The organism is Burkholderia territorii (genome assembly GCF_902833055.1).
GTDB lineage: Bacteria > Pseudomonadota > Gammaproteobacteria > Burkholderiales > Burkholderiaceae > Burkholderia > Burkholderia territorii.
This window is the reverse complement of record NZ_CADFEJ010000013.1, coordinates 113,420-170,162: the sequence shown is the minus strand read 5'-3', so window position 1 is coordinate 170,162 and position 56,743 is coordinate 113,420. Positions and strand designations below refer to the sequence as shown.

Here is a 56,743-nt window from a genome sequence, read left to right as displayed (position 1 = left end):
CACGGCCGGCTCGCCCGGCGCAACCGCATATTCTACGATGCCGTTCAGATGCACCGCATAGGTCTGCGTGCCGAAGAAGCGCGATGCGGCGCGTTCGATATACGCGAGCGGCGGATCGTCGAAGCGGTTGCGGATCGCGTAGATCTCGTCGCGCCAGCCCGGAATCGCGCCTTCGGCCGCCAGCGCGCCGATCGCGCTCGCGAGCGCCATGCTGCGCGCGTCGACCGTGTCGTAACGCGCCGACAGCACGACGCGCGCGTCGGTCAGCTCGAACACGTCGGGCCAGCGCGCGAGCTTCGCGACGTCCTGGCGGCGCACCCAGCCGACCTGCTCGCCGGCGATCTCGAAACGCAGGTGCGCGGCCGGATCGAAGCGGCGCGCGGCCGCGATGCACGGAAAGGTCATCGGCTCAATCCTTCAGTGCGACCCGGATGCCGATCGCGATGAAGGTCGCGCCGGCGATCCGGTCGAGCCACACGCCGGCCTTCGGGCGACGCTTCAGCCATGTGCCGATCGCGCCCGCGCCGACGCCGAACAGCGAGAACACCACGGCCGTCTGCAGCATGAACAGTGCGCCGAGCTCGAACATCTGCAGCGTCACGCCCTGCACACCGTGCGGATCGACGAACTGCGGCAGGAACACGACGAAGAACAGCGTGACCTTCGGGTTCATCAGGTTGCCGATCACGCTCTGCCGGAAGATCGCGCCAAGCGGCTGCGGCGGCCGCTCGTGCGCGTTCGCGAGACCCTGGCTGCGCAACGCCTTGATGCCGATCCACACGAGGTACGCGGCGCCCGCGAGCTTCAGCGTCTGGAACGCGACCGGCGACGAGCGCAGCACGGCCGCGACGCCGAGCGCCGCGAGCGTCGTATGGAACAGGATCCCGGCCGTGAAGCCGAGCGCGGCGACGAAGCCGGCCGCACGGCCCTGCGAGATGCCGCGCGCGAGCACCTGCAGGTTGTCGGGCCCCGGCGCGAACGTGATCGCGATCGACGTGGCGAGAAACAGCATGAAGTTGGGCATCTTGACCTCGCGGCGTGGGCCGGCGTCCAATGGTTCGGTGGGTTCAGTGGCCGGCGAATTCGGTGACGGTATAGACGGGCAGCCCCGCGTCGCGCAGCAGCGTCGAGCCGCCGAGATCCGGCAGATCGATGATCGCCGCGCCTTCGACGACGACCGCGCCGAGCCGCTGCAGCAGGTTGCGCCCCGCCATCATCGTGCCGCCGGTCGCGATCAGGTCGTCCATGATAATCACGCGGTCGCCGGGGCGGCACGCGTCTTCGTGGATCTCGACGGTCGCGCTGCCGTATTCGAGGTCGTACGACTCCGAGCGCGTCTTGTACGGCAGCTTGCCGACCTTGCGGATCGGCACGAAGCCGACGCTCAATTCGTACGCGACGATCGGCGCGATGATGAAGCCGCGCGCATCGAGCCCCGCGACGTAGTCGAGCTTCGCATCGACATAGCGTTCGACGAACAGGTCGACGAGGATGCGCAGCGCCTTCGGGCTCTGCAGCAGCGTCGTGATGTCGCGGAACATCACGCCCGGCTGCGGCCAGTCGGGCACGGTGCGGATCTGGCTGTGGATGAAGGCGACCGGATCGAGCGGTGCGCCCGACGACGAATGCGGCATGAAACTCTCCGAAAAAAACGGTGCGCGAAGATCGGGCACCGTTTCGAGTAAATACGGGTCAGGTTATCGAATCGCGACTCACGCGACTGCGGCCGGCGGCTCGCGCCGATGCCGCGACAGCCGCTCCTCCGCGAGCGCGAGCGCTTCGGGAAGCCCGCGCAGCACGACGATGTCGCTTGCGCGCAGCTTGGTCTGCGGATCGGGTTCGACGCCGCGGATACCGTGCCGGCGGATCGCCGTGACTTCCAGCCCGAGCGCATACAGCCCGAGCTCCTCCAGCGAGCGCCCGACCGCGTCCGCGCGCGCATCGACCGGCACCGATTGTAGCCGCACCTGCTCGTGATCGTCGTCGTCCGCATCGTCCGCGCCGTGGAAATAGCCGCGCAGCAGGCTGTAGCGCTCGTCGCGCATCTCCTCGACGCGCCGCACGACCTTGCGCATCGGCACGCCGACCAGCACCAGCGTGTGCGACGCGAGCATCAGGCTGCCCTCGACGATCTCCGGAATCACCTCGGTCGCGCCGGCCGCGAGCAGCTTCTCGAGGTCGGCGTCGTCGACCGTGCGCACGATCGCCGGCAGCGTCGGCTCCAGTTCGTGCACGTGATGCAGCACGCGCAGCGCCGACGGCGTGTTTGCGTACGTGATCGCGACGGCCGCCGCGCGATGAATGCCGGCCGCGAGCAACGACTCGCGGCGCGCGGCGTCACCGAACACGACCGATTCGCCGGCCGTCGCCGCCGCGCTCACGCGATCGGGATCGAGGTCCAGCGCGACGTACGAAATGCCTTCCTGCTCGAGCATGCGCGCCAGGTTCTGCCCCGCGCGACCGTAGCCGCAGATGATCACGTGGCCGCGCTGCTTGAGGCTTTGCGTCGCGATCCGCGTCATCTGCAGCGACTGCTGCATCCATTCCGTCGACGACAGCCGCATCACGATCCGGTCGGCGTTCTGGATCAGGAACGGCGCGGCGAGCATCGACAGCAACATCGACGCGAGGATCGCCTGCAGCAGCGTCGAATCGACGAGATGCCGGTCGAGGATCAGGTTCAGCAGCACGAAACCGAATTCGCCGGCCTGCGCGAGGCCGATGCCGGTGCGCATCGCGACGCCCGGCGTCGCGCCGAACAGCCGCGCGAGCCCCGCGATCATCGTCGCCTTGAACAGGATCTGCCCGACGAAGAAGCCGAGCACGATCAGCGGATGCTCCCAGATCACGCGCGGGTCGAGCAGCATCCCCGTCGTCACGAAGAACAGGCCGAGCAGCACGTCGCGGAACGGCTTGATGTCCTCTTCCACCTGATGGCGGAACGGCGTCTCGGAGATCAGCATCCCCGCGATGAATGCGCCGAGCGCGAGCGACAGCCCGAAGCGGTCGGTGATGAACGCGGCGCCGAGCGTGACGAGCAGCAGGTTCAGCACGAACAGCTCCTGCGAGCGGCGCCGCGCGACGACGTTGAGCCAGCGCGTCATGAAACGCTGCCCGACGATCAGCAGCAGCGCCAGCGCGATCACGATCTTGACCGCCGCGAAACCGAGCGTGAGCGCGAGATCCTTCGACGACTCGGCGCCGAACGCGGCAATCACGATCAGCAGCGGCACCACGGCCAGATCCTGGAACAGCAGCACGCCAAAGATGTTGCGGCCGTGCTCGGTCTCGATCTCGAGCCGCTCGGCGAGCATCTTCGACACGATCGCCGTCGACGACATCGCGAGCGCGCCGCCGAGCGCGATGCAGCCCTGCCACGTGATGTGCACCCAGCGCTCGAACAGCAGGCCCAGCGCGAGCGCAAGCACGAGCGTCGCGACCACCTGCAGCAGCCCGAGCCCGAACACGAGCCGCTGCATCGCCCTCAGCTTCGCGAGCGAGAATTCGAGGCCGATCGAGAACATCAGGAACACGACGCCGAATTCCGCGAGATGCTCGGCCCGCTCCAGATCCGCGGCGACGCCGAACGCGTGCGGGCCGACCAGGATGCCGACGGTAAGGTAGCCGAGCATCGGCGGCAGGTTCAACGAGCGAAATACGACGACGCCCACCACCGAGGCCAGCAGCAGCAGCAGGGTCATTTCGAGCGGGGAAATCACGGGCGAAGCGTCCTCGTTCGTCGGTGCCACGGCAATGCGGGCGCGGGTGGTGGCGGTGGGCAAGCGACATCGGACAAGTCCGAAGGCGCGGCGCGGCGAACAAACGCCTTTGCTATACTCCGCGCATGATAGCGAAAATCAATGATGACCGGGCGCTCGCGCTCGCCCGCGACGTGCTCGACATCGAGGCGGACGCCGTGCGCGCGCTGCGCGACCAGCTCGACGGCGACTTCGTCCAGGCCGTCGCGCTGCTGCTCGGCTGCCGCGGCCGCGTCGTGGTGTCCGGCATCGGCAAATCGGGGCATATCGCCCGCAAGATCGCGGCCACGCTCGCGAGCACCGGCACGCCGGCCTTCTTCGTCCACCCGGCCGAGGCCAGCCACGGCGACCTCGGCATGGTCACGTCGGACGACGTCTTCATCGGCATCTCGTATTCCGGCGAGTCGGAAGAGCTCGTCGCGATCCTGCCGCTCGTGAAGCGGATCGGCGCGAAGCTGATCGCGATCACGGGCCGCGCGGAATCGAGCCTCGGCACGCTCGCCGACGTGAACCTGAACGCCGCGGTCTCGAAGGAAGCCTGCCCGCTGAACCTCGCTCCCACCGCGAGCACGACCGCCGCGCTCGCGCTCGGCGATGCCCTTGCCGTCGCGGTGCTCGACGCGCGCGGCTTCGGCTCCGAGGATTTCGCGCGCTCGCACCCGGGCGGCGCGCTCGGCCGGCGCCTGCTCACCCACGTGCGCGACGTGATGCGCTCGGGCGACGACATTCCGCGCGTCGGGCTCGACGCAACGCTGTCGGACGCGCTGTTCCAGATCACCGCGAAGCGGCTGGGCATGACCGCCGTGGTCGGCGCCGACGGCCGCGTGGCCGGCATCTTCACCGACGGCGACCTGCGCCGCGTGCTCGCGCGCGACGGCGATTTCCGCACGCTGCCGATCGTCGACGTGATGACGCGCGAACCGCGCACGATCGGCCCCGACCACCTCGCGGTCGAAGCCGTGGAACTGATGGAGCGCCACCGGATCAACCAGATGCTGGTGGTCGATGCCGACGGCGTGCTGATCGGCGCGCTGAACATGCACGACCTGTTTTCGAAGAAGGTGATCTGATGAGCGCAGCGTTGACTGCGGCCGAACGCGCGAGCCGCGTGAAGCTGATGATTTTCGACGTCGACGGCGTGCTGACCGACGGCGGCCTGCTGTTTACCGCCGCCGGCGACGCGATGAAGTCGTTCAATTCGCTCGACGGCCACGGCGTGAAGCTGCTCGGCGAGGCCGGCATCGCGACCGCGATCATCACCGGCCGCCGCTCGGACATCGTCGCGGCGCGCGCGAAGGAAATGAAGATCGCGCATCTGTTCCAGGGCGTCGAGGACAAGCTCGCCGTGTTCGGCGACCTGATCGCGTCGCTCGGCGTCACCGCCGACGCCTGCGGCTACATGGGCGACGACTGGCCCGACCTGCCGGTGATGCTCCGCTGCGGCTTCGCGACGGCACCGGCCAACGCGCACCCCGAGGTGATCGCCCGCGCGCACTGGGTGGCCGAGGCCCGCGGCGGCCATGGCGCGGTGCGCGAAGTCTGCGACGCGATCCTGCGCGCGCAGCGCCGCTACGACGCGCTGCTCGCGGCTGCCTGCGGAGCCTGACGGATGAACACGCATTTCCGCTGGACCCAGTTGCTGCCGCTCGTCGCGGTCGCCGCGCTCGCGGGCATCACGTGGTGGCTGCTGCAGGCGACGCTGCCGCCGCCCGGCGAGGGCACCGTGCAGCCGAAGCGCCACACTCCCGACTATTTCGCGGACAACTTCTCGGTCACCGAGCTCGACCAGACGGGCACGACGCAGTACCGGCTGACCGCCGCGAAGCTGATCCATTACGAAGACACCGAGAACAGCGACCTGACCGATCCGGCCATGCGCGCGTTCCAGCCCGGCAAGCCGGTCGTGACGACCACCGCGAAGCGCGGCACCGTCAACGGCGACGTGTCGATCGTCGATTTGTACGACGACGCGCGCATCCTGCGCGTGGCCGGCGGCGGCGATCCGCAGATGCAGGCCGATTCCCAGCATTTCCGGATCTTCGTCAATGACGATGTGATCCAGACCGAAAAGCCGGTTAAACTTCAGCGCGGCCTGTCGCTCGTCAACGCGACCGACGGCATGAAGTACAACAACGTCACCCGGGTCATCGAGCTTTACGGCAACGTGCGCGGCACGATCGCCGCGGCGGACACGTCCGGCGGCTCGAAAGGTCAATCCAGGTGACGCATCCCTCACGTGACTGCATGAACGAACCGTTCCCTCGACAGAATTCCGGCGGCGCTGCGCGCGCCGTCCGCGCCGCGCTCGCCGCGACGCTCGTGGCGCTCCCGCTCGTCGGGCTGGCGCCGCTCGCCCATGCCGAGAAGGCCGACCAGAACAAGCCGATCAACGTCGAGGCGGACAACCTGACCTATGACGACCTGAAGCAGGTGACGGTCGCGACCGGCAACGTCGTGATCACGAAAGGCACGATCATCATCAAGGGCGACCGCGTCGAAGTGCGCCAGGATCCCGAAGGCTATCAGTACGCGACGTCGTTCGGCAGCGGCAAGAAGCACGCGACGTTCCGCCAGAAGCGCGAAGGTCTCGACGAATACATCGACGGCGACGCGGAGCGCATCGACTACGACGGCAAGCAGGACCTGACGACGCTGACGACCGCCGCGACCGTGCGCCGCCTGCAGGGCACGTCGACGGTCGCCGACACCGTGCACGGCAGCGTGATCACGTACGACGGCCAGCGCGACTTCTACACCGCGAAGGGCGGCAAGGACGTCGCCGCGCCGGGCAACCCGAACGGCCGCGTGCGCGCGATGCTGTCGCCGAAGAACGGCGGCCCCGGGCCGCTGAACGGCGCGCCGGCGAAACTGTCGCCGTCGACCACGATCCAGGGAGCGCCGGGCCAATGAACGCGCTCCCGAACCGCCAGCCGGCCGGCACGACCAGCTCGCTCGTCGTCCGCAACCTGAAGAAGCGCTACGGCTCGCGCACGGTCGTCAAGGACGTGTCGCTCGACGTGAAGAGCGGCGAAGTCGTCGGCCTGCTCGGCCCGAACGGCGCCGGCAAGACGACGTCGTTCTACATGATCGTCGGCCTCGTGCCGACCGATGCGGGCGAGATTTCACTGAACGGCAGCTCGATCAGCCTGTTGCCGATCCACAAGCGTGCGTCGCTCGGCCTGTCGTACCTGCCGCAGGAAGCGTCGGTGTTCCGCAAGCTGACCGTCGAGGAAAACATCCGCGCGGTGCTCGAACTGCAGTACGGCGAAGACGGCAAGCGGCTGTCGAAGGACGCGATCGCGTCGCGCACCGAGGCGCTGCTCGACGAGCTGCAGATCGGCCACCTGCGCGAGAACCCGGCGCTGTCGCTGTCGGGCGGCGAACGCCGTCGCGTCGAAATCGCGCGGGCGCTGGCGACCAACCCGAACTTCATCCTGCTCGACGAGCCGTTCGCCGGCGTCGACCCGATCGCGGTGCTCGAGATCCAGAAGATCGTCAAGTTCCTGAAGCAGCGCAACATCGGCGTGTTGATTACCGATCACAACGTCCGCGAAACGCTCGGCATCTGCGACCACGCATACATCATCAGCGACGGTTCGGTGCTCGCCGCCGGCGCGCCGAGCGAAATCATCGAAAACGAAAGCGTGCGTCGCGTGTACCTCGGCGAACACTTCCGCATGTAACGCCTCCGTTGGCTGGCCGCCCCCGGCGCCGGCGTCGCCGCGCGGGGGCGCGCCCGCATGCCCCGCAAGGCGGCCCTGCCTGCGGCCATGCGCCGCGCCGCGCGTAATCGCGGATGGCTCAAGGCGCTTGGGTCGTGGCAAACTGCCGGTATGACTCCCTCTCTGCCATGAAAGCCAGCCTTCAACTCCGCCTGTCGCAACACCTGGCACTGACACCGCAACTGCAGCAGTCGATCCGGCTCCTGCAGCTGTCGACGCTCGAACTGCAGCAGGAAGTCGCGATGGCCGTCGCGCAGAATCCGCTGCTCGAGAACGATGACGAATGGATCGCGAGCCCGCTGCGTGTCGCGGCGGACGGCTCGCTGATCGCGCAGACGCCTGCCGGCCAGAACGCCGAGCCGGGCGCCGTGAACGGCAGCAGCCAGTCGGGCGATCGCGCCGAGCGCGACGAGCCGGCCGCTGCCGACGAATACGACGGCTACGCCTCGGGCGACGCCGGCGACGGCCCGCAATGGAATCTCGACGAGTTCGGGCGCTCGAGCGGCGCATCCGACGACGACGACCTCCCGCCGCTGCAGGTTCAGGAAGCCGCGACGTCGCTGCGCGACCACCTGTCCGCGCAATTGCGCGTCACGCAGGCCGGCCCGCGCGATCGCGCGCTCGTGATGTTCCTGATCGAATCGCTCGACGACGACGGCTACCTGACCGCCTCCCTCGACGAAGTCCTCGCCGACCTGCCGCCGGAACTGGAAATCGACTGCGACGAACTGAACGCGGCGCTCGCGCTGCTGCACAGTTTCGATCCGCCCGGGGTCGGGGCCCGCTCGGCGTCCGAATGCCTGAAGCTGCAGCTGCTGCGACTCGATCCGTCCCCCACCCGCACGCTCGCGCTGGAGATCGTGTCGCAGCATCTCGAGTTGCTCGCCGCGCGCGATTTCACGCGGCTGCGCAAGCATCTGAAGGCGAGCGACGACGCGCTGCGCGACGCGCACGCGCTGATCCGTTCGCTGGAGCCGTTCCCCGGCGCCGCATACGGCAAGGCCGAGGCCGACTACGTCGTGCCCGACATCATCGTGAAAAAGGCCGGCCAGGGCTGGCTCGCGGAACTCAATCCGGAAGTGATGCCGCGCCTGCGGATCAACAACCTGTACGCGAACATCCTGCGCAACAGCCGCGGCGATCCGTCGGCCGGATCGCTGAAACAGCAGCTCCAGGAAGCACGCTGGCTGATCAAGAACATCCAGCAGCGATTCGACACGATCCTGCGTGTCGCGCAGGCTATTGTCGAGCGTCAGAAGAATTTCTTTGCGCACGGTGAAATTGCCATGCGCCCCTTGGTTTTGCGGGAAATAGCTGATACGCTGGGCCTACACGAGTCGACTGTCAGCCGTGTGACAACCGGCAAGTACATGCTGACCCCGTTCGGGACGCTTGAATTTAAGTACTTCTTCGGATCACACGTTTCGACCGACACCGGAGGCGCCGCATCGTCGACCGCCATCCGAGCCCTGATCAAGCAACTGATAGGAGCTGAAGACCCAAAATCGCCACTTTCGGACAGCCGCATTGCCGAGCTGCTGGCAGAACAGGGATTCGTGGTCGCGCGCCGCACGGTTGCCAAGTATCGCGAAGCCCTCAAAATCCCGGCAGTGAATCTGCGCAAGTCTCTTTAAGCCTGCTGCCTGCCCGGCGGCAGGCGTGTTCCGGCCACCGCGCATACGGGGAACAGGCCGGGCGACTTGTCCGCGAATTTGCCGCGACCTGCGGCAGGAGCAAGTCGACCGGAGCGCCGCCTCGATGCGGCCGGGTGGTCACTCGCTTGGAGAAGCACTATGAACCTGAAGATCAGTGGACATCATCTCGAAGTCACGCCTGCAATTCGCGAATACGTGATCACCAAGCTGGACCGGGTGCTACGGCATAGCGATCAGGTGATCGATGGCACTGTGATCCTCTCGGTCGACAATCACAAGGAAAAGGACAAGCAGCAGCGCGCGGAAATCAACCTGCATCTGAAGGGCAAGGACATCTTCGTCGAAAGCGCAAACGGCAACCTGTACGCTGCGATCGATCTGCTGATCGACAAGCTGGATCGCCAGGTCGTCAAGCACATGGAGCGTCTGCAGACGCATGCGCACGACCCGATCAAGCTGCAGCCGTCGATCGACCAGATCGAACTGCCGCCGCAATAACGTTCACCGCAATACACACGCCGCCCGGTTCGCCGGGCGTTTTTTTTGTGTCCGAGCGGCAGTGGTGCGACCGGTCCGTCCATGCCGCGCCATGCACGCGGCTGTGCTCTATAATGTCCCGGTTATCGCCGGGGGGCGTTGGGTGCGGTAGCTGCCTCGCAGGTTTCCGATGCCGAACGCCTTGATATCGCCGAACATGGAAAATCAGTCTGCCGCCGCAAGGAGACCCCAGGCCGCCCAATCGCCTGCCAACATGAATCGCCTAGCCAAAATCCTGCCCATAGAGAACGTCGTCATCGACCTCTCCGTCACCAGCAAGAAACGCGTCTTCGAACAAGCCGGGCTGATCTTCGAGAATCAGAACGGCATCGCCCGCAGCACCGTCACGGACAACCTGTTCGCGCGCGAGCGCCTCGGCTCGACCGGGCTCGGCGAAGGCGTCGCGATTCCGCACGGGCGCATCAAGGGGCTCAAGCACCCGCTCGCCGCGTTCGTGCGGCTGGCCGACGCGATCCCGTTCGAAGCGCCCGACGGCCAGCCCGTCGGTCTCCTGATTTTCCTGCTCGTTCCCGAGCAAGCTACCCAGCAGCACCTCGAAATCCTGTCGGAAATCGCGCAACTGCTGTCCGATCGCGACGCGCGCGAGCGTCTGCACAACGAAACGGATATCGCCGAGTTGCATCGCCTGCTCACTCAGTGGCAACCTTGAGTTGATCCGGGCGGAATTTTTCCGGTACGACGCGGCACGCGCCGCCGTCCAGGGCCGCCCGGCATGGCGACGTCCGTCGCCGCGCGCCTGCACACCGGCCCATTGGAGTGACGAGAGTCATGGATACGTCCAGCATCAACGCCCAGAGCATCTTCGACGACAACGCGGCCACGCTGAAGCTGAGCTGGCTGACGGGGCATGAAGGCTGGGAGCGCGGTTTTTCGGCCGACACCGTCGGCAACGCAACGTCGAGCGCCGACCTCGTCGGCCACCTGAACCTGATTCACCCGAACCGGATCCAGGTGCTCGGCGAAGCCGAAATCGACTACTACCAGCGGCAGACCGACGAAGACCGTTCACGCCACATGGCCGAGCTGATTGCCCTCGAGCCTCCGTTCCTCGTCGTCGCCGGCGGTGCCGCGGCGCCGCCGGAACTCGTGCTGCGCTGCACGCGCTCGTCCACGCCGCTGTTCACGACGCCGATGTCGGCCGCCGCGGTGATCGACAGCCTGCGGCTCTACATGTCGCGCATCCTGGCGCCGCGCGCGACGCTGCACGGCGTGTTCCTCGACATCCTCGGGATGGGCGTGCTGCTCACCGGCGACTCCGGCCTCGGCAAGAGCGAACTCGGCCTCGAACTCATCAGCCGCGGCCACGGCCTCGTCGCCGACGATGCCGTCGACTTCGTCCGACTTGGCCCCGATTTCGTCGAAGGGCGCTGCCCGCCGCTGCTGCAGAACCTGCTCGAAGTGCGCGGCCTCGGTCTCCTCGACATCAAGACGATCTTCGGTGAAACCGCGGTGCGCCGGAAAATGAAGCTGAAGCTGATCGTCCAGCTCGTGCGCCGCCCGGACGGCGAATTCCAGCGGCTGCCGCTGGAAAGCCAGACGGTCGACGTGCTCGGCCTGCCGATCAGCAAGGTCACGATCCAGGTGGCGGCCGGCCGCAACCTCGCGGTGCTCGTCGAGGCGGCCGTGCGCAACACGATCCTGCAGTTGCGCGGCATCGACACGTTGCGCGATTTCATGGATCGGCAACGGCTCGCGATGCAGGATCCCGACAGCCAGTTCCCCGGCAAGCTCGTGTAACGCCCCGGCGCCGGCCTCGAAGCGCCGACGCGTCGAGCCGGTGCTATGATGAAACGTCAGGATTCTCTGCTTCCCATGCGCATCGTCCTCATCACCGGCATCTCCGGCTCAGGCAAGTCCGTCGCGCTGAACGCGCTCGAAGACGCAGGCTACTACTGCGTCGACAACCTGCCGCCGCACGTGCTTCCCGAACTCGCCCGCTACCTGGCCGACGGCGGCCAGCACCGGCTTGCGGTCGCGATCGACGCGCGTTCGAGCGCGTCGCTGGACGAAATGCCCGGCCTGATCCGCGCGCTGTCGCTCGAGCACGATGTCCGCGTGCTGTTCCTCAACGCGAGCACGCAAGCGCTGATCCAGCGCTTCTCCGAAACGCGCCGGCGCCATCCGCTGTCGGGCTCGCCGTCGCACGACGCGAACGTCGGGCTGCTGTCGTCGCTCGAGGAAGCGATCGAGCGCGAGCGCGAGCTCGTGGCACCGCTCGCCGAATTCGGCCATCAGATCGATACGAGCACGCTGCGCGCGAACGTGCTGCGCACGTGGGTCAAGCGCTTCATCGACCAGAAGAACAACGACCTGATGGTGATGTTCGAGTCGTTCGGCTTCAAGCGCGGCGTGCCGCTCGATGCCGACCTGATGTTCGACGTGCGCGCGCTGCCGAATCCGTACTACGACCATGAGCTGCGCCCGCTCACCGGGCTGGACCAGCCGGTCATCGCCTTTCTGGACGCACTGCCGATCGTCCACCAGATGATCGACGACATCCATGCGTTCCTGACGAAATGGCTGCCGCACTTTCGCGAGGACAACCGCAGCTACCTGACCGTCGCCATCGGCTGCACGGGTGGTCAGCATCGCTCGGTGTTCATCGCGGAAACGCTCGCCGCGCGCCTCGCGCACGATGCGAACGTGATCGTGCGGCATCGTGACGCGCCCGTGGATGTCGACGCGTCGTCGCGGCTCGTCACCGAGGTCGAACGACCTTAGCGACACCGCCCTCTTGCCGGTGCGCCATGTCCACGCTATCGACCACCCTGATCGACCTGCCGCTGTTTCCGCTGCACACGGTGCTGTTCCCCGGTGGCTGGCTGCCGCTCAAGGTGTTCGAGGCGCGCTATCTCGACATGGCGCGCGCATGCCTGCGCGACGATGCGCCGTTCGGCGTGTGCCTGTTGAAGAGCGGCCCCGAAGTCGCGCAGGACGGCGCCGTGTCGGTGCCCGAGACGATCGGCTGCATGGCGCGCATTACCGAGTGCGACACCGGCGAATTCGGCATGCTGTACCTGCAGGCGATCGGTACGCAGCGATTCGAGCTGCTGTCCTATCGCGTCGAAGGCAACGGGCTGCTGGTCGGGATCGCGGAACCGCTGCCCGACGACATCCCGCTCGAAGGCGAACAGGCGCTCGCGCAATTCGGCTCGTGCGCCGAGGTGCTGGAGCGCATCATCGACGCGCTGAAGAAATCCGAACCGGACAAGATGCCGTTTTGCGAACCGTTCCGCCTCGACGACCCGAGCTGGGTATCGAACCGCCTCGCTGAACTGCTGCCGCTCGACCTTCGCGCGCGGCAGAAATTGATGGAATTTCCTGACGTCGGCGCGCGGATCGATGCCGTGCACCACGTGCTCGACCGGCACGGATGGCTGTAAGCCGCGGCCGCGGCCGCACATCGCGGCGGCGCGCAGAGTGAATCATCCTCGCGGGCAAGATGAGCGCGGCGATCCGGCGCTTCAGTAAGCGCGGTCCGCGCCGCACTCTTCCCCTTCCTTCTTTCTCTACAGCAGCGGCCCGCTCAACGCATCGAGCAACTTGCGCACGGGCGCCGGCACGCCGTACGCATCGAGCCCGGCCAACGGCACCCACGCGGTCTCGGCGTCCTGCGCGTGCGCGAGCGGCGGCCCGCCGTTCGCCACATCGCTCAGCCGCGGCTCGATCTCGAGCCGAAAATGCGTGAACGTGTGCGTGAACGGCGCGAGCGGCACCGGCCCGCCACCGCCGAAGCCGCGTGCGAGTTCCGCGAGTGCCGCGTCGCCGTCCGCCTGCGGCAGGCACCAGAGGCCGCCCCAGATGCCGGCCGGCGGACGCCGCTCGAGCAACACGGCGTCGCCGTCGCGCAGCACGAGCATCCAGGTCTTGCGCGTCGGCACTGCCTTCTTCGGCCGCGCGGCCGGCAGTTCGCGCTGACGCCCCGTCGATTGCGCGACGCAGTCGCCCGCGAACGGGCAGCGCGCGCAATCCGGCTTGCCGCGCACGCAAAGCGTCGCGCCGAGATCCATCAGCCCCTGCGTATAGGCGCTCACGTCGGCCGCGTTCGCGGCATCCGGCAGCAGCGATTCCGCCAGCGCCCACATGTCGTTCTCGACGCGCTTCTCGCCCGGAAAGCCCTCGACGCCGAACACCCGCGCGAGCACGCGCTTCACGTTGCCGTCGAGGATCGTTGCGCGCGCGCCGTACGCGAACGACGCAATCGCCGCGGCCGTCGAACGGCCGATACCGGGCAGTTCCGCGAGCCCTTCCGGCGTCGACGGAAACACGCCGCCATGCTCGGCGACGACGACCTGCGCGCAGCGATGCAGGTTGCGCGCGCGCGAGTAGTAGCCGAGCCCGGCCCACAGCGCCATCACGTCATCGGACGGCGCAGCCGCGAGCGCGACGACGTCGGGAAAGCGCTCGAGAAAGCGCGTGTAATACGGGACGACGGTCGACACCTGCGTCTGCTGCAGCATGATTTCCGACAGCCAGATCCGATAGGGATCGCGGGTGTTCTGCCACGGCAGGTCGTGGCGGCCGTGCACGCGCTGCCACGCGATCAGGCGCGTGGCGAACGTGCGATGCAGCGGTGTGACGGGGAACGGAGCGGGAGCAATGCGGGGCGGCTTCAAGTGATCGAATCTTTGGAAAGAGGTTGCAACGCGCGACTCAACGCTGGCAGGTCGGGCAGAAATAGGTCGAGCGCTGGCCCTGCACGATCTGGCGGATCGGCGTGCCGCAGGTGCGGCAAGGCAGCCCCGCCCGGTCGTAGACGAAGCAGTCGAGCTGGAAGTAGCCGCTTTCGCCGTTACTGCCGACGAAATCGCGCAGCGTGCTGCCGCCGCGCTCGATCGCATCGGCGAGCGTCGCGCGCACCGCGTCGGCCAGCCGCTCGTAGCGCGGCAGCGATACCTTGCCGGCGGCGGTGGTCGGCCGAATGCCCGCGCGAAACAGGCTCTCCGATGCATAGATGTTGCCGACGCCGACGACCATGTCGCCCGCGAGCAGCGCCTGCTTGACCGACACCGTGCGGCCGCGCGTGCGCGCATGCAGCAGCGCGCCGGTGAACGCCGGCGAGAACGGCTCCACGCCGAGGCTTGCGAGCAGCGGATGCGCATGCACGTCGCCCGCTTCGCGCGGGTGCCACAACACCGCGCCGAAACGACGCGGATCGCGGAACCGCAGCACGAATTCGTCGAAGATCCAGTCGATGTGGTCGTGTTTCGCGGCGACCGGCACGCCGGCCGCGGGCAGCACGCGCAGCGTGCCCGTCATCCCCAGGTGAACGATGAACCAGCCTGCGTCGACCTCGAACAGCAGATACTTGCCGCGACGCTCGACGGCGAGCACCTCGCGCGCGCGCAATTGCTCGGCAAGCCCCGCCGGCACGGGCCAGCGCAGCATCGCGGTACGGACGTCGACACGCTCGACGCGGCGGCCCGCGACAAAGGGCGCGATGCCCCGGCGCGTGACTTCGACTTCTGGCAACTCTGGCATGTTCTGCGGGTCTTAAGCTCGATTTACGATCGTGCGTGTATTGTAGCGAGCGCGTTACAATCGGTTGAAACATCGAACGGATTTCCATGACCTTGCCCTCGAAGCTGCTTCTGAAGCGCCCCGCCGCCGCGCGCGGCGCGCGCGCCTTCCCGGTCCGCCGTGCGCTCGGCGCCGCGCTGTTCGCCGCGTGGACCCTCACCGCCTTCCCGGCTCACGCGCAGGATCCGGCATCGGACGACGCGGAGCCGCAGGGCGCGTTCGAGCACGTCATGCCGGACGAGAAGAAGGATCTCCCCGGTGTCCCGCTGACGAGCCAGATCGTCTACCAGGTGCTGGCCGCCGAGGTGGCACTCCAGCGCAACCAGCCGGCGCCGGCCTACCAGACCTACCTCGCGCTCGCCCGCGACACGCGCGATCCGCGCATGGCGCAGCGTGCGACCGAGATCGCGCTCGGCGCGCAAAGTCCGGCCGATGCGCTGTCCGCGGCCAATCTGTGGCGCCAGTACGCGCCCGATTCGAACCGCGCTTCGCAAGTCGACGCCGCGCTGCTCGTGCTCGCCGGCAAGCCGGCCGACGCGCAGCCGATGCTCGCGCGCGAACTGGCCCGCGCGACCGGCGAGACGCGCGGCCCCGCGATCCTCGCGCTGCAGGCGCTGCTGGTGCGCGGCTCCGACCGCGTCGGCGGCCTCGCGGTGCTGAAGGACATGCTGAAGAACGACATGAACCGCCCCGAGGCGCAGCTCGCGATCGCGCGCCAGCAACTCGCGGTCGACGACAAGGAAGGCGCGGCGCAGTCGCTGAAGCAGGCGCTGCAGATCCGCCCCGACTATCTGCCGGCGGCGCTGATGCTGTCGCAGATGGGCCCCGCCGAGCGCGCGACGGGCATCGCGTCGTTCGAAAAATATGTTCAGCAGAATCCGAAGTCGCGCGATGCACGGCTCGCGCTGTCGCAGCTCTATCTCGCCGACGACCGCCTCGACGACGCGCAAAAGCAGTTCGAGACGATGCGCACGCTCGACGCGAAGGATCCGACACCGTTGATGGCGCTCGCGCTGATCAAGATCCAGCAGAAGAAGCTCGACGACGCGAGCGCATACCTGAAACAGTACGTGCAGCTCGGCGACAAGCAGCCGAACCTCGACGTCGGCCAGGGCTACATCTACCTCGCGCAGATCGCGATCGAGCAGGGCAACGACGCGCAGGCGTCGCAATGGCTCGACAAGGTCGACCAGACGAGCCAGCACTACCTGCCCGCCCAGATCACGCGCGCGCAACTGCTGCAGAAACAGGGCAAGACCGACGAAGCGCGCAAGGTGCTCGACGACCTGCCGATCAGCGACCCGCGCGATGCGGCCGTGGTCGCACGCACCGATGCATCGATCCTGTTCACCGCGAAGCGCTATCCGGAAGCCGAGGCGCGGCTCGCACAGGCAGTCCAGGACTTCCCGGACGACCCGGACCTGCGCTACGACTACGCAATGGCGGCCGAGAAAACCGGCCACTACGCGGCGATGGAAAAGCAGCTGCGCGAGCTGATCCGCACGCAGCCCGACAACCCGCAGGCGTACAACGCGCTCGGCTATTCGCTGGCCGACCGCAACCAGCGCCTGCCCGAGGCCAGCAAGCTGATCGACAAGGCACTGTCGCTCGCGCCGAACGACGCCTACATCATGGACAGCCTCGGCTGGGTGAAGTACCGGATGGGCGACACGGCGGGCGCGGCGAAGGTGCTGCGGCGCGCGTACGAGCTGCAGCCGAACGCCGAGATCGGCGCGCACCTCGGCGAAGTGCTGTGGAAGAGCGGCGCGCAGGACGACGCGCGTGTCGCGTGGCGTGCCGCGCAGAAGCTCGAACCCGACAACGACACGCTCGTGCAGACGCTCAAGCGCCTGCAGGTCAACGGCCTGTGATGCGGATGTTCCCGATGCCTTCTCCGTCTTCCCGCGCGCTGCGCACGCTGGCCGCGGCCGGCGCCGCGCTCGCGCTCGCCGGCTGCGCGAGCACGCCGCCGTCGGCGAATGCGCCGTCGGGCGCCGTGCTGCAGACGGCCGCGACACATGCGTATCACGGCCGCTTCGCGGTGCAGTACAGCGACCGCCTCGGCCGACCGCAAAACGTGTACGGCAACTTCGACTGGCAGGAGCACGGCGACGACGTATCGCTCGAACTGCGCAGCCCGCTCGGCCAGACGCTCGCCGTCGTGAAATCGACGCCGCAGGCCGCATCGCTCGAACTGCCGAACCGCCAGCCGCAATACGCGACGGACGTTGGCGAGCTGATGCAGAACACGCTCGGCTTCTCGCTGCCGCTGGCCGGTCTGCGCTATTGGCTGCTGCCGACGCCCGCGCCCGCCACGCCCGCGCAAACGGTGCGCGACCCGGCGGACACGACGCACGTGAAGCAGATCCGCCAGGATGGCTGGACGATCGACTATCTTGCCTACGCGGACGCACCGGCCACGGGCGTCAAACGCGTGAACCTCGTGCGCGCGACGCCGCCGCTCGACATCAAGCTCGTGCTCGACCAGTAAGCACGCAACCTAGCCCCGACATACGCATGACCGATTCGACCCGCTCGCTGCGCAACTGCCTTGCGCCCGCGAAACTCAACCTGTTCCTGCACATCACCGGCCGTCGACCGAACGGCTATCACGATCTGCAGAGCGTGTTCCAGCTGCTGAACTGGGGCGATACGCTGCACTTCACGCTGCGCGACGACGGTCGCGTCGCACGCGTCACCGACGTGCCGGGCGTGCCCGAGGAAAGCGACCTCGTCGTGCGCGCGGCCAACCTGCTGAAAACGCACACGGGCTCCACGGCCGGCGTCGACATCGAGATCGACAAGCGCCTGCCGATGGGCGCGGGCCTCGGCGGCGGCAGCTCCGACGCGGCGACGACGCTGCTCGCGCTGAACCGTCTGTGGCAGCTCGATCTGCCGCGCGCGGAACTGCAGTCGCTCGCAGTGAAACTCGGCGCGGACGTCCCGTTTTTCGTGTTTGGAAAAAATGCGTTCGCAGAGGGTATCGGAGAAGAATTAGCTGAGGTAGAATTGCCGACTCGCTGGTTCTTGGTCGTAACGCCGCGAGTTCATGTCCCAACCGCTGAAATTTTTTCAGACGAGTTGTTGACAAGAGATACGAAGCGAGTCACAATTACGGACTTTCTTGCACAGCAAAACAGCGATGCGGGATGGCCAGACAGCTTCGGCCGGAACGACATGCAGCAAGTTGTGACAAGTAAGTACGCGGAAGTTGCGCAGGTGGTCAAATGGTTGTATAATGTGACCCCCGCGAGGATGACCGGCTCCGGAGCAAGCGTGTTTGCAGCGTTTCATAGCAGGCACGAGGCAGAAGCGGCGCAAGCCAAGCTGCCCACCGGTTGGAACGGTGCAGTTGCCGAGAGTCTGAGCGAGCATCCGCTCTTCGCTTTCGCGTCATGAAGTTTCGCTTTATCGGATGGCCTACAAGTCCGGTGAAGTTATCAGTTGAGTGTAGGGGAGTCGCCAAGTTGGTCAAGGCACCGGATTTTGATTCCGGCATGCGAGGGTTCGAGTCCTTCCTCCCCTGCCAAAAATTTTCCCGCATTTCCCGCCTAAGCCTGAAGCAGGTGCACGATGAGCAGCCACAGCCATGATGGCCTGATGGTCTTTACTGGCAACGCGAATCCCGCGCTCGCCCAGGAAGTCGTCAATATCCTTGGAATTCCCCTCGGCAAAGCAATGGTCAGCCGTTTCTCCGACGGCGAGATCCAGGTCGAGATCCAGGAAAACGTGCGCGGCAAGGACGTCTTCGTCCTGCAATCCACGTGCGCGCCGACGAACGACAACCTGATGGAACTGATGATCATGGTCGACGCGCTCAAGCGCGCGTCCGCCGGCCGGATCACCGCAGCCATCCCCTACTTCGGCTATGCCCGCCAGGACCGCCGCCCGCGTTCGGCGCGCGTCGCGATCTCGGCGAAGGTCATCGCGAACATGCTGGAAATCGCCGGCGTCGAGCGGATCATCACGATGGATCTGCACGCCGACCAGATTCAAGGCTTCTTCGACATCCCGGTCGACAACATCTACGCAACGCCGATCCTGCTGGGCGACCTGCGCAAGCAGAACTACTCGGATCTGCTCGTCGTGTCGCCGGACGTCGGCGGCGTGGTCCGTGCCCGGGCACTCGCGAAGCAGCTCAACTGCGATCTCGCGATCATCGACAAGCGTCGTCCGAAGGCGAACGTCGCCGAAGTGATGAACATCATCGGTGAAGTCGAAGGCCGCACCTGCGTGATCATGGACGACATGGTCGACACGGCCGGCACGCTCTGCAAGGCAGCGCAAGTGCTGAAGGATCGCGGTGCGAAGCAGGTATTCGCGTACGCGACGCACCCGGTGCTGTCGGGTGGCGCCGCCGAGCGTATCGCCGCATCGGCACTCGACGAGCTGGTCGTCACCGATACGATCCCGCTGTCGGCCGAATCGCTGGCCTGCTCGAAGATCCGCTCGCTGACGAGCGCGAGCCTGCTGGCCGAAACGTTCTCGCGGATTCGCCGCGGCGACTCGGTGATGTCGCTGTTCGCGGAATCCTGATCGCGGAACGACACGATATAGCATGCGCGGAAAGCGAAGCGGCAACGCTTCGCTTTTTGCACAATCGGACGGGATAGACGAAGCCCCGTCCGTTTCATCGGGGGCCGCCATTTCGCCGGCCCCGTTTTACTGCCTGGTCGCGGGCAGCTAATGGAGAATCACATGAAAGTCGTCGCTTTCGAGCGCCAACAGCAAGGTACGGGTGCGAGCCGCCGCCTGCGCAACGCCGGTAAGACCACGGGTATCGTCTACGGTGGCGAAGCAGCCCCGCAAAAGATCGAACTGGATCACAACGCGCTGTGGCACGCACTGAAGAAGGAAGCCTTCCACTCGTCGATCCTCGACCTGGAAATCGCTGGCCAGTCGCAACAGGTTCTGCTGCGCGACGTGCAATACCACCCGTTCAAGCAACTCGTGCTGCACGTGGACTTCCAGCGCGTCGACGCGAAGAAGAAGCTGCACACGAAGGTGCCGCTGCACTTCCTGAACGCTGAAGTCAGCCCGGCAGTGAAGCTGTCGAGCGCAATCGTCTCGCACGTCGCGACGGAAATCGAAGTCGAGTGCCTGCCGTCGGCTCTGCCGGAATTCCTCGAAGTCGATCTGTCGAAGATCGAAGCAGGTCAGTCGCTGCACGCGAAGGACATCGCACTGCCGAAGGGCGTGACGCTGGTCGCGCACGTCGACGCGGAAAACCCGGTCATCGCATCGGCGACGGTCCCGGCTGGCGCCGTGTCGGACGCAGCAGGCGAAGGCGAAACGCCGGCTGCCTAAGCGGCCGCCTACGCGCCCGATCGATCCGTTTCGAGAAACGGTCGACGCAACCCGCCGTGGCTTGCCCGGCGGGTTTTTCTTTTTCTGCGCCCAGGCGGGCGCTGCCGCCTACGAAACGTCATGATCAAACTGATCGTCGGCCTCGGCAATCCCGGGGCGGAATACACCGCGACGCGCCACAACGCCGGCTTCTGGCTGATCGACCAGCTCGCCCGCGAAGCCGGCGCGACGCTGCGCGACGAGCGCCGCTTCCATGGCTTTTACGCGAAAGCGCGCCTGCACGGCGAGGAAGTGCACCTGCTCGAGCCGCAAACCTACATGAACCGCTCCGGCCAGTCGGTCGTCGCGCTCGCGAGTTTCTTCAAGATCCTGCCCGACCAGATCCTCGTCGCCCACGACGAACTCGATCTGCCGCCCGGCACGGTGAAGCTGAAGCTCGGCGGCGGCAGCGGCGGCCACAACGGCCTGAAGGACATCACCGCGCATCTGTCGTCGCAGCAGTATTGGCGCCTGCGCATCGGCATCGGCCATCCGCGCGATCTGATCCCGGAAGGCGCGCGCGCCGGCGCGAAGCCCGACGTCGCGAACTTCGTGCTGAAGCCGCCGCGCCGCGAGGAGCAGGACGTGATCGACGCATCGATCGAGCGCGCGCTCGCCGTGATGCCGATGGTCGTCAAGGGCGAACTCGATCGCGCGACGATGCAGCTGCATCGCAACTGAATCCGCATCGCACCGGCATGGTGCAACCTGCCGTCCGGCGGCGCCGGGCGGCGACTGCTTCGTGCGCGATCACGCACCGCAACCGCCACATGCGGTAATCTGGTCGTTTTGCCCGTCAGGAGCCAAGCGGTGAGCCGTTACTGGAGCGACGTCGTTCAGCAACTCGTGCCTTACGTGCCGGGCGAGCAGCCCGCGCTCGCACATCCCGTCAAGCTGAACACCAACGAGAATCCCTATCCGCCCTCGCCGCGCGTCGTCGCGGCGATCACACGCGAACTCGGCGACACCGGCGACACGCTGCGCCGCTATCCCGACCCGCTCGCGCGCGCACTGCGCGAGACGGTCGCCGCGCATCATCGGATCAAGCCCGGGCAGGTCTTCGTCGGCAACGGCTCCGACGAGGTGCTCGCGCACGCATTCCAGGCACTGCTCAAGCATGACCGGCCGCTGCGCTTTCCCGACATCTCGTACAGCTTCTACCCGACCTATGCGCGCCTGTACGGCGTAGAGACCGCAATCGTGCCGCTCGCGGACGACTTCTCGATCCGGGTCGAGGACTATCTCGACGATGCGGGCGGCGTGCTGTTTCCGAACCCGAACGCGCCGACCGGACGCGCGTTGCCGCTCGCGGACATCGAGCGGATCGCGGCCGCGAACCCGTCGTCGGTCGTGTTGATCGACGAGGCGTACGTCGATTTCGGCGCGCAATCGGCGATCACGCTGATCGACCGCCATCCGAACCTGCTCGTCGTGCACACGACGTCGAAGGCGCGCTCGCTGGCGGGCATGCGCGTCGGCTTCGCGTTCGGCGATGCGGCGTTGATCGACGCATTGAATCGTGTGAAGGACAGCTTCAACTCGTATCCGCTCGACCGGCTCGCGCAGGTCGCCGCGCAAGCGGCATACGAAGACACCGACTACTTCGATGCGACCTGCCGGCGCGTGATCGACAGCCGCGCGCGGCTCACGCACGCGCTCGAGTCACTCGGTTTCGACGTCGTGCCGTCGGCCGCGAATTTCGTGTTCGCGCGTCATCCCGCGCACGATGCGGGCACGATCGCGGCGAAGCTGAAGGATCGGGAAATTTTCGTACGGCACTTCCGGGCGCCGCGCATCGACCAGCACTTGCGCATCACCGTCGGCACCGACGCCGAATGCGACGCGCTCGTCGCGGCATTGCGCGACCTGATCGGCTGACTCGAAGGGGGAAGGAACCGGCGCCACGCGGCGCCGGCCGGGCAATCCGTGACGACGCGAGCGGCGCGCGTCGTCACGCGGTCACTGCGCGTCGTCGCCCTTGGCGGCGATCAACGCGTGATACTTCGCCATCAACTGCGCATGCGATTCTTCATGCTGCGGATCGCGCGGAATGCATTCGACCGGACACACCTGCTGGCACTGCGGCTCGTCGAAATGGCCGACGCACTCGGTGCACTTGTTCGGGTCGATCACGTAGATATCCGGGCCCATCGAAATCGCGCCGTTCGGGCACTCGGGCTCGCACACGTCGCAATTGATGCACTCGTCGGTAATCATCAAAGACATACTGGTCTCACTTCTTCGGGCCGTCGGCCGGCTTCGCATCGAAACCGGCCGGCACCGCGTCACGCGGCAGGGCCTCCCATCGCGGCGACTTTCTCGGTCAGCCACTTCTCGACGGACGGGAACACGAACTTGCTGACATCGCCGCCCAACTGCGCGATTTCGCGCACGATCGTCCCCGAGATGAACTGATACTGGTCGGACGGCGTCATGAACATCGTCTCGACGTCGGGCAGCAGATAGCGGTTCATCCCCGCCATCTGGAACTCATATTCGAAATCGGACACGGCACGCAGGCCGCGCACGATCACGCGTGCGTCGTTGGTGCGGACGAAGTCCTTCAACAGGCCCTTGAAGCCCATCACCTTCACGTTCGGATAATGACCGAGCACCTCGTTCGCAATCTTCAGACGTTCTTCCAGCGAGAAAAACGGCTTCTTCGCGCGGCTGTCGGCCACACCGACCACCAGCGTATCAAAAATGCTCGACGCACGCCGCACGAGGTCTTCGTGCCCGCGCGTCAGCGGATCGAACGTACCGGGATACACGGCGACTACCATGTCGCTCCTCCTGTCATCACGCAAACGGGGTGGCAGCCGTGCGATGCGCACGCCGCTGCCGAGATGGGCATGCGTCGCCTTTGCGGTGCGCCGCCTCGTATGGAACGCGCATTATTCATCATTTTCGCGCCGCAGCAAATGATAGTGAACCGCGCCTGCCTTGCCGTGCTTCACCACCTGCCAACCGGCCAGCGCTTCGTGCGCGGCCGGGTCGAGTTCCGCGCCCGTCTCCACGTACAGCGCGCCGTCCGGCGCGACGAGCGGCGCCGCCAGCGCGATCGCGCGATCGAGCACGGCCGGCTCACCGAACGGCGGATCGAGGAACACGACGTCGAACGCGCCCGGGGTCAGCCCGGCCGCGAGCCGCAGCGCGTCGGCTTCCGCGACCTCGACCGAGCGCGCGCCGAGCTTGTCCTTGATCGCGCGCAGTTGTTGCGCCGCGCGCGGGTGGCGTTCGACCATCACGACGCTCGTCGCGCCGCGCGACGCAGCCTCGAAACCGAGCGCGCCGGTGCCCGCGAACAGGTCGAGGCAGCGCCGGCCTTCGAGATCCTGGCCGAGCCAGTTGAACAGCGTCTCGCGCACGCGATCGGGCGTCGGCCGCAGGCCGTCGAGATCGAGCACGGCGAGCGGCGTGCGCTTCCAGTCACCGCCGATGATGCGGATCGTGTGCGGCTTGCCGCGGCCAGGGGAGGCCGTCGGGCGGCCGGAAGAGGAACGGGACATACGGAAATATCGACGACGGAGGACCGGGTGCGCAGGAGGGCGCACCGCCAAACAGGCGCACGTTACCACAGCGGCGGCACCGGCTGACGCGAGTGCGTCGCCGCGCTGATAAAATGCACGGTTTCGGCCGCCGTGCGCACGCATGACGGCCCCTCCGGCGCTCCGCCCTGGCGGCGCCCCGCCCTCTTCCCGACGTCAGACCATGTTCAGCTTCTTCAAACGATTCAAGAAAACGCAGGAGCCCGACTCCGCGGAATCGCAATCGATCGATGCGCCGCAACCGGACGAACCGTCCGACGCGCCCGCCGCCGACGCGCGCGAGCCGATCGAAGCGCCGCAGGCGCCCGCGCAAGCGCAGCCGGCCGCGCCGGCCGTCGTGATGACGGTCACGCCGACCAACGACGGCAGCGACGAAGTCGTCGAAGCGGTCGAGATCGTTCCGCCGCCGACGCAGGACGCCGCCGCGAAGAAATCGTGGCTCGCGCGCCTGAAGTCCGGCCTCGCGAAGACGGGCTCGAGCATCACCGGCGTGTTCGTCAACACGAAGATCGACGACGACCTGTACGAAGAGCTCGAAGCCGCGCTGCTGATGTCCGACGCCGGCGTCGATGCGACCGAATACCTGCTCGGCGCGCTGCGCGAGAAGGTGCGCGCGGGCCGGCTGACCGATCCGCAACAGGTGAAGAGCGCACTGCACGACCTGCTCGTCGAGCTGCTCAAGCCGCTCGAGAAATCGCTGATGCTCGGCCGCGCGCAGCCGCTCGTGATGATGATCACGGGCGTGAACGGCGCCGGCAAGACGACCAGCATCGGCAAGCTCGCGAAGCACCTGCAGAGCTTCGACCAGTCGGTGCTGCTGGCCGCGGGCGACACGTTCCGCGCGGCCGCGCGCGAACAGCTGGCCGTCTGGGGCGAGCGCAACAACGTGACGGTCGTCCAGCAGGAAAGCGGCGACCCGGCCGCGGTGATCTTCGACGCGGTCAGCGCCGCGCGCGCGCGCAAGATCGACGTGATGATGGCCGACACGGCCGGCCGCCTGCCGACGCAGCTGCACCTGATGGAAGAGCTGAAGAAGGTGAAGCGCGTGATCTCGAAGGCGCACGATGGCGCACCGCACGAGGTGCTGCTCGTGATCGACGCGAACACGGGCCAGAACGCGCTCACGCAGGTGAAGGCATTCGACGATGCGCTGGGCCTCACGGGCCTGATCGTCACGAAGCTCGACGGCACCGCGAAGGGCGGCATTCTCGCCGCGATCGCGCGGCAGCGCCCGGTGCCCGTCTACTTCATCGGCGTCGGCGAGAAGGTCGAGGACCTGCAGCCGTTCAGCGCAGTGGAATTCGCGGACGCGCTGCTCGGCTGAACGCAGCCGGCCCGCACCGCGACGGGGCGCCTTCGGGCGCCCTTTTTTCATGCGTGGCCGGCCAGCCGTTCAGCCGGCCGCTTGCGCCGTCGCGGCGTCACTCGGCATCGGGCTGCACGCCTGGCTCGGCGGCCTTGAACGCGTCGAGCGTCGACGCATGTTCGGCGATCCGATGGAGCGTCGGAAAACGGGTCGTGTCGATCGAGAAACGGTTCGCGTTGAACACCTGCGGCACGATGCAGATATCGGCGAGCGTCGGCGTGTCGCCGAAGCAGAGCTTGCCGGTGCGCGGATCGTTCGCGAGGCGCGTCTCGAGCGACGCGAAACCCGCCTCGATCCAGTGCCGGTACCAGTCGTTCTTCGCTTCCTCGGGCACATTCAGCGTGTGCTTCAGGTATTTGAGCACGCGCAGATTGTTGAGCGGATGGATCTCGCACGCGATCTGCAGCGCGATCGCCCGCACATACGCGCGATCGACGGGCTGCTTCGGCAACAGCGCCGGTTCGGGATGCGTTTCCTCGAGATATTCGATGATCGCGAGCGATTGCTGCAGCGTGGCGTCGCCGTCGATCAGCGTCGGCACGACCGCATCCGGATTCAACGCGCGGTAAGCGTCCTTCAATTGCTCGCCGCCGTCGCGCAGCATGTGCACGGGCACCGTGTCGTACGGCAACTGCTTCAGGTTCAGGGCGATCCGCACGCGGTACGACGCGGAACTGCGGAAATAGCTGTAGAGCTTCATGGGATGTCTCTCTGTTCGTATTCGGCCGGCAACGGCGCCGCGGCGCACGCGGCCCCGCCGGGAACCCGAGTTTAGCGCGCCGCGCCGCGTCGGCGCGCGCGGCCGTGCTTGGGCGAGCCGCGCCCGTGCGATACTCGGGGCATTCCCCACCGCTCACCGCGCGCCCCGATGACCGCTCCCCACGATTCCGCAGCCTCGCCGTTCCCTTGCGCCCGCTTCATCAAGGAAATCGGCCGCGGCCCGCACGGCGCACGCGCGCTGTCCGCCGAAGACACGTTCGAGCTCTATCGCGCGATGCTCGACGCGCGCGTGTCGGACGTCGAGCTCGGCGCGATCCTGATCGCCTATCGCCTGAAGGGCGAAAGCGCCGACGAACTGGCCGCGATGCTCGCCGCCGCGCAGGCATCGTTCGAACCGGTGCGCGTGCAGGACGCCGCGTTCCGCCCGGTGTCGATCCCGAGCTACAACGGCGCGCGCAAGCAGCCGAACCTGGTGCCGCTGCTCGCGCTGCTGCTCGCGCGTGAAGGCGTGCCGGTGCTCGTGCACGGCGTCGAGCGCGATCCGGGCCGCGTGACGAGCGCGGAGATCTTCTCGGCGCTGTCGATCGCGCCGTCGACATCGCACGACGCGATCGAGGACACGCTCGCGGAACGCCGCGTCGCGTTCGCGCCGATCGATGCGCTGGCGCCGCGCATCGCGCGCCTGCTGTCGCTGCGCGGCGTGCTCGGCGTGCGCAACTCGACGCACACGCTCGTGAAGATCCTGCAGCCGTTCGCGCCGGCCGGGCTGCGGCTCGTGAACTACACGCATCCGCCGTACCGCGACAGCCTCGCGCAACTGTTCCGCGATCATCCGGACGCCGCGCTCGGCGGCGCGCTGCTCGCGCGCGGCACCGAAGGCGAGGCGGTGGCCGACACGCGACGCCAGGTGCAGGTCGACTGGCTGCACGACGGCGTATGCGACACGCTGATCGATCCCGAGCGCTCGTCGAGCGACGCGCCGCCCGTCGCGCTGCCGGAATCGCGCGACGCGGCAACCACGGCCGCGTGGACGGACGCCGTGCTGCGCGGCGAAATTCCGGTACCCGACACGCTTGCGCGGCAAGTCGCGACGATCGTGCGGATCGCCCGGCTCCCACCGTGACCGTGCATCCCGGCCCGGCACGGCGTCGCGCCGGGCTTTGAACCGACCATTTGACACGCGCACGCATCCTGGCATAGAGTTGTCGCCATGCGTTCCTTTCCGAACACCCTCCGAATTACCTCCGGCCGCCTAGCGCGGTCGCTATCGCTACGACTAGCCTAAGGCTGTCTTAGCGCCGTGTGCTGTCCGCACGGTCCCTCCCTGCAGTTCCTCGCAGCACCCTTCTCGCAGTTTTTACAACCCGAAGTCGTCAGCATTCGTCCGTCTATCCGTCGGCCGATTCGCGAAGATCATCCGCATCCGTTGCGCATTTGCCGCGCCACGGTGCGAGGCAGCGCCACCCGTCGCCCATGCCGCCCGTCTTCGCTCGCGACTTGAGACCCGAGGTCCAGAAGATGAAGCGCAACCCGCAAGACAAGTACCGTCCGTTCGAACCCGTCCGCATCAACGGCCGCCGATGGCCGACCCGCACCATCGAGCGTGCGCCGGTCTGGATGAGCACCGACCTGCGCGACGGCAACCAGTCGCTGATCGAGCCGATGAGCATCGAGCAGAAGCTGGAATTCTTCGACATGCTGGTCGCGATCGGTTTCAAGGAGATCGAAGTCGGTTTTCCGTCGGCGTCGCAAACCGACTTCGATTTCGTCCGCAAGCTGATCGACGACAAGCGCATTCCGGACGACGTGACGATCGAAGTGCTCGTGCAGTCGCGCGAAGACCTGATCGCGCGCACCTTCGATGCGCTCGAAGGCGTGCCGCGCGCGATCGTGCACCTGTACAACGCGATCTGCCCGTCGTTCCGGCGCATCGTGTTCGGGATGTCGAAGGACGACGTGAAGGCGCTCGCGGTCGACGGCACGCGACTCATCAAGGAACACGCGGCGGCCCGCCCGGACACGCGCTGGACCTACCAGTACTCGCCGGAAACCTTCAGCATGACCGAGCTGACGTTCGCGCGCGAAGTGTGCGACGCGGTCGCGCAGGCGTGGCGGCCGACCCGCGACCACAAGATGATCGTCAACCTGCCGGCGACCGTCGAAGCCGCGAGCCCGAACGTGTTCGCCGACCAGATCGAATGGATGGACCGCAACCTCGCGTATCGCGACAGCATCGTATTGTCCGTGCATCCGCACAACGATCGCGGCACCGCGGTCGCGGCCGCCGAGCTCGCGCTGCTCGCGGGCGCCGACCGCATCGAAGGCTGCCTGTTCGGCAACGGCGAGCGCACCGGCAACGTCGATCTCGTCACGCTCGCGCTGAATCTCTATACGCAGGGCATCGATCCGGGCCTCGATTTCTCCGACATCGATGCGGTGCGCCGCGTGGTCGAACGCTGCAATCAGATTCCGGTGCATCCGCGTCATCCGTACGCGGGCGACCTCGTATTCACCGCGTTCTCGGGCTCGCACCAGGATGCGATCCGCAAGGGCTTCGCGCAGCAGCGCCCCGACGCGGTGTGGGAAGTGCCGTACCTGCCGATCGACCCGGCCGACCTCGGCCGCAGCTATGACGCGGTCATTCGCGTGAACAGCCAGTCCGGCAAGGGCGGCGCGACGTTCCTGCTCGAGCGCGGGATGGGCTTCACGCCGACGCGGCGCGTGCAGATCGAATTCAGCCACGCGGTGCAGACGCTCGCCGATGCGTCGGGCGAGGAAGTGACCGGCGACGCGATCTGCGCGCTGTTCGCCCGCGAATTCTTCGAGACCGACGGCCCGGCCGCGCGCCACGGCGACACCGCGCGCTGGCAGAACCGCGACATCGCGGGCACGCCGCCCGCCGGCGCGACGCCCGAAGACGTCGTGCGACGCACTGCCGCTGCCTTCGCGACGGCAGCCGGCGCGATGATCGACGTCGCCTCGTGCGAACACACGCGCACGGCGGACGGACGAATCGCGGTATCGGTCGGCTGCCGGGTCGGCGATGCGCCGCTGCGGCACGGCGTCGGCGTGCACGCCGATGCGGCCAGCGCCGCGCTCGATGCGCTCGTCAGCGCGATCAACCGCTCGGCCTGGCAGTGCGCCGACCGCCGCGCGGCGGCCTGACCGGCGGGTTTTCGTTTCAGTGTTCGAACGTCAGCGAGCGGTGCGTGACCGCCCGTGCGCCGCGCAATCCGCGCCGCACGGGCAATGAAAAGCGGCCCAGGAGGCCGCTTCGGTCGGGACATGAAAAGGAGCGCGACACACGCTCATGTCTCGGTCGCGCACCGCGTCGCCTGCCACGCCAGCAGGCGCCACTGCCCCTGCTCGTGCGTATGGACGGCGGTATAGGCGATCGGAAACACCAGCCCGCCGTTGTTGGTTTCCATCTCGATCAGTGCGCGCCCGGTGACGACGCAGGTTGCGTCGCCGACGGGCAGCAGGTCTTGCGACTGGATTTCGATCTGGCGATAGCGACGGCGGCCGCCGACGATGGCGTCGATGAACTGCTGCTTGGTTTCGCGTTTGCCGTTGGTGTGCACGAAGAACACCTTGTCCGACAATTGCGCATCGAGCGCCTCGCCGTCCCCGTCGACCATCGCCCGGAACCGATCGCGCTCGAGCGCGCGAATCGCATCGACCACCTTCGCCATCGCCTGACTCCTCGGCAACGCGCCCGCCATGCGCGGGCGTGCGGATCAGAAGTTGTACTGCACGTAGAACTGGTGGAAATTTATACCAGGATTCGGCTCTTTGATACCCGCGTTAGACACATGTTGAAAACGGTAGCCGAGCTGGTACTGTTGCCGTTCTCCGAACTGCGCGCCGACGCCGACGACGTCCACGAACTGGAACGACGTCGACAGCGACAGCTTGTCGGAGATCGTCGGGGAAGTCAGGAAGCGGATGCCGGCGCCGGCCTCGACGAACGGACGCACCTGGCCCGCGCTCTTGATGAAGCGGAACATCGGCGTCGCGCCGAATTCGCCGATGCTGCCGTGAACATTGCCGCCCGTGTGCCAGTAGCTGGCGTGGCCTTCCATCACGAACGCGAAGTGCCAGCCGCCGATTTCCCACCAGTTCCAGCCCGGATCCCACACGACGCCGAGATCGGCCTTGTCGATCCCGTGGCGATCCGAAAACCCGCCGCCCGCCTGGATTCCCCATCGATCGGCGAACGCGGCACCGGATCCGCCCAGCAGCGACGCCGCCAGCAGCGCATGCAGCGCAAGCCGGCTACGGGGGCGACAATTCTTCTTATTGTTCATCAGACACTCCAACTTTGTGGGTTGAATGGAGCCTCGCCGCAACGGCCGGGCCCGAGCGAACTGAATGGTATGGTAAAGGACTTTTCCGATCGGCATCACGAAGCGAAATTGTTTGCTTCCAAAACTACAAAAATCGAAACCGTCTACTGATTACCATGTGAAACAACGGCTTACGGAACTTCCGCCGGCCAGCCCTGTCGCAAATTAGACTATCAATTCAACGATCCCGATAGAGAACCGGGAACTTCGATGCCCGCACCCCCTCTAAGGATTTAGCACTCGGATTACGGGAGTGCTAAGATGGACCCCGGAATCTCATCCGAGACCACGGGTTTGTCCCTGATTCCAAAGGAGTTTTTTAGTGAGCCATGCCCTGACCCTTCCGAACACGCTGAGCCCGACGCCGGCCAAGGCCGAATCGGCAGGCTCGCTGGCGCTCGCGACCCAATCGATGTTGCCGGGCCAGCTTGGCAACATCGACGCGTACATCCAGGCCGTCAACCGGATCCCGCTGCTGACCGCCGAAGAGGAACGCCAGTACGCGACCGAATTCCGCGAACACAACAACCTCGACGCGGCACGCCGCCTCGTGCTGTCGCACCTGCGGCTCGTCGTGTCGATCGCGCGCAACTACCTCGGCTACGGCCTGCCGCATGGCGACCTGATCCAGGAAGGCAACATCGGCCTGATGAAGGCCGTGAAACGTTTCGACCCGGCGCAAAACGTGCGCCTGGTGTCGTATGCGATCCACTGGATCAAGGCCGAGATCCACGAGTACATCCTGCGCAACTGGCGGATGGTGAAGGTCGCGACGACGAAGGCGCAGCGCAAGCTGTTCTTCAACCTGCGCAGCCACAAGAAGAGCATGCAGGCGATGACGCCCGAGGAAATCGACGGCCTCGCGCAGGAACTCAACGTCAAGCGCGAAGACGTGACGGAAATGGAAACGCGTCTGTCGGGCGGCGACATCGCGCTCGAGGGCCAGGTCGAAGACGGCGAGGAGTCGTACGCACCGATCGCCTACCTGGCCGATTCGCACAACGAGCCGACCGCCGTGCTCGCCGCGCGTCAGCGCGACATGCTGCAGACGGACGGCATCGCGCAGGCGCTCGACGCGCTCGATGCGCGCAGCCGCCGGATCATCGAGGCGCGCTGGCTGAACGTCGACGACGACGGCTCGGGCGGCTCGACGCTGCACGATCTCGCGGCCGAGTTCGGCGTATCGGCGGAACGCATCCGCCAGATCGAAGCGAGTGCGATGAAGAAGATGCGCACCGCACTCGCCGAATACGCCTGATTTCGCGATTTAGAGCGCTTTACCCAAAACCGCTGCCCGACCGGCAGCGGTTTTTTTTCGTCCGTCGTTCGGCCTCGATCGTCTCTTGTTAATCGACCTTATTGATCGGGTATCGCGCGAATTCCGCGACCTTCCGCATAACCTTGATCTGCCTCAAGTTTCGACACGCTCTTCGCGACGGTCTGCCGCAGCGCAGCACTCGGCATCGGAAAGCCGGCATTTTAAAATTGGCACGTCGGCTTAAAAGGATTAAAACAGCTTAACTGCCGTCATGAATCCGACGTAGAGTCGCCCCAAAACCGATGTAAATCGATTCAGGATAATCGCCTTGATCTCGATCAATAAAGAGCCCGCGCCGCCTCCCCCGCAGGCCGCCGGCACGATCGGCTGGCGCGCGCGCATTGCCGCGTGGGCTCGCGGACCAACCCTCGCCCGCGACATCACGCTGGTGCTGATCGTCAAGCTCATTCTCTTGATGTCGCTCAAATACGCATTCTTCAATCATCCGCAGGCTGAGCATATGTCGCTGCCGCCTGCCGCCGTCGCCGAGAAGCTGCTCTCGGTGCCGGCGCCTGCATCCACCGAGGGAGACCACCATGATAAGTAGCGAAGTCGTCGATCTGTCGCGTCTGCAGTTCGGCATCACGGCGCTCTACCACTTCCTGTTCGTGCCGCTGACGCTCGGCCTGTCCTGGCTGCTCGTCATCATGGAAGCGGTTTACGTGATGACCGGCAAACAGGTCTACAAGGACATGACCCAGTTCTGGGGCAAGCTGTTCGGGATCAACTTTGCGATGGGCGTGACGACCGGCATCACGCTCGAATTCCAGTTCGGCACGAACTGGTCGTACTACTCGCACTACGTCGGCGACATCTTCGGCGTGCCGCTCGCGGTCGAAGGCCTGATGGCGTTCTTCCTCGAATCGACGTTCGTCGGCCTGTTCTTCTTCGGCTGGAACCGCCTGTCGAAGGTCAAGCACCTGATCGTCACGTTCCTCGTCGCGCTGGGCTCTAACCTGTCCGCGCTGTGGATCCTCGTCGCGAACGGCTGGATGAACAATCCGGTCGGCGCCGAGTTCAACTACCAGACGATGCGCATGGAGTTGACGAGCCTGTTCGACGTGCTGTTCAACCCGGTCGCGCAGGTGAAGTTCGTGCACACGGTGTCGGCCGGCTACGTGACGGCCGCGATGTTCGTGCTCGGCGTGTCGTCGTGGTATCTGCTGAAGAAGCGCGACGTCGACTTCGCGCTGCGCTCGTTCGCGGTCGCGGCCGGCTTCGGCCTCGCGGCGACGCTCTGCGTGATCGTGCTCGGCGACGAATCCGGCTACACGACCGGCGAAGTGCAGAAGATGAAGCTCGCCGCGATCGAGTCCGAATGGGAAACGCAACCGGCGCCCGCTTCGTTCACGCTGATCGGCATCCCGAACCAGGAGGAGCAGCGCACCGACTACGCGATCAAGATCCCGTACGCGCTCGGCCTGATCGCGACGCGCTCGATCGACGAACCGGTGATCGGCCTGCGCGAACTCGCGAAGCATAGCGAAGAGCACATCCAGAGCGGGATGGTCGCGTACGGCGCGCTGCAGAAGATCAAGGAAGGCGACACGAGCGCCGCGACCCGTGCACTGTTCGAGCAGCACAAGCAGTATCTCGGCTACGGGCTGATGCTCAAGCAGTTCACGCCGAACGTGATCGACGCAACGCCCGAGCAGATCAAGGCCGCCGCGAAGAAGACGATCCCGCCGGTCGCGCCCGTGTTCTTCTCGTTCCGGATCATGGTGTTCCTCGGCTTCCTGTTCCTCGCGACCTTCGTCGCCGCGTTCTGGTTCTGCGCGCGCCGCCAACTGCTGCAGGACAACCGCCGCTGGTTCCTCCGCTATGCGGTGTGGGCGATTCCGCTGCCGTGGCTCGCCGCGGAATTCGGCTGGGTGGTCGCCGAACTCGGCCGTCAGCCGTGGACCATCGCCGGCATCCTGCCGACGCACCTGTCCGCGTCGAGCCTGCAGCCGAGCGACCTGTACCTGAGTCTCGCCGGCTTCATCCTGTTCTATACCGCGCTGTTCGTCATCGAGATCACGCTGATGTTCAAGTACGCGCGGCTCGGCCCGTCGTCGCTGCATACCGGCCGCTATCACCACGAACTCGCCGCAGCAGGCGAGCGTGCCGCGGTTTGAGCACGCCCTCGCAACGGAACAAGGAATCGCTATGGACTACGCAACTCTCAAGCTGATCTGGTGGCTGCTCGTCGGCGTGCTGCTGATCGGCTTCGCCGTCACCGACGGCTTCGACATGGGCGCGACAGCGCTGCTGCCGTTCCTCGGCAAGACCGACGAGGAACGCCGCATCATCGTCAACACGGTCGGCGCGACGTGGGAAGGCAACCAGGTGTGGCTGATCACGGCCGGCGGCGCGATGTTCGCCGCGTGGCCACTGGTCTATGCCGCGTCGTTCTCCGGCTTCTACTTCGCGATGCTGCTCGTGCTGTTCGCGCTGTTCTTCCGGCCGGTCGGCTTCGACTATCGCAGCAAGCGGCCGGACCCGCGCTGGCGCGCGGGCTGGGACTGGGGCCTGTTCGTCGGCGGCTTCGTGCCGGCGCTGGTGTTCGGCGTCGCGTTCGGCAACCTGCTGCAGGGCGTGCCGTTCAAATTCGACGGCGACCTGCGCGTGACCTACTACGGCGGCTTCTGGGCGCTGCTGAACCCGTTCGCGCTGCTCTGCGGGCTCGTCAGCCTCACGATGCTGGTCGCGCACGGTGCCGCGTTCATCAAGATGAAGACCGACGGCGCGATCGCACGCCGCGCGTCGGTCGCGCTGCGTGTGTCGGCGCTCCTCGCGGTCGTGCTGTTCGTGCTGGCCGGCGTGCTGATTGCGTCGACCATCGGCGGCTTCCACGTCACGCACGCCGCGCCGAACGATACGGTCGCGAACCCGCTGCTCAAGGACGTCGCCGCCGGCTCGGGCCTCTGGCTCGCGAATTACGGCGAATATCCGTGGATGATGGCAGCCCCCGTCGTCGGGATCGCGGGCGGCCTGCTCGCGCTGCTGCTCGCCGGCTCGAGGCAGGAAAAGACGGCGTTCTTCTGCACCGGCCTGATGATCGCCGGCGTGATCCTGACCGCGGGCTTCTCGATGTTCCCGTTCATCATGCCGTCGTCGCTCGACCCGCGCAGCAGCCTGACCGTGTGGGATTCGACATCGAGCCACATGACGCTGCAGGTGATGCTGTTCGCGGTGATCGTGTTCCTGCCGATCGTGCTGCTCTATACGGGCTGGGTGTATCGCGTGATGCGCGGCAAGGTCACGCATCAGTCGCTCGAAGAGAACAAGCACTCGATGTACTGAACCCGGCCGGGGCGCCCGCGCGCGCCTCGCCCACCGTTTCACAAGGAGTCGGATCATGTGGTATTTCAGCTGGATTCTCGGTATCGGCGTCGCGCTGTCGTTCGGCATCGTCAATGCGATGTGGCTCGAAGCACGGCAGAAGCCGCAGGAAGCGCCGGTGCGCGCACGTCGCGACTGAGCGGCGCGGATGGCGGCTTGCGCCGCCGTTGCCGATCGGAACGAACCTCGCGTCACGCGAGGTTTTTTTTCGTCCGGGCCACCGGCGCACCGGCGATTCCTCGATGCCAATTTAGCGCCAGATTGATACCACTTGAATACCAATCAAAGGTTTCATAAGATCGTTGGACACGGCCGCCGACAGGCCGAATCCATCTGGTGGGGGAGACATGCGAATCCCGTGTGTGGCGCGCGCTCGCGCGCCAGGTTGGCACGCGTGTGCGGCGGCGGCCGCCGTTGCGATCATGCGCGGCCGGCCGAACGCAGCCTGCCGCGGCCGCGGCGGTGTCGCAACGATTGCCGTGCGTCGCCGATGAGCACGCGCAAGCCACCTTGCCGATCCGATCGGCACGCGTGTCCACCTCCCGTTCCGTAACGCACGCTCGTGCGTGCCGAATGCGCGCGGTGCGGCCGCATCGCCCCGTGCGCGGGTATGTCCCGCAGCTCCATTGAAAGACCCGACCGCAGCGACGTCGCGCCAACGACGCCGCTACGCCCATTTTTTCTCAGGAGTTCGAATGAAAAGCACGTTTCCTTCCCTGTTGACCGGCTTGCTGATCGCCGCGCTGCTACCCGCCGCAAGTTGCGCCGAGCCCGTTCTGATGTCCGCTGGCGCGACCGCTGGCGCGGCCCGGCCGGCCACGCAGCCAGCCGATCTGGCGACGCTGCTGTCGAACGGTCTCGCGCTGCGCGTCGCCGTCGACAACAATCATGCGGCCTCGGCCGGCGTGCCGTGCGCCGATCTGGGCGCCGACGGGGCGGCCTGCGCGACCGGCCGCCTGATTCTGCAGAACCGCGGTCACCAGACGATTACCGACGGCGGCTGGAAGCTGTACCTGCACAGCATCCGCCGGCTGCTGCGGATCGATCGCCCGGGCTTCGCGCTGCGGCGGCTCACCGGCGACCTGTACGAACTGACGCCGCAGCCGGGCTCGATGCGGCTTGCCCCCGGCGAACGCATCGAACTGCCGTTCGTCGCCGAATACTGGCTGCTGCGTTACAGCGACGTGATTCCGCGCCCGTATGTCGTCGTCGACGGCGCGCCGCCCGCCGTACTGCGCTACAACGACACCGACGACGAGCTCCGCTACGTCGAATCGCTGCCGGCCGACGCGCAGAACAATTCGACCGGCAATGCGCCGCCCGTGGCGGCACGCCCGGACGCGAGCCGCGCACTGCCGAGCGTGAAGCGCGAGCAGCCGCTGCCCGGCACGCTCGAGCTGCGCGGCGTCGAGCTCGCGCTGCCGGACCTGCCGGATGCGCAGGTCGCGGCGCTGCGCGAACGGGCGTCGACGCTCGGGCTCGACGGCACGCGCGTGCCGGTTCGAGGCGCCGTCGCACCGCGCCGGCTGCCGGCCGACATTGCGGTACCGGGCGGCTACCGGCTCGCGATCGGGCCGCGCGGCGTGCTGATCGAAGGCTACGATCGCGCGGGTCTCTACTACGGCGTGCAGACGCTCTACTCGCTCGCGCCCGCCGGCGGCGGCCCGATCCCGGCGATGCTCGTCGAGGATGCGCCGCGCTTCACGCATCGCGGGATGCACGTCGACCTCGCGCGCAACTTCAAGCATCCGGCGACGCTGCGCCGTCTGATCGACCAGATGAGCGCGTACAAGCTGAATCGCCTGCATCTGCATCTGTCCGATGACGAAGGCTGGCGCATCGAGATTCCCGGCCTGCCGGAGCTGACCGAAATCGGCTCGCGCCGCTGTCACGACCCGAGCGAGACGCGCTGCCTGCTGCCGCAACTCGGCTCGGGGCCGGACAACCGCTCGGGCGGCGGCTACCTGACGCGCGACGACTACGTGGCGCTCGTTCGCTACGCGGCGGCCCGCTTCGTCACGATCATCCCCGAGATCGACATGCCCGCGCATGCGCGCGCGGCCGTCGTGACGATGGAGGCGCGTTACCGGCGGTTGCACGCGGCCGGCCGCGAGCAGGAAGCGAACGCGTACCGGCTGCTCGATCCGCAGGACACGACGAACCTGACGACCGTGCAGTTCTATGACCGGCGCAGCGACCTGAACCCGTGCGTGCCGGGCGCGCTCAATTTCGCATCGAAGGTGATCCGCGAAATCGCGGCGATGCATGCGGACGCGCAAGCGCCGCTGCACACCTGGCACTACGGCGGCGACGAAGCGAAGAACATCTTCCTCGGCGGGGGCTTCCAGCCGCTGAACGGCACCGACCCGAACAAGGGGCGCATCGATCTCGCCGCGCAGGACAAGCCGTGGGCGCGTTCGCCCGCGTGCATGGCGCTGCTCCAGCGCGGGGAGATCAAGTCGACCGACGAGTTGCCGACGCGTTTCGCGAAACAGGTGAGCGCGGCGGTCGCCGCGAACGGGATCGACACGATGGCCGCGTGGCAGGACGGCATCAAGCATGCGAACGGGCCGCAGGACTTCAGCACGCGTCACGTGATGGTGTCGCTGTGGGACACGATCTTCTGGGGTGCGTCGGACAGCGCGCGCGACCTGAGCGGCAAGGGCTACCTGACGGTGCTCGCGCTGCCCGACTACCTGTACTTCGACTTCCCGTACACGCTGAACCCGCGCGAGCGCGGCTATTACTGGGGCTCGCATGCGACGGACGAGTACAAGGTGTTCTCGTTCGCGCCGGAGAACCTGCCGCAGAACGCCGAAGTGATGGGCGACCGTGACGGCAACGCGTTCGAGGTGACCGGCACGGGCCCGGCGCCGCGTATCGAAGGCATTCAGGGGCAGGCGTGGGGCGAGGTGATGCGCAACGACACCTTCCTCGAATACATGACTTATCCGCGGCTGCTCGCGCTCGCCGAACGCGCGTGGCACCGGGCCGACTGGGAGCTGCCGTATGCGGCCGGCGTGCGGTTCAAGCGCGGCGACACGCATCACGTCGACCAGGCTGCCCTGCAGCGCGACTGGGCCGGCTTCGCGACGCTGCTCACGCAGCGCGAATTGCCGAAGCTCGATCGGGCCGGCATCGGCTACCGGAAGCCGACCTTCACGCTGACGAACCCGTGAACGGTCGAGCCCCCGAGCAACCGGGCACTTGAGTGAGCGGTTGCCGATCCATGCAGGCGGTGCGCGATGCGGACGAATGCTCGCGCACCGGCCCCGCCCAAGAAAAAACGGCTTGCGACGCATCGCAAGCCGTTTTCGTTTTACCGACCGGCGGCCCGAACGCGCCACGCGCGTCGGGCCTGCGTCGGCGCAGCGTGCCGGATCAGGCCGGTTGCGGCGCCGCGCCGCCGCCCGTCGACGTCAGGCGCGCGCCGAGCTGTTCGGCATAGCGTGCCGCCGCGTTGCCGCAGACGATGTGGAACGTGTCCGGCGACACCCATGCGACATCGAGCGCGCCGAGCCGATCGCGATCGACCGCCGATGCGTCGCGCACGACGACGCGCAGGCGCGTGGTCGCGATCGCGTCGAGCGAGGCGACGTTGGTCGCGCCTCCGAACACCGCGAGCCAGCGCAGCGGATCGGGATCGAGCGGGCCGGCCGCCGCGCCGGTGACCGGCCCGGCGGCGGCGGCCGTGGCCGCCACGGCGGCACCGGCAGCGCCGCTGCCGATCGCCGCGCGCATCTCGTCGGCAATGATGTCTGCCTCCGGCCCGATGATCACCTGCACGCTGTTGCCGCCCCGCTTGAGCACGCCGCGCGCGCCGATCGACTTCAGTTCCGGCTCCGACACCTTCTCCGGATCGACGACGGTCAGGCGCAGGCGTGTCGTGCAGGCATCCACGACGCTCAGGTTGCCGGCGCCGCCGAGCGCGGCGATGTAGCGCTGCGCACGCGGTGCCGCCGCCGCGGCACCAGCCGCCGGCGCGACGAAGCCGCCCGATGCGTACGACTGGGCCGCCGCATCGGCCGAGGCCGGCTCGCGGCCCGGCGTCGCCATGTTGAACTTCCGGATGAAGAAGCGGAACAGCCCGTAATACGCGACGCCGTACGCGATACCGAGCGGCACCGCGATCCAGCCCTTCGTCGACAGCCCGTAGTTCAGCACGTAGTCGATCGCGCCGGCCGAGAACGTGAAGCCGAGCTTCACGCCGAGGATCTGGCAGATCGCGAGCGACAGCCCCGTGAGCACCGCGTGGATCACGTACAGCACCGGCGCGAGGAACATGAAGCTGAATTCGATCGGCTCGGTCACGCCGGTCAGGAACGACGTGAGCGCCATCGAGAACAGCAGGCCGCCGACCATCGCGCGGCGCTCCTTCGGCGCTTCGTGCAGCATCGCGAGACACGCGGCCGGCAGGCCGAACATCATGATCGGGAAGAAGCCGGCCATGAAGGTGCCCGCGGTCGGATCGCCCGCGAAGAAGCGGTGCAGGTCGCCGTGCACGAGCTCGCCGCCGGCCGGCGGCGTGAAGTTGCCGAACACGAACCATGCGAGCGAGTTGATGATGTGATGCAGGCCCGTGACGAGCAGCAGGCGGTTCAGGAAGCCGAACACGAACGCACCGATCGCGCCCGCCGTCGTCAGCCACTGGCCGGCCGCGTCGATCGCATGCTGGATCGGCTGCCACACGTAACCGAACACGATGCCGAGTATCACGCACGCGAGCCCGGTGATGATCGGCACGAACCGCTTGCCGCCGAAGAACGCGAGGTAGTCGGGCAGCTTGATGTCCTTGTAGCGGTTGTACAGCAGGCCCGCCACCACGCCCGCGATGATCCCGGACAGCACGCCCATGTTCAGCTTGGGATCGATATCCTTCATGATCGCGGTTTCGATCAGGTAACCGATCGCGCCCGCGAGTGCCGCCACGCCGTTGTTGTCCTTCGCGAAGCCGACCGCCACGCCGATCGCGAACAGCAGCGGCAGGTTGTCGAAGATCGCGCCGCCGGCGTCGGCGATCATCTTGATGTTGAACACGTCCGGCTGTCCGAGCCGCAGCAGGATGCCGGCGACCGGCAACACCGCGATCGGCAGCATCAGCGCGCGGCCCAGGCCCTGTATCTTCAGAAACGGATTCCCGTCCATTCAGTCCTCCAATCCATGTCGCGTCATTAATCGTCGTTGACCTAATTGCTTGCGTGGTGAAACGCTCGCGCGCCCGCCGTCGACGTTCAGTCGAGCGGCCAGACCTCGCGGCTTGCTGCCCTTACCGCCTGTGCCGAGTCGAGTGCGAGCAGATCCTGCGCACGCTGGCGACACAGCTGGTAATCGAGACGGCGCACGCGCGCCTTGATGCCCGGCACCGACACTGGATCGACCGACAGCTCGGTCACGCCGAGGCCGACGAGGATCGGCACCGCGAGCGGATCGCCGCCGAGCGCGCCGCACACGCCCACCCACTTGCCGTGCTTCGCCGCGCCGCGCACCGCGATGTCGATCAGGCGCAGCACGGCCGGATGCAGGCCGTCGGATTGCGCGGCGAGATCGGCCTGGCAGCGGTCCATCGCGAGCGTGTATTGCGTCAGGTCGTTGGTGCCGATCGACAGGAAATCCGCGTGCTGCGCGAGCTGGTCGGCGAGCAGCGCCGCCGACGGCACCTCGATCATCACGCCGACTTCGATCGGCTCGGTGCGGCCCTGCGCACGCGCGAATTCGTCGATACGCGCGCGCAGCCGCACGAGCTCGCCCGCATCGGTCACCATCGGCAGCAGGATCCGCACCGCGCCGAACGGCTTCACCGCGAGCAGGCCCTGCAGCTGATCGTCGAGCAGGTCGGGGCGCACCTGCGCGAGGCGAATGCCGCGCAGGCCGAGCGCCGGATTCGGTTCGGGCGGCAGCGTCAGGTAGTCGACTTCCTTGTCGGCGCCGACGTCGAGCGTGCGGATGATCGCGGTGCGGCCCTGCAGCGCGTCGACGATCGACTGGTAGCTCTGCTGGTGTTCGACGACGCTCGGCGCGGCCTGGCGGTGGATGAACATCAGCTCGGTGCGCAGCAGGCCGACCGCATCCGCGCCGTTGTCGACCGCGGTGTTCGCGTCGTCGAGCGTCGCGATGTTCGCGGCGACCTCGATCGCGCGGCCGTCGGTGGTCGCGGCGGCGGCGCCGGCCAGTTGCCGGTTCGCTTCGCGCACGCCGTCCAGGCGCTGGCGTTCGTGGCGCGCGCGTTCGACGTCGAGCGCGGTCGGCGCGTGTTCGAGGCGGCCCGCGCTCGCATCGACGACGACCTGCGTGCCGTCCGGAATCGCATAGAGCGCGTCGCCGACCGCGACGAGCGCCGGAATGCCGAGCTGGCGCGCGATGATCGCCGCATGCGACGTCGCACCGCCGCGCGCCATCACGAGCGCGGTCACGCGCTCGCGATCGAGCGAAGAAAGATCCGACGGCGTGAACTCCTCGGCGGCAAGCACGGCCTCGTCGGGCAGCGCGCGCGCGGCGCCGCTCGTATGGCCGAGCGCGCGCAGCACGCGCTTCTCGATGTCGCGGAGATCCGCCGCACGTTCGGCGAGCAGTGCGTCGTCGAGTTTCGACAGCGTGTCGATCTGCGCACGGATCGTCGCACGCCATGCGAAGCCCGCGCTCTTGCCGAGGCTGATCTGGTCGCGCGCGGCGTCGACCAGCGTCGGGTCTTCGAGCAGCACGCGATGCACCGCGAAGATGCCCGCCTCGCCGACCGCGCCGCGCGCCGATGCGTTGCGCACCGTTTCGCCGAGTTCGGCGTCGACCGTCGTCAGCGCCTGGTCGAGCCGGCGGCTTTCCGACGCGGGCGTGCCGCTCGCCTGTTCGGGCGGCACGATGTCCGCATCGTCTAGACGCACCAGCGTGCCGACCGCGATGCCGGGCGCCGCGCACACGCCCGCGATCGTGTTCGGATCGAGCGTTGCGCCGGTGTTGCGCACGATCGGCTGCGGTGCGGGGGACCTGAGCCGCGCCGGCTTTTCCTCGACCTCGCCGTGCGCTTCGCGCAGCAGCTCGCGCTCGACCGCTTCGACCGCTTGCTGCGCGTGCGCGCCGCGACCGACCAGTTCGATCGTCGCGCCTTCGCCGGCGCCGAGGCCGAGCAGGCCGACCACGCTTGCGATCGACGCCTTGCGGCCGTCGAAATGCACGTCGACGTGGGCATCGAACCCGCGTGCGGCTTCACGCGCCCGTGCCGCCGGGCGCGCATGCAGGCCGCCGGGCTGCGTCAGCACGACCTCGCGGCGCACTTCGTTCATCGCCGCCGCGCCGGCCTGCGCCGCCTGCGCGGCGGCGTCGCCTTTGCCGCGCAGCGTCAGCAGCGGTGTCTCGCCGGCCGTCGCGAAACCGCTCGCGCGCTCGACGACGTCGAACGCATCGGAATTCGCGATCGCGATCACCGAGACCAGCGAGTGCGCGCTGCGTGCGACCGCGTCCTGGTCGAACTCGATCAGTACATCGCCCGCCGCGACACGCGCGCCGGCTTCGACGCGCGCGGTGAAGCCCTGCCCGTTCAGCTCGACGGTGTCGATGCCGATGTGCAGCAGCACTTCCGCGCCTTGCGGCGTCGTGATCGTCACCGCATGGCCGGTGCGCGCGAGATGCGACACGACGCCGGCGCACGGCGCGACGAGCTTGCCCGCGAGCGGGTCGATGCCGATGCCGTCGCCGAACATCCCGCCGGAGAACACCGGATCGGGCACATCGGCCAGTGCGACGATCGGCCCGGTCAACGGGCTGAGCAGGACGATCGGATCATGGGCGGAACTCTTCAACTGGGACTCCTCGGCGCGTCTCATCGGCTGTCTCGGCTATCAGTGCGTTTCGGTGACTTTGTTCAGATGGCGCGGCGTGTCGGGATTGCGGCCGCGCGCGGCGGCGAGATCCGCTGCCATCACGTAGAACGAAAGAATGGCGGCGATCGGATCGAGCGCCGAATGGGCGGACTGCGCGAGCGGCAAGGTCGGGCCGGGCGTGCCGGCGGGCGCCGCGAGCAGCACGGCCGCGCCGCGTGCGCGCATGTCCTGCGCGAGCTGCAGCAGCCCGGCCTGCTCCGGGCCCGGCGGCGCGAACACGAGCAGCGGGTAGTCGCGGTCGATCAGCTCCATCGGGCCGTGACGGACTTCGGCGCTCGAGAATGCCTCGGCCTGGATGCCCGACGTTTCCTTCAGTTTCAGCGCGGCTTCCTGCGCGATCGCAAGGCCGAGCCCCCGGCCGATCACGATCATTCGCTCCACGCCCGCGAGCGCGGCGACGGCCGCCGACCAGTCGAGCCGACCGGCCTGCGCGAGCACGTCGGGCAGGCCGCGCAATGCGGCGAGCAGCGCGGCGTCGCGCTGCCAGTGCGCGACGATCTGCGCGGACAGCGACAGCATCGCGATGTAGCTCTTGGTCGCGGCGACCGACAGTTCGGGGCCGGCCAGCAGCGGCAGCTGGTGCTCGCACGCGTCGGCGAGCGGCGACGGCAGCACGTTGACGGCGGCGACGGTGCGCGCGCCGGCTTCGCGCAGCGCGGCCATCGTGTTGACGAGATCGGGGCTCTTGCCCGACTGGGAAAACGCGATCGCGAGCTGGTCCTGCACCTTCAGCGGCGCTTGCTGCAGCGTCGCGACCGACATCGGCAGCGACGCGACGGGCACGCCGAGGCGGCTCATCGTCAGGCTCGCGAAATAGCTGGCGGCGTGATCCGAGCTGCCGCGCGCGACCGTCAGCGCGACGGCCGGCGGGTGATCGAGCAATTGGCCGGCGAGCGCTTCGACGCGCGCGGTGTCGGCGAGTTGCGCGGCGACGACCTGGGCGGACTCGCGCGCTTCCTTAAGCATATTCGACAATCGATTCTCCTTCGACGTAAGTCGCGGTGAGGTTCAGTTCGCGATCGAACACGGCGAGGTCGGCCCACGCGCCGCGCTCGATGCGGCCGCGATCGGCGATGCCGAGGTAGTCGGCCGCGTAGCGCGACATCCGGTTCGACACGTCGGCGATCGGCAGGCCGAGCGACACGAGGTTGCGCAACGCCTGGTCCATCGTCAGCGTGGAGCCGGCGAGCGTGCCGTCGGCGAGCCGCACGCCGCCGAGGCACTTCGTCACGTGCTGGCTGCCGAGCCGGTATTCGCCGTCGGGCATGCCGGTGGCCGACGTGCTGTCGGTCACGACGTACAGGCGCGGAATCGCGCGCAGCGCCGCACGAATCGCGCCCGGGTGCACGTGCAGCAGATCGGGGATGATTTCCGCGTATTCGGCGTGCGCGAGCGCGGCGCCCACCAGGCCCGGGTTGCGGTGATGCAGCGGCGACATCGCGTTGAACAGGTGCGTGAAGCCGCACGCGCCGTGCTTGAGCGCGGCGACGGCGTCGTCGTAGGTCGCGAGCGAGTGACCGAGCTGCACGCGCACGCCGCGCGCGGCCATCTCGCCGATGATCTCGATGTGGCCGGCGATTTCCGGCGCGAGCGTGACGACGCGGATCGGCGCGATCGACAGGTACTTCAACACTTCGTCGAGCACGGCCGACACGGCCGCGTCCGGCTGCGCGCCGAGCTTGCCCGGATTGATGTACGGCCCTTCGAGATGCACGCCGAGCACGCGCGCGCCGCCGGGCGTGCGGGTGCGCGCGACGATGCCGAGATTCGCGACGACCTCCATCAGTTCGTCGCGCGGCGCGGTCATCGTCGTCGCGAGCAGGCTCGTCGTGCCGAATTGCGCGTGCGTGCGCGCGATCGTCTCGATCGCGTCGCCGCCTTCCATCACGTCGGCGCCGCCGCCGCCGTGCACGTGCAGGTCGATGAAGCCGGGCAGGATGTACGGCGCGTCGTTCTTCGCGGGATCGGCGGGCGTGCCGTCGAGCGTGGTGATGCGGCCGTTCTCGCTGTCGAGCGAGCCGTGAATCCAGCCGTCGGGGGTCAGGATGTTTCCAGTCAGCATGAGGTTTCTCTGGATGATCTGGTGACGCGGACATCCGCGTCGCGATTTGCAATTCCGTTGTGCTTCGGTGCGCCGTGCTGCGCGTGGCGCGCGGGCAGTCTCGCGCGTCAGCGTTTCAGTTCGGCGACGAAGTCGTAGTAGTCGTCGCGGCAATACGTTTCGGACACTTCGATCGCGCGCTGGTCGACTCCGTAGCCGATGCGCGTGATCACGAGCAGGGCCGAGCCCGGCTTCACCGACATCCACTTCGCGATCTCGTGCGTCGCATTCGCCGCGCGAAAGTGCTGCAGCGCGCGCACGACCGTCATTCCGCGCGCGTCGAGGTATTCGTACAGCGACGCGCCGAGCGCCTGCGGATCGGGCACGACCGCGGCCGGCAGCGTCGAATGCTCGACGGCCATCACGATGCCGTCCGCGCGGCGCAGCCGCTCGAGCCGCGCGACCGTCGCGCCCGGCGCAAGACCGAGACGCGTGATCTCGTCGCGACTCGCGGTGCGCAGCGTGCGCGACAGCCACACCGAATCGGGCACGAAACCGCGCTGCTGCATCTTCGCGGTGAAGCCGACGAGACGCGACAGCGGATCGGCAACGCGTGGCGTGATGAAGCTGCCCGCGCCGCGCGCCCGCTTGATCAATCCCTGCTCGACCAGCAGCGCGAGTGCACGGCGCGCCGTGATACGCGACACGCCGACCGACCCCGACAGCAGCCGCTCCGACGGCAGCGCCTCGCCGGCCCGCCACGCGCCGGCGTGGATCGCGCTCGCCAGATTGCGGGCGAGCTGCAGATACAGCGGCGTGTCGTCGAGGGGATCGGGTGCCAGTTCGGGCCAGCCGGTTTCCATGTGCCTCCGGGTGTCGGACGACGATCTCGGACCGTCGAAAGTGAACGCATTATATAACCACCATAATACCAGTCAACGAACTGGTATTAGCGGCTTGGAAATCGCCGGAAGCCTTGTCGGGCAAGCGTTTTAGTTCCTGTAAAGCCTTTGTTTACAAGGAAATGCCGGATAGGGATTTACCCGGATTGGTATGCAAGGGGACAGTTCCCGTGGCGGATTTGCCTGGCTTGGGAGGCAGGAAACGATACCGGAATAGGACCAATTCGATCGACTGGTATGCATCCGGCGACGGTGCGCGGGTGACACACCGGCGGCGGGTCGGCGGCGGGTCGGCGCGCCGCGTCAGTGAAACTCGCGGCTCGACGTGCGCAGGCCGCCGAGCAACGGCGTCAGATCCTCGAAATGCTGGGCGACGAGGTGCCTCACGTCGCTGACGACCTGCCACACGCCCGATGCCGCGAGCAGTCGCGAGTCGAGCGTTTCGCGGCGCTGCCGCGCGAGCAGCTCGGGCCGCACGATCACGTTCACGCAGCCCGTCTCGTCCTCGAGCGTCATGAACATCACGCCCTTCGCGGTGCCCGGCATCTGCCGCGCGATCACGAGCCCGCATGCGCGCGCGAGCCGGCCGTCGGGGCGATCGCGCAACTCGGCAGCGGACGACAGCCGCTGCGCGCGCAGCGCGGGCCGCAGCAGCGCGACCGGGTGGCGGTTCAGCGTGAGGCCGGTGGTGTGATAGTCGGCGAGGATGTCGTCGGCTTCCGACGGCGCGCCGAGCACCGGCTGCTCCGTTTCGTCGATCGGCGCGGCGGCGAGCAGGTCGCGCTCCGGTGCCGCGGCGACGGCCTGCCACAATGCATCGCGCCGATGGCCGGCGAGCGTCGCGAGCGCGTTCGCGGCGGCGAGCGCTTCGAGATCGCGCCGTTCGAGCTGCGCGCGGCGCGCGAGCGCGTCGACGCTCTCGAACGGGCCCGCCGCGCGCGCGGCCTCGATGCGCCGCGCGGCGGCCTCGCCGAGGCCGCGCACGAGCGACAGGCCGAGCCGCACCGCGGGCTGGCCGTGCGGCGGCGGCTGGCCGGGCAACGCTTCGAGCGACGCTTCCCAGCCGCTTCGCGTGACGTCGGCCGGAAAGACCTTCACGCCGTGGCGCTTCGCGTCCTGCACGAGCTGCGCGGGCGCGTAGAAGCCCATCGGCTGGCTGTTCAGCAGCGATGCGACGAAGATCGCGGGTTCGTGGCATTTGAGCCAGCTGCTCGCGTACGCGAGTTTCGCGAAGCTGGCCGCGTGGCTCTCGGGGAAGCCGTATTCGCCGAAGCCCTTGATCTGCTCGAAGATCTGCTCGGCGAACTCGCGCGTGTAGCCGCGCTCGAGCATGCCGTCGATGATCTTGTCGTGATACTTCTCGAGGTTGCCCTTGCGCTTCCACGCGGCCATCGCGCGGCGCAGTTCGTCGGCCTCGCCGGGCGTGAAGCCCGCCGCGACGATCGCGATCTGCATCACCTGTTCCTGGAAGATCGGCACGCCGAGCGTGCGAACGAGCACTTCCTTGAGCGCGTCGCTCGGATACGTGACTTCGCCCTCTTCCTCGCCGGCCACGATCCTGCGCCGCTTCAGATACGGATGCACGGCCCCGCCCTGGATCGGCCCGGGCCGCACGATCGACACCTGGACGACGAGATCGTAGTAGTTGCGCGGCCTCAGCCGCGGCAGCATCGACATCTGCGCGCGCGACTCGATCTGGAACACGCCGACCGTATCGGCGCGGCAGATCATGTCGTAGGTTGGTTCGTCATCCTGCGGAATGTCCTTCAGCGTGAACGGCTGGCCGTCTTCCTGCGGCCCGCGCCACGCGGTGCGCATGTCGAATGCGCGATGCAGCGCCGACAGCATGCCGAGCGCGAGCACGTCGACCTTCATCAGCCCGAGCGCCTCGAGATCGTCCTTGTCCCACTGGATCACGCGCCGCCCGTCCATCGCCGCGTTCTCGACCGGCACGAGCCGCGTGAGCTTGCCGCGGCTGATCACGAAGCCGCCCGAATGCTGCGACAGGTGGCGCGGAAAGTTGAGCAGGCGCGCGGCGAGTTCGGCCCATGTGCGGATCAGCGGCGTTTGCGGATCGAGCCCGGTCGATGCGAATTGCTTGAGCAGGTCGCGGCTGCCGTCGAACCAGCGATGCCCCTTCGCGACACGATCGACCAGCATCGGATCGACGCCGAGCGCCTTGCCGGTTTCGCGCAGCACGCCGCGCGGACGATACGTCGAGACGGCCGCCGCGAGTGCGGCGCGCTCCTTGCCGTATTTTCCGTAGATATGCTGAATGACCTCTTCCCGGCGCTGATGCTCGAAGTCGACGTCGATGTCCGGCGGCTCGCCGCGCTCCTCGCTGATGAAGCGCTCGAACAGCATCGTGCTCTGGTCGGGATCGACTTCGGTGATGCCGAGGCAGTAGCAGACGACCGAGTTCGCGGCCGAGCCGCGGCCCTGGCACAGGATGTTCTGGCTGCGTGCGTATTTGACGATGTCGTAGACGGTCAGGAAGAACGGTTCGTAGTTCAGCCGCGCGATCAGGTCGAGTTCATGGCGGATCTGCTTTTTGACCTTCTCCGGAATGCCTTGCGGATAACGCACGGCCGCGCCCGCGAAGGTTTCCTGTTCCAGATAGCGCGTCGGCGTCAGCCCGTGCGGCACGATCTCGTCGGGATACTCGTAGCGCAGCGAGCCGAGGTCGAAATCGCACGCGTCGAGAATCGCGCAGGTCTGCGCGATCTCGTCCGGCGCATACAACTGTCCGATCCGCTGCCGCGAACGCAGGTGCTGCTCCGCATTCGGCGCCAGCGCATACCCGCACTCGGCAACCGGCATCCCGACCCGGATCGCCGTCATCACGTCCTGCAGTGCCTTGCACGAGCGCCGGTGCATCGTCACGTCGCCGAGCGCGACGATACGCACGCCGCGCCGCTCGCCGGCCGCGCGAATCTCCTCGCGCTGCGCACCGTCGAGCGCGCGCTGCAACTGCACGAGCCCGAGCCGCGCGCGGTCGCCGAAAGTCGCGCGAAACCATGCGACCTGCGCATCGAGCACGTCGGCACGCACCGGATACGCGGGCACCAGAATCGCGAAGCAGTCGGGCATGCCGCGCAGGTGCGCAAACTCCGCGGGCGGTGCCGACAGCATCCGCGACGTCAACGTATAGCTGCCCTTCGGCGCGGCCATGCGCCGCCACGAAATCAGCTCGGAGAGATTGCCGTAACCCTCGCGGTTCTGCGCGAGCAGCACGAGGCCGAATGCACCGGGGCCCGGATCGTGGCCCGGTGCGACGTCATCCGGCGTGACGTCGAAATACGAACCGATGACGAGCGGCAGCCCGTGCGCCTGCGCGGCGACATGCATGCGCGGCGCGCCGGCGAGCGAGCATTCGTCGGTGATCGCGATCCCGCGGTAGCCGAGTTCGGCCGCGCGCTCGACCAGTTCGTCTGCATGCGACGCGCCATGCAGGAACGAAAAGTTCGAGCGGCAGAACAACTCCGCGTAATCGGGCAACAAACTGAATTGCGCAACCATCTTCGTTCACCCGAACAGCCCATGCAGGAACCAGTGCGGTTCGGCCTCGCTCCCCGCTCGCTCCCTGAACACCCAATAGCACGCACCGGCTTCGTCCTGGGCAACGTAGTAATCGCGTGCGGTCAATTGCCCGTCGAACCACCCGGCTTCGATCCGCTCGGCCGACGACATCATCCTGAGCGGCGTATGGAACACCGGCCGGTTCGCGCGCATCAGGAGCGGCTGCGGCTCGGCCAGCAGCCACGCGGGACGCGGCGGCACGGCAGGCGGCCCGCCGGCCGGCTTGCCCGCTTGCGCATCGAGCGGCAGCCAGCGGTTCGCGGTTTCCGGACGGTAATCGGCGACGGGCGCCGCGCGCAGCACGTTGTCCGCGCCGAGCCGCGCGACCAGCAGTTCGAGCAGGCGCGCGCGCGTCTCTTTCGTGCCGCCCGGCTCGGGAAAAAGATCGTCGGCCGGCGGCGCGACCGATTCGACGCGCGTGGCCTTCAGCCGCACCGCGATCACCGCGGCCGGCAATTCGACGCGCGCGAGCCGCTCGCCGAGCAGCCGCATGAAGTGAGCTTCGTCGCGCACCGGCGCGGCGAACGCGAGTTCGAGCGGCGTCGGCGGCACGGCCTGGCGGCCGCGCTCGTGCTCGAGATCGAACGTCATCGCGGCGAGCGACAGCTGTCGCGCGGCGAGCCACCCGCAGAGCTGCACGACGAGCCGCCGCGCGGCGAACAGCACGGCTTGCGCGTATTCGACGCGCTCCGGCAATTCGAGCCGCACGTCGAACACGGGCGGCACCGCCATCCACGCGAGCGGCTCGACCGCATCGCCGTACGCGCGATCGAGCGCGGCGAGCAGCGCCGGACCGCAGCGCCGCTGCAGCCCCGCGCGCGGCAAGCCGCGCAGATCGGCGAGCGTGCGGCAGCCGAGGCCGTCGAACCAGCCCGCATACGGGCGCGCGTCGGGCAGCAGCACGCACGGCAGCCGATCGAGCGTGCGGACGAGCGAAGCCGGTGCGGCCACGCGACGCCGAATGCGCGCACGCGCCGACGTGCGCGCGAGCAGCCACGCGCCGCGCCCGGTCGGCGCGGCGGACAAGCGTGCCGCATAGCCGAGCGCCGCGAGCGTTGCGCGCACCTGGCGGCACAGCGACGGCAGCCCGCCGAACAGGCGCAGGCTCGGGCCGACGTCGACGATCAGCGTCGCTTCGTCGTCGAGCGCGACGCACGGCGAGAAGCGCAGCAACGCGAGCGCGACCGCGCGCAGCGCATCGGCCTCGCGGGCGGGATCGCGTTCGACGAGCCGCGTGTCGGGCGCGAGCGTCAGCACGCCGCCGCGCTTCATGCCCGCGCGCACGCCCTGCCGGCGCGCGGGCGCATCGGCAATCAGCACGATACCTTGCTCGAGCACCGCGCAGCCTGCGTCGCCGGCCTCGCTCGCCTCGCCGGCCGCTGCGTCAGACGGCGGCGGGGCGCACACGTCGAGCGGCAGGCGCGGCAGATGGATGCCGAGCAAGACGCGCATAGCGGCTCTCCACGATGGGCGACGGCAAATCGAGCGCGAGCGGCTCGCTGCGCGCGGGCCCGCGACGCTTGACGATGTCGAGCGACACGCCGCCCGGCACCGGATGCAGCGCGACGCGCAGCACGGCCGGCGACGGCTGCCGTGCGGCCGACAGCGGGCGCAGCATCACGAACAGCGTGTCGCCGGTGCGCGCAGCCGCGAGATGCAGGCGCCGCAGCGCGTCGGGCCGCGCGTCCTGCCAGAGCAGCAGCGCGCCGCAGCAGCCCGCCTTGAGCGCCTGCTCGGCGGCCCACAAGGCATCCGTGCGGCTGCCGGCGCGCAGCCACAGCAGTGCGTCGGCCGGCACGCCGAGACTGGCGAGCGCGGTCGCATGCGGCGCGTGCGGCGGCGCGACGAGCGCGAGCGGCCGCCGCGCGCTCACGGTAAGCGCGAGCGCGGGCGCGAGCAGCCGCATCTCGCCGCAGCCCGGCTGCGCGGCCAGCAGCTCGACAAGCCCGCCGACCGGCCAGCCGCCGCCCGGCAGCTCGGCCGACAGCGGCGCGAAACCCGTGTCGATCGTGCGCGAACCGCCGCGCGCGAGCTGCGAGCCGCGCCAGAGCGACGGATGAAGGGATTCGGGGGAAATGGAGGATGCGAGCATGACGCCACCCACAACTGTATGGATATACAGTATATGGCAATGCGCGTACGCCGCACAGTCCCGAGGTGAAACGGGGTTTCGTCAGAGGAAAAACGACGGGAAAACCGGTGCGGCCGTCATGTTACGCCACACCGAGCGGGCGGGCCGGATCGTGTCGGCCGAACCCGCTTCATCGCCGTCCGGCCCGAATCGCCGGGCCGACACGCCGGGCCGACACGCCGCCGCCCGGCAGGCGAGCCGGCACGATGCAACACTCCGCACCGCGCCGGTCCGCCCGCCGCGCGTCAACCGAGCAGCAGCGCGTCGTCGTCGAGCTGCTCGTGCCGCACCTTCTCGAACATCTGCAGCAGGTCCGGCACGTCGAGCCCGCGGCGCTGGTCGCCCGACACGTCGAGCACGACCTGCCCCTGGTGCAGCATCACCGTGCGGTCGCCGTAGTCGAGCGCCTGCCGCATGCTGTGCGTGACCATCATCGTCGTCAGCTTGCTCTCGGCGACGATGCGCGCCGTCAGCTCGAGCACGAACGCGGCCGTCTTCGGGTCGAGCGCGGCCGTGTGCTCGTCGAGCAGCAGGATCCGCGACGGCCGCAGCGACGCCATCAACAGGCTCACCGCCTGCCGCTGGCCGCCCGACAGCAGCCCGATCCGGTCGGTCAGCCGGTTTTCCAGCCCGAGGTTCAGCAGACGCAGCTTGTCGCGGAACAGCTCGCGCGACGGCCGGTCGAGCGCCGCGCGAAAGCCGCGCCGGGCACCGCGCGCCATCGCGAGCGCCATGTTCTCCTCGATCGTCAGCGCCTCGCAGGTGCCGGCCATCGGATCCTGGAACACGCGCGCGACGAGGTGCGCGCGATCCCACGCGGGCTGACGCGTGACGTCCGTGCCGTCGATCGCGATGCGTCCCGAATCGACGCGCTGGTCGCCGCTGACCGCGTTGAGGAAGGTCGACTTGCCCGCGCCGTTCGAGCCGATCACCGCGACGAACTGGCCGTCCGGAATCTCGAGCGAGAGCCCGCGCAGCGCACGCGTCTCGATCGGCGTGCCGGGATTGAACGTGAGTTTCAGGTCTTGTGCGGACAACATGTCATGCCCCTCCGTTCTTGCGCGCGAACAGCTTCTTGCGCGTCGCCGGCAGCACCAGCGCGATCGTGACGAGCGCGGCCGTCACGAGGTTCAGGTCCTGCGCCTTCAGGCCGATGAACTCGCTGTTCAGCGCGAGCGCGATGAAGAAGCGGTAGACGATCGCGCCGAGCACGACGGCGAGCGTCGTCAGCACGAGCCGGCGCGCGGGCAACAGCGTCTCGCCGATGATCACCGCGGCCAGCCCGATGACGATCGTGCCGATCCCCATCGAGATGTCGGCGCCGCCCTGCGTCTGCGCGAACAGCGCACCGGCGAGCGCGACGAGCGCGTTCGACAGCGCCATCCCGGCGAGCGTCGCGCGGCCCGTCGCGATGCCCTGCGCGCGCGCCATCCGCGGGTTCGCGCCGGTCGCGCGCATCGCAAGGCCGAGCTGCGACGAGAAGAACCAGTCGAGGCCGAGCTTCGCGACCACCACGACGATCGCGAGCAGCGCCGGGCGCAGCACGTAGTCGGGCATCCAGTCGGGCTGCAGCACGGTGAACAGCGTCGGCTCGGTGATGAGCGGCACGTTCGGGCGGCCCATGATCCGCAGGTTCACCGAGTAGAGCGCGATCATCATCAGGATGCTGGCGAGCAGGTCCATGATCTTCAGGCGCACGTTGAGCCAGCCGGTGACGAAGCCGGCCAGCGCGCCCGCGACGATCGCGAGCACCGTCGACGTGAACGGGTCGTGGCCGGCGGAGATCAGCGTCGCGGCGACGGCGCCGCCGAGCGGAAAGCTGCCGTCGACGGTCAGGTCGGGGAAGTTGAGGATGCGGAATGAAATCAGCACCCCGAGGGCGACGAGACTGAAGATCAGGCCGATCTCCAGCGCGCCCAGAAACGAGAACAGAGACATGATGGGGAAATCCTGTTGCTTCCCGGCCTCGCGTGTACGGCCGGGCGAAGCGGACGGGCGGCCCCGGGTGGAGGCCGCCCGTCCGATGGTTTCGTTCAGGCCCGGATCGGGCCTGCAAGCGCGGCGGTCGGGCCGCGGCTTACTTGATGACCGTCTTCGCTTCCTTGAGCAGATCCGGCGACAGCGTCACGCCCTGCTTCGCGGCCGCGCCCGTGTTCGCGAACAATTCGAGGTTGCTGCTCGTTTCCGACGCGATCGCGCCCGGCTTCTCGCCCTTCAGGATGCGCGCGACGACCTTGCCGGTCTGCCGGCCGAGATCGCCGTAGTTGATGCCGAGCGCCGCGATGCCGCCGCGCTTCACGCTGTCGGTATCGCCGGCGACGAGCGGGATCTTCGCTTCGTTCGCGACCTTCACGAGCGCTTCGTACGCGGACACGACGTTGTTGTCGGTGTTCGTGTAGATCACGTCGACCTTGCCGATCAGGCTCTTCGCGGCCGGGCCGATGTCGACGGTGCGCGGCGCGGCCGCTTCCTTCAGCGTCATTCCCTGCTTCGCGAGGAGTTCCTTGAGCTCCTTCACGACCACGACCGAGTTCGCCTCGCCCGGGTTGTAGACCATGCCGACCGTCTTCGCCTTCGGCACGACGCGCTTGATCAGCGCGACCTGGCGGTCGAGCGGCAGCTTGTCGGACACGCCCGTCACGTTGGTGCCCGACGGGCCCCAGCCCTTCACGAGCTGCGCGGCGACCGGATCGGTCACCCCCGAATAGACGACCGGCACGCTCTTGGTCGAAGCGACGACCGCCTGCGCGGCCGGCGTCGCGATCGCGACGATCACGTCGGGCTGGTCGCCGACGAACTTGCGCGCGATCTGCGCGGCCGTGCCCGTGTTGCCCTGCGCGCTCTGGTATTCCCACTTGAGCTTGTCGTCGCCGTAGCCTTGCGCCTTCAGTTCGGCGCGCACGCCGTCGCGGATCGCATCGAGCGCCGGGTGGTCGACGATCGACAGCACCTTGACCGTCTGCGCGTGCGCGGCGCCTGCCAGCGCGAATGCGGCGACGCCGGCCGTGATCGAACGGATCGCGAAAGTCTTGAAACGCTTCATGGGTGAGTCTCCCCCGTATTTGTGTCGGTTCTGGATGATGGATTCCCGCCGCCGTCATGCAGGTGCCGGTGCGCGCGCAGCCGGGTGACGGCTCGGGCGGCAGCGGCCCCGCGCGGGCCCCGGGAAGGCGCGCGGCGGCGAACGCTCGAGGATACCATTTCCGCAGACCACCGCCTGACTCCATGCTTTCGGTCGAACGGCCGCCACACGCGCCGCCGTGCCGCCGCGAAACGCCCGGCAAGCGCGGCCGGCGGCGCTCCGGGCCGCTTCCCGCGCAACGCGTCAGCCGCGTTTACAGCTTTACGTTATGCTGTCCGCCGACCCAATCCACACGATCGGAGAGCACATGAAACGGGGCATCCGTGCAATCGCGTGCGCGGCCGTCGCGCTGGCGCTGCCAGGTGCGGCATTCGCGCTGACCGACGGCAGCGCGCAATACGACGACTGCATGCTGGGCGCGCTGCGCGAGAGCCGCAACAGCGCGGCCGCGCAGCTGATCCAGCGCTCGTGCGACGCGCTGTACCGCAACAACGCGATGCTGCTGCCGCGCGAGCGGCGCTACCACGAGTGCGTCGTGCAATCGCTGCCGGGCGTGCGCGACAACTACGCGATCCAGCAGATCATGGCGATCTGCTCGCGGCGCGGCGAGATGTGAGCCGACGTCGAACACCAGACGCCGCGCGGTCGCATGCCGGCTGCGCGCATGAAAAAAGGGCCTGCACGATGCAGGCCCTTTCGTTTCAGCGGTCCGACCGGTGAGCGGCGCTCAGAACGACGCGACCATCGAGCCCTTGAACTGCTTGTTGATGAACTCCTTCACTTCCGGCGACTGGTACGCCTTGACCAGCTTCTTCACCCACGGCTGGTCCTTGTCCTTCGCGCGCACGGCGATCAGGTTCGCATACGGGCTCGTCAGCGATTCGAGCGCGATCGCGTCCTTGGTCGGCTGCAGGTTCGCGGCGAGCGCGTAGTTCGTGTTGATCACGGCGGCGTCGACGTCCGACAGCACGCGCGGCAGTTGCGCGGCGTCGAGCTCGGAGATCTTCAGCTTCTTCGGGTTCTCGGCGATGTCGAGCACCGTCGCGTTGTTGCCGCCCGTGCCGGCGCCGGCCTTCAGCTTGATCACGCCTTGCGTCTGCAGCAGCAGCAGCGCGCGGTTCTCGTTCGACGGATCGTTCGGCACCGCGAGCTTCGCGCCTTGCGGCAGGTCCTTCAGCGCCTTGAACTTCTTCGAATACACGCCGATCGGCGAGATGTAGGTCAGGCCCGCGCTGACGATCTTGTAGCCGCGCTGCTTCACCTGGCTGTCGAGGTAAGGCTGGTGCTGGAAGCTGTTCGCGTCGAGGTCGCCCGCATCGAGCGCCGCGTTCGGCTGCACGTAGTCGTTGAACTCGATGACCTTCACGTTCAGGCCTTCCTTCTCCTTCGCGACCTTCTGCACCACCTGCCACACCTGCGCATCCGGGCCGGCGACCGTGCCGACCTTGATGACCTTGTCGTCGGCGTGCGCGGCGGCCGACAGCGTCAGCGCGGCACCGGTGGCCAACACGGAAAATACCTTCAGGAGACTGCGACGCTTCATCTGTTTCTCGCTTTCTTGCTAACTGAAAATGGGGCGCGATACGGGTAAGCCCCGACTCGCAGGAAAGGGGCAAATGGTGTCACAGGATCGGCCCGAAGTGAAATACATCCCGCTCATATGGGTATGCACCGCGGCAGTGCCGGCGGAACGCGCATGGTTCGGCCGTTAGTTGCGTTCAGTGCGCACGGGCGCCGGCATCGGGCACCCGGAACGCGCCGATCGCTTCGCGCAGCCGGCCGGCCTGCTCCTGCAACGACGCGGCGGCCGCGGCGGCCTCCTCGACGAGCGCCGCGTTCTGCTGCGTGACCTGGTCCATCTGCGTGACCGCGCGCCCGACCTGCGTGATGCCGCTCGCCTGCTCTTCGGACGCCGCCGCGATCTCGCCCATGATGTCGGTCACGCGCGCGACCGCC

General features: G+C 67.7%; 53 protein-coding genes and 1 tRNA gene (2 of these 54 cut by a window edge). 29 read left to right on the top strand and 25 right to left on the bottom strand.

Features of this window, described 5'->3' with window-relative positions; translation table 11 throughout:
- The 4 genes from HW466_RS21590 to HW466_RS21575 all read right to left on the bottom strand — a co-directional run.
- On the bottom strand, positions 1–405 hold the 5' end (the start) of the coding sequence (locus HW466_RS21590; RefSeq protein WP_147956575.1) for an NUDIX hydrolase. 453 nt of this gene lie to the left of the window's left edge; only the first 405 of its 858 coding nucleotides appear in the window; it begins with the start codon at positions 403–405; its stop codon lies beyond the left edge, outside the window.
- Between the two features lie 4 nt (positions 406–409).
- Positions 410–1,024, bottom strand: a complete 615-nt coding sequence (locus tag HW466_RS21585; protein ID WP_059451447.1) for a LysE family translocator — start codon at positions 1,022–1,024, stop codon at positions 410–412.
- Positions 1,025–1,067: 43 nt separating this feature from the next.
- Positions 1,068–1,634 (bottom strand): adenine phosphoribosyltransferase, encoded by a 567-nt coding sequence (locus tag HW466_RS21580; protein ID WP_059545000.1) that lies wholly within the window; start codon positions 1,632–1,634, stop codon positions 1,068–1,070.
- A gap of 78 nt (positions 1,635–1,712) precedes the next feature.
- On the bottom strand, positions 1,713–3,719 hold the full coding sequence (locus HW466_RS21575) for a monovalent cation:proton antiporter family protein (protein WP_059451609.1): 2,007 nt from the start codon (positions 3,717–3,719) through the stop codon (positions 1,713–1,715).
- 125 nt (positions 3,720–3,844) lie between these two features.
- Here HW466_RS21575 and kdsD point away from each other — a divergent pair, with 125 nt between their 5' ends.
- The 11 genes from kdsD (at position 3,845) to HW466_RS21520 (ending at position 13,076) form a co-directional block, all read left to right on the top strand.
- Positions 3,845–4,828: an arabinose 5-phosphate isomerase KdsD gene (gene kdsD, locus HW466_RS21570; protein ID WP_059451449.1), complete on the top strand. Its 984-nt coding sequence runs from the start codon at positions 3,845–3,847 to the stop codon at positions 4,826–4,828.
- Positions 4,828–5,364 (top strand): KdsC family phosphatase, encoded by a 537-nt coding sequence (locus HW466_RS21565; RefSeq protein WP_059798232.1) that lies wholly within the window; start codon positions 4,828–4,830, stop codon positions 5,362–5,364. The genes kdsD and HW466_RS21565 overlap by 1 nt, the downstream gene beginning before the upstream one ends.
- Positions 5,365–5,367: 3 nt before the next feature.
- On the top strand, positions 5,368–5,982 hold the full coding sequence (gene lptC, locus HW466_RS21560) for an LPS export ABC transporter periplasmic protein LptC (protein WP_059451451.1): 615 nt from the start codon (positions 5,368–5,370) through the stop codon (positions 5,980–5,982).
- 20 nt (positions 5,983–6,002) lie between these two features.
- Positions 6,003–6,668: a lipopolysaccharide transport periplasmic protein LptA gene (gene lptA, locus HW466_RS21555; RefSeq protein ID WP_059507771.1), complete on the top strand. Its 666-nt coding sequence runs from the start codon at positions 6,003–6,005 to the stop codon at positions 6,666–6,668.
- Positions 6,665–7,441: an LPS export ABC transporter ATP-binding protein gene (lptB, locus tag HW466_RS21550; RefSeq protein WP_059507772.1), complete on the top strand. Its 777-nt coding sequence runs from the start codon at positions 6,665–6,667 to the stop codon at positions 7,439–7,441. The genes lptA and lptB overlap by 4 nt, the downstream gene beginning before the upstream one ends.
- 167 nt (positions 7,442–7,608) lie before the next feature.
- Positions 7,609–9,114: an RNA polymerase factor sigma-54 gene (locus tag HW466_RS21545; RefSeq protein WP_059451453.1), complete on the top strand. Its 1,506-nt coding sequence runs from the start codon at positions 7,609–7,611 to the stop codon at positions 9,112–9,114.
- Between the two features lie 159 nt (positions 9,115–9,273).
- Complete coding sequence (hpf, locus tag HW466_RS21540) at positions 9,274–9,633, top strand: ribosome hibernation-promoting factor, HPF/YfiA family (protein WP_006477786.1); 360 nt, start codon at positions 9,274–9,276, stop codon at positions 9,631–9,633.
- A 169-nt stretch (positions 9,634–9,802) separates the two neighbouring features.
- Positions 9,803–10,342, top strand: a complete 540-nt coding sequence (locus tag HW466_RS21535; RefSeq protein WP_059598834.1) for a PTS sugar transporter subunit IIA — start codon at positions 9,803–9,805, stop codon at positions 10,340–10,342.
- Positions 10,343–10,461: 119 nt separating this feature from the next.
- The gene (hprK, locus tag HW466_RS21530) at positions 10,462–11,430 is read left to right on the top strand and encodes an HPr(Ser) kinase/phosphatase (RefSeq protein WP_006483133.1); all 969 of its coding nucleotides are present in this window, start codon (positions 10,462–10,464) and stop codon (positions 11,428–11,430) included.
- 75 nt (positions 11,431–11,505) lie between these two features.
- Positions 11,506–12,414, top strand: a complete 909-nt coding sequence (rapZ, locus tag HW466_RS21525) for an RNase adapter RapZ (RefSeq protein WP_059451454.1) — start codon at positions 11,506–11,508, stop codon at positions 12,412–12,414.
- A gap of 26 nt (positions 12,415–12,440) precedes the next feature.
- Complete coding sequence (locus HW466_RS21520; RefSeq protein ID WP_059451455.1) at positions 12,441–13,076, top strand: LON peptidase substrate-binding domain-containing protein; 636 nt, start codon at positions 12,441–12,443, stop codon at positions 13,074–13,076.
- 126 nt (positions 13,077–13,202) lie between these two features.
- On the opposite strand, the gene mutY is transcribed toward HW466_RS21520, so the two are convergent.
- Both mutY and mutM read right to left on the bottom strand, forming a co-directional pair.
- On the bottom strand, positions 13,203–14,309 hold the full coding sequence (mutY, locus tag HW466_RS21515; protein WP_059451456.1) for an A/G-specific adenine glycosylase: 1,107 nt from the start codon (positions 14,307–14,309) through the stop codon (positions 13,203–13,205).
- Between the two features lie 37 nt (positions 14,310–14,346).
- Positions 14,347–15,174, bottom strand: coding sequence for a bifunctional DNA-formamidopyrimidine glycosylase/DNA-(apurinic or apyrimidinic site) lyase (mutM, locus tag HW466_RS21510; RefSeq protein WP_059451457.1), 828 nt, complete (start codon positions 15,172–15,174; stop codon positions 14,347–14,349).
- A gap of 86 nt (positions 15,175–15,260) precedes the next feature.
- Here mutM and HW466_RS21505 point away from each other — a divergent pair, with 86 nt between their 5' ends.
- From HW466_RS21505 to hisC, 8 genes are all read left to right on the top strand, one after another.
- A complete protein-coding gene (locus HW466_RS21505) occupies positions 15,261–17,084 on the top strand; it encodes a tetratricopeptide repeat protein (RefSeq protein ID WP_174905986.1) in 1,824 nt (607 codons plus the stop codon).
- A complete protein-coding gene (gene lolB / locus HW466_RS21500; RefSeq protein ID WP_059451459.1) occupies positions 17,084–17,704 on the top strand; it encodes a lipoprotein insertase outer membrane protein LolB in 621 nt (206 codons plus the stop codon). The genes HW466_RS21505 and lolB overlap by 1 nt, the downstream gene beginning before the upstream one ends.
- A 26-nt stretch (positions 17,705–17,730) precedes the next feature.
- Complete coding sequence (gene ispE / locus HW466_RS21495; protein ID WP_151005972.1) at positions 17,731–18,612, top strand: 4-(cytidine 5'-diphospho)-2-C-methyl-D-erythritol kinase; 882 nt, start codon at positions 17,731–17,733, stop codon at positions 18,610–18,612.
- Positions 18,613–18,665: 53 nt separating this feature from the next.
- Positions 18,666–18,742 (top strand) — tRNA-Gln (locus HW466_RS21490).
- Between the two features lie 44 nt (positions 18,743–18,786).
- Positions 18,787–19,749 carry a ribose-phosphate pyrophosphokinase gene (locus HW466_RS21485; RefSeq protein ID WP_040142028.1) on the top strand — a complete coding sequence of 321 codons (963 nt, stop codon included), beginning with the start codon at positions 18,787–18,789 and terminating at the stop codon, positions 19,747–19,749.
- 162 nt (positions 19,750–19,911) lie between these two features.
- On the top strand, positions 19,912–20,520 hold the full coding sequence (locus HW466_RS21480; protein WP_059451461.1) for a 50S ribosomal protein L25/general stress protein Ctc: 609 nt from the start codon (positions 19,912–19,914) through the stop codon (positions 20,518–20,520).
- 120 nt (positions 20,521–20,640) lie between these two features.
- Positions 20,641–21,240, top strand: coding sequence for an aminoacyl-tRNA hydrolase (pth, locus tag HW466_RS21475; protein WP_059451462.1), 600 nt, complete (start codon positions 20,641–20,643; stop codon positions 21,238–21,240).
- A 129-nt stretch (positions 21,241–21,369) separates the two neighbouring features.
- Positions 21,370–22,437, top strand: a complete 1,068-nt coding sequence (gene hisC, locus HW466_RS21470; RefSeq protein WP_059790987.1) for a histidinol-phosphate transaminase — start codon at positions 21,370–21,372, stop codon at positions 22,435–22,437.
- 81 nt (positions 22,438–22,518) lie between these two features.
- On the opposite strand, the gene HW466_RS21465 is transcribed toward hisC, so the two are convergent.
- The 3 genes from HW466_RS21465 to rsmD all read right to left on the bottom strand — a co-directional run bounded on the left by HW466_RS21465 (position 22,519) and on the right by rsmD (position 24,068).
- Positions 22,519–22,785, bottom strand: coding sequence for a YfhL family 4Fe-4S dicluster ferredoxin (locus tag HW466_RS21465; protein WP_059507779.1), 267 nt, complete (start codon positions 22,783–22,785; stop codon positions 22,519–22,521).
- Positions 22,786–22,844: 59 nt separating this feature from the next.
- Positions 22,845–23,342, bottom strand: coding sequence for a pantetheine-phosphate adenylyltransferase (gene coaD / locus HW466_RS21460; protein ID WP_059451465.1), 498 nt, complete (start codon positions 23,340–23,342; stop codon positions 22,845–22,847).
- A 111-nt stretch (positions 23,343–23,453) separates the two neighbouring features.
- On the bottom strand, positions 23,454–24,068 hold the full coding sequence (gene rsmD, locus HW466_RS21455; protein ID WP_059544987.1) for a 16S rRNA (guanine(966)-N(2))-methyltransferase RsmD: 615 nt from the start codon (positions 24,066–24,068) through the stop codon (positions 23,454–23,456).
- 202 nt (positions 24,069–24,270) lie between these two features.
- Between rsmD and ftsY the strand changes: the two genes are divergently transcribed.
- Positions 24,271–25,431, top strand: a complete 1,161-nt coding sequence (ftsY, locus tag HW466_RS21450) for a signal recognition particle-docking protein FtsY (protein ID WP_151006764.1) — start codon at positions 24,271–24,273, stop codon at positions 25,429–25,431.
- Between the two features lie 97 nt (positions 25,432–25,528).
- On the opposite strand, the gene maiA is transcribed toward ftsY, so the two are convergent.
- On the bottom strand, positions 25,529–26,173 hold the full coding sequence (gene maiA, locus HW466_RS21445) for a maleylacetoacetate isomerase (RefSeq protein WP_059790989.1): 645 nt from the start codon (positions 26,171–26,173) through the stop codon (positions 25,529–25,531).
- Between the two features lie 168 nt (positions 26,174–26,341).
- Between maiA and ybiB the strand changes: the two genes are divergently transcribed.
- The gene (ybiB, locus tag HW466_RS21440; protein ID WP_151006658.1) at positions 26,342–27,316 is read left to right on the top strand and encodes a DNA-binding protein YbiB; all 975 of its coding nucleotides are present in this window, start codon (positions 26,342–26,344) and stop codon (positions 27,314–27,316) included.
- 395 nt (positions 27,317–27,711) lie between these two features.
- Positions 27,712–29,358 carry a 2-isopropylmalate synthase gene (leuA, locus tag HW466_RS21435; protein WP_174905985.1) on the top strand — a complete coding sequence of 549 codons (1,647 nt, stop codon included), beginning with the start codon at positions 27,712–27,714 and terminating at the stop codon, positions 29,356–29,358.
- 143 nt (positions 29,359–29,501) lie between these two features.
- On the opposite strand, the gene HW466_RS21430 is transcribed toward leuA, so the two are convergent.
- Both HW466_RS21430 and HW466_RS21425 read right to left on the bottom strand, forming a co-directional pair.
- Entirely contained in the window at positions 29,502–29,885 is a 384-nt protein-coding gene (locus HW466_RS21430) for a nuclear transport factor 2 family protein (RefSeq protein ID WP_059451471.1), read from the bottom strand.
- A gap of 45 nt (positions 29,886–29,930) precedes the next feature.
- Positions 29,931–30,500, bottom strand: a complete 570-nt coding sequence (locus tag HW466_RS21425) for an acyloxyacyl hydrolase (RefSeq protein ID WP_060346096.1) — start codon at positions 30,498–30,500, stop codon at positions 29,931–29,933.
- A 361-nt stretch (positions 30,501–30,861) separates the two neighbouring features.
- On the opposite strand from HW466_RS21425, the gene rpoH reads away from it, so the two are divergent.
- The 6 genes from rpoH to HW466_RS21395 all read left to right on the top strand — a co-directional run bounded on the left by rpoH (position 30,862) and on the right by HW466_RS21395 (position 38,360).
- The gene (rpoH, locus tag HW466_RS21420) at positions 30,862–31,797 is read left to right on the top strand and encodes an RNA polymerase sigma factor RpoH (protein ID WP_059451473.1); all 936 of its coding nucleotides are present in this window, start codon (positions 30,862–30,864) and stop codon (positions 31,795–31,797) included.
- 328 nt (positions 31,798–32,125) lie between these two features.
- Positions 32,126–32,404 carry a cytochrome oxidase putative small subunit CydP gene (cydP, locus tag HW466_RS21415; RefSeq protein WP_059507786.1) on the top strand — a complete coding sequence of 93 codons (279 nt, stop codon included), beginning with the start codon at positions 32,126–32,128 and terminating at the stop codon, positions 32,402–32,404.
- Entirely contained in the window at positions 32,394–33,974 is a 1,581-nt protein-coding gene (locus tag HW466_RS21410) for a cytochrome ubiquinol oxidase subunit I (RefSeq protein ID WP_060258523.1), read from the top strand. Before cydP ends, HW466_RS21410 begins: the two co-directional genes overlap by 11 nt.
- Before the next feature lie 31 nt (positions 33,975–34,005).
- Positions 34,006–35,142: a cytochrome d ubiquinol oxidase subunit II gene (gene cydB / locus HW466_RS21405; protein WP_059507787.1), complete on the top strand. Its 1,137-nt coding sequence runs from the start codon at positions 34,006–34,008 to the stop codon at positions 35,140–35,142.
- A gap of 55 nt (positions 35,143–35,197) precedes the next feature.
- On the top strand, positions 35,198–35,320 hold the full coding sequence (gene cydX, locus HW466_RS21400; protein ID WP_006483737.1) for a cytochrome bd-I oxidase subunit CydX: 123 nt from the start codon (positions 35,198–35,200) through the stop codon (positions 35,318–35,320).
- A 556-nt stretch (positions 35,321–35,876) separates the two neighbouring features.
- Positions 35,877–38,360 carry a family 20 glycosylhydrolase gene (locus tag HW466_RS21395; protein ID WP_059544977.1) on the top strand — a complete coding sequence of 828 codons (2,484 nt, stop codon included), beginning with the start codon at positions 35,877–35,879 and terminating at the stop codon, positions 38,358–38,360.
- 202 nt (positions 38,361–38,562) lie between these two features.
- Here HW466_RS21395 and nagE read toward each other — a convergent pair whose 3' ends face one another.
- The 11 genes from nagE to HW466_RS21340 form a co-directional block, all read right to left on the bottom strand.
- Complete coding sequence (nagE, locus tag HW466_RS21390) at positions 38,563–40,326, bottom strand: N-acetylglucosamine-specific PTS transporter subunit IIBC (RefSeq protein ID WP_174905984.1); 1,764 nt, start codon at positions 40,324–40,326, stop codon at positions 38,563–38,565.
- An 86-nt stretch (positions 40,327–40,412) separates the two neighbouring features.
- Complete coding sequence (gene ptsP / locus HW466_RS21385; RefSeq protein WP_174905983.1) at positions 40,413–42,995, bottom strand: phosphoenolpyruvate--protein phosphotransferase; 2,583 nt, start codon at positions 42,993–42,995, stop codon at positions 40,413–40,415.
- A gap of 15 nt (positions 42,996–43,010) precedes the next feature.
- Positions 43,011–44,018 (bottom strand): SIS domain-containing protein, encoded by a 1,008-nt coding sequence (locus HW466_RS21380; protein ID WP_174905988.1) that lies wholly within the window; start codon positions 44,016–44,018, stop codon positions 43,011–43,013.
- Complete coding sequence (nagA, locus tag HW466_RS21375) at positions 44,011–45,114, bottom strand: N-acetylglucosamine-6-phosphate deacetylase (RefSeq protein WP_059507791.1); 1,104 nt, start codon at positions 45,112–45,114, stop codon at positions 44,011–44,013. The genes HW466_RS21380 and nagA overlap by 8 nt, the downstream gene beginning before the upstream one ends.
- A gap of 107 nt (positions 45,115–45,221) precedes the next feature.
- Positions 45,222–45,956, bottom strand: a complete 735-nt coding sequence (locus HW466_RS21370; RefSeq protein WP_059507792.1) for a GntR family transcriptional regulator — start codon at positions 45,954–45,956, stop codon at positions 45,222–45,224.
- Between the two features lie 342 nt (positions 45,957–46,298).
- Complete coding sequence (locus HW466_RS21365; protein WP_176316098.1) at positions 46,299–49,514, bottom strand: error-prone DNA polymerase; 3,216 nt, start codon at positions 49,512–49,514, stop codon at positions 46,299–46,301.
- 6 nt (positions 49,515–49,520) lie between these two features.
- The gene (locus HW466_RS21360; protein WP_174906112.1) at positions 49,521–51,026 is read right to left on the bottom strand and encodes a Y-family DNA polymerase; all 1,506 of its coding nucleotides are present in this window, start codon (positions 51,024–51,026) and stop codon (positions 49,521–49,523) included.
- Entirely contained in the window at positions 50,959–51,666 is a 708-nt protein-coding gene (gene imuA / locus HW466_RS21355) for a translesion DNA synthesis-associated protein ImuA (protein ID WP_176316097.1), read from the bottom strand. The genes HW466_RS21360 and imuA overlap by 68 nt, the downstream gene beginning before the upstream one ends.
- Before the next feature lie 284 nt (positions 51,667–51,950).
- Complete coding sequence (locus tag HW466_RS21350; protein ID WP_059451486.1) at positions 51,951–52,745, bottom strand: ABC transporter ATP-binding protein; 795 nt, start codon at positions 52,743–52,745, stop codon at positions 51,951–51,953.
- 1 nt (position 52,746) lies between these two features.
- On the bottom strand, positions 52,747–53,643 hold the full coding sequence (locus HW466_RS21345) for an ABC transporter permease (protein WP_059451487.1): 897 nt from the start codon (positions 53,641–53,643) through the stop codon (positions 52,747–52,749).
- 139 nt (positions 53,644–53,782) lie between these two features.
- On the bottom strand, positions 53,783–54,748 hold the full coding sequence (locus HW466_RS21340; RefSeq protein WP_059451488.1) for an ABC transporter substrate-binding protein: 966 nt from the start codon (positions 54,746–54,748) through the stop codon (positions 53,783–53,785).
- 346 nt (positions 54,749–55,094) lie between these two features.
- Here HW466_RS21340 and HW466_RS21335 point away from each other — a divergent pair, with 346 nt between their 5' ends.
- Positions 55,095–55,403 (top strand): VF_A0006 family four-cysteine protein, encoded by a 309-nt coding sequence (locus HW466_RS21335; RefSeq protein WP_059451489.1) that lies wholly within the window; start codon positions 55,095–55,097, stop codon positions 55,401–55,403.
- A gap of 111 nt (positions 55,404–55,514) precedes the next feature.
- Here HW466_RS21335 and HW466_RS21330 read toward each other — a convergent pair whose 3' ends face one another.
- Entirely contained in the window at positions 55,515–56,330 is an 816-nt protein-coding gene (locus HW466_RS21330; protein ID WP_059451490.1) for a MetQ/NlpA family ABC transporter substrate-binding protein, read from the bottom strand.
- A gap of 175 nt (positions 56,331–56,505) precedes the next feature.
- Positions 56,506–56,743: the 3' end of a methyl-accepting chemotaxis protein gene (locus tag HW466_RS21325; protein WP_174906030.1), read on the bottom strand. The gene runs 1,331 nt beyond the window's last position; the window shows 238 of its 1,569 coding nt (coding positions 1,332–1,569); its start codon lies beyond the right edge, outside the window; the stop codon is at positions 56,506–56,508.

Bases quoted from the DNA above. Each gene is read 5' to 3' on its own strand.
- rapZ (WP_059451454.1), top strand. From the start codon at position 11,506: ATGCGCATCGTCCTCATCACCGGCATCTCCGGCTCAGGCAAGTCCGTC.
- HW466_RS21535 (WP_059598834.1), top strand. From the start codon at position 9,803: ATGCCGAACGCCTTGATATCGCCGAACATGGAAAATCAGTCTGCCGCC.
- hprK (WP_006483133.1), top strand. From the start codon at position 10,462: ATGGATACGTCCAGCATCAACGCCCAGAGCATCTTCGACGACAACGCG.
- imuA (WP_176316097.1), bottom strand. From the start codon at position 51,666: ATGCTCGCATCCTCCATTTCCCCCGAATCCCTTCATCCGTCGCTCTGG.
- ispE (WP_151005972.1), top strand. From the start codon at position 17,731: ATGACCGATTCGACCCGCTCGCTGCGCAACTGCCTTGCGCCCGCGAAA.
- HW466_RS21485 (WP_040142028.1), top strand. From the start codon at position 18,787: ATGAGCAGCCACAGCCATGATGGCCTGATGGTCTTTACTGGCAACGCG.
- HW466_RS21585 (WP_059451447.1), bottom strand. From the start codon at position 1,024: ATGCCCAACTTCATGCTGTTTCTCGCCACGTCGATCGCGATCACGTTC.
- HW466_RS21370 (WP_059507792.1), bottom strand. From the start codon at position 45,956: ATGGAAACCGGCTGGCCCGAACTGGCACCCGATCCCCTCGACGACACG.
- HW466_RS21365 (WP_176316098.1), bottom strand. From the start codon at position 49,514: ATGGTTGCGCAATTCAGTTTGTTGCCCGATTACGCGGAGTTGTTCTGC.
- leuA (WP_174905985.1), top strand. From the start codon at position 27,712: ATGAAGCGCAACCCGCAAGACAAGTACCGTCCGTTCGAACCCGTCCGC.
- cydB (WP_059507787.1), top strand. From the start codon at position 34,006: ATGGACTACGCAACTCTCAAGCTGATCTGGTGGCTGCTCGTCGGCGTG.
- HW466_RS21395 (WP_059544977.1), top strand. From the start codon at position 35,877: ATGAAAAGCACGTTTCCTTCCCTGTTGACCGGCTTGCTGATCGCCGCG.
- HW466_RS21430 (WP_059451471.1), bottom strand. From the start codon at position 29,885: ATGGCGAAGGTGGTCGATGCGATTCGCGCGCTCGAGCGCGATCGGTTC.
- maiA (WP_059790989.1), bottom strand. From the start codon at position 26,173: ATGAAGCTCTACAGCTATTTCCGCAGTTCCGCGTCGTACCGCGTGCGG.
- HW466_RS21565 (WP_059798232.1), top strand. From the start codon at position 4,828: ATGAGCGCAGCGTTGACTGCGGCCGAACGCGCGAGCCGCGTGAAGCTG.
- HW466_RS21545 (WP_059451453.1), top strand. From the start codon at position 7,609: ATGAAAGCCAGCCTTCAACTCCGCCTGTCGCAACACCTGGCACTGACA.
- nagE (WP_174905984.1), bottom strand. From the start codon at position 40,326: ATGGACGGGAATCCGTTTCTGAAGATACAGGGCCTGGGCCGCGCGCTG.
- HW466_RS21465 (WP_059507779.1), bottom strand. From the start codon at position 22,785: ATGTCTTTGATGATTACCGACGAGTGCATCAATTGCGACGTGTGCGAG.
- mutM (WP_059451457.1), bottom strand. From the start codon at position 15,174: ATGCCAGAGTTGCCAGAAGTCGAAGTCACGCGCCGGGGCATCGCGCCC.
- HW466_RS21345 (WP_059451487.1), bottom strand. From the start codon at position 53,643: ATGTCTCTGTTCTCGTTTCTGGGCGCGCTGGAGATCGGCCTGATCTTC.
- HW466_RS21335 (WP_059451489.1), top strand. From the start codon at position 55,095: ATGAAACGGGGCATCCGTGCAATCGCGTGCGCGGCCGTCGCGCTGGCG.
- lptB (WP_059507772.1), top strand. From the start codon at position 6,665: ATGAACGCGCTCCCGAACCGCCAGCCGGCCGGCACGACCAGCTCGCTC.
- HW466_RS21580 (WP_059545000.1), bottom strand. From the start codon at position 1,634: ATGCCGCATTCGTCGTCGGGCGCACCGCTCGATCCGGTCGCCTTCATC.
- HW466_RS21350 (WP_059451486.1), bottom strand. From the start codon at position 52,745: ATGTTGTCCGCACAAGACCTGAAACTCACGTTCAATCCCGGCACGCCG.
- rsmD (WP_059544987.1), bottom strand. From the start codon at position 24,068: ATGTCCCGTTCCTCTTCCGGCCGCCCGACGGCCTCCCCTGGCCGCGGC.
- lptC (WP_059451451.1), top strand. From the start codon at position 5,368: ATGAACACGCATTTCCGCTGGACCCAGTTGCTGCCGCTCGTCGCGGTC.
- lolB (WP_059451459.1), top strand. From the start codon at position 17,084: ATGCGGATGTTCCCGATGCCTTCTCCGTCTTCCCGCGCGCTGCGCACG.
- HW466_RS21505 (WP_174905986.1), top strand. From the start codon at position 15,261: ATGACCTTGCCCTCGAAGCTGCTTCTGAAGCGCCCCGCCGCCGCGCGC.
- ptsP (WP_174905983.1), bottom strand. From the start codon at position 42,995: ATGAGACGCGCCGAGGAGTCCCAGTTGAAGAGTTCCGCCCATGATCCG.
- HW466_RS21340 (WP_059451488.1), bottom strand. From the start codon at position 54,748: ATGAAGCGTTTCAAGACTTTCGCGATCCGTTCGATCACGGCCGGCGTC.
- HW466_RS21410 (WP_060258523.1), top strand. From the start codon at position 32,394: ATGATAAGTAGCGAAGTCGTCGATCTGTCGCGTCTGCAGTTCGGCATC.
- hpf (WP_006477786.1), top strand. From the start codon at position 9,274: ATGAACCTGAAGATCAGTGGACATCATCTCGAAGTCACGCCTGCAATT.
- coaD (WP_059451465.1), bottom strand. From the start codon at position 23,342: ATGGTAGTCGCCGTGTATCCCGGTACGTTCGATCCGCTGACGCGCGGG.
- HW466_RS21520 (WP_059451455.1), top strand. From the start codon at position 12,441: ATGTCCACGCTATCGACCACCCTGATCGACCTGCCGCTGTTTCCGCTG.
- HW466_RS21330 (WP_059451490.1), bottom strand. From the start codon at position 56,330: ATGAAGCGTCGCAGTCTCCTGAAGGTATTTTCCGTGTTGGCCACCGGT.
- lptA (WP_059507771.1), top strand. From the start codon at position 6,003: ATGAACGAACCGTTCCCTCGACAGAATTCCGGCGGCGCTGCGCGCGCC.
- ybiB (WP_151006658.1), top strand. From the start codon at position 26,342: ATGACCGCTCCCCACGATTCCGCAGCCTCGCCGTTCCCTTGCGCCCGC.
- HW466_RS21425 (WP_060346096.1), bottom strand. From the start codon at position 30,500: ATGAACAATAAGAAGAATTGTCGCCCCCGTAGCCGGCTTGCGCTGCAT.
- nagA (WP_059507791.1), bottom strand. From the start codon at position 45,114: ATGCTGACTGGAAACATCCTGACCCCCGACGGCTGGATTCACGGCTCG.
- HW466_RS21380 (WP_174905988.1), bottom strand. From the start codon at position 44,018: ATGCTTAAGGAAGCGCGCGAGTCCGCCCAGGTCGTCGCCGCGCAACTC.
- HW466_RS21360 (WP_174906112.1), bottom strand. From the start codon at position 51,026: ATGCGCGTCTTGCTCGGCATCCATCTGCCGCGCCTGCCGCTCGACGTG.
- kdsD (WP_059451449.1), top strand. From the start codon at position 3,845: ATGATAGCGAAAATCAATGATGACCGGGCGCTCGCGCTCGCCCGCGAC.
- pth (WP_059451462.1), top strand. From the start codon at position 20,641: ATGATCAAACTGATCGTCGGCCTCGGCAATCCCGGGGCGGAATACACC.
- cydX (WP_006483737.1), top strand. From the start codon at position 35,198: ATGTGGTATTTCAGCTGGATTCTCGGTATCGGCGTCGCGCTGTCGTTC.
- HW466_RS21480 (WP_059451461.1), top strand. From the start codon at position 19,912: ATGAAAGTCGTCGCTTTCGAGCGCCAACAGCAAGGTACGGGTGCGAGC.
- ftsY (WP_151006764.1), top strand. From the start codon at position 24,271: ATGTTCAGCTTCTTCAAACGATTCAAGAAAACGCAGGAGCCCGACTCC.